General features: G+C 65.9%; 51 protein-coding genes and 4 tRNA genes (1 of these 55 running past the window's edge). 27 read left to right on the top strand and 28 right to left on the bottom strand.

Annotated elements, in window-relative coordinates; all coding sequences use genetic code 11:
• Window positions 1-535: the 3' end of a heavy metal translocating P-type ATPase gene (locus tag E2484_RS17185; RefSeq protein WP_137286420.1), read on the top strand. The gene continues 1979 nt to the left of window position 1, outside the view; 535 of the gene's 2514 nt are visible here — the last part of the coding sequence; the start codon falls outside the window, past its left edge; its stop codon occupies window positions 533-535.
• Window positions 536-566: 31 nt separating this feature from the next.
• Here E2484_RS17185 and E2484_RS17180 read toward each other — a convergent pair whose 3' ends face one another.
• From E2484_RS17180 to E2484_RS17165, 4 genes are all read right to left on the bottom strand, one after another.
• Window positions 567-1583: a histone deacetylase family protein gene (locus tag E2484_RS17180; protein ID WP_137286419.1), complete on the bottom strand. Its 1017-nt coding sequence runs from the start codon at window positions 1581-1583 to the stop codon at window positions 567-569.
• Window positions 1580-2011, bottom strand: coding sequence for a histone family protein (locus E2484_RS17175; RefSeq protein ID WP_137286418.1), 432 nt, complete (start codon window positions 2009-2011; stop codon window positions 1580-1582). Before E2484_RS17175 ends, E2484_RS17180 begins: the two co-directional genes overlap by 4 nt.
• Before the next feature lie 537 nt (window positions 2012-2548).
• A complete protein-coding gene (locus tag E2484_RS17170; protein WP_137286417.1) occupies window positions 2549-3982 on the bottom strand; it encodes a single-stranded DNA binding protein in 1434 nt (477 codons plus the stop codon).
• Window positions 3983-4241: 259 nt separating this feature from the next.
• The gene (locus tag E2484_RS17165; RefSeq protein ID WP_137286416.1) at window positions 4242-4829 is read right to left on the bottom strand and encodes a hypothetical protein; all 588 of its coding nucleotides are present in this window, start codon (window positions 4827-4829) and stop codon (window positions 4242-4244) included.
• A gap of 129 nt (window positions 4830-4958) precedes the next feature.
• Between E2484_RS17165 and E2484_RS17160 the strand changes: the two genes are divergently transcribed.
• Both E2484_RS17160 and E2484_RS17155 read left to right on the top strand, forming a co-directional pair.
• A tRNA-Arg gene (locus tag E2484_RS17160) sits at window positions 4959-5031 on the top strand.
• A gap of 261 nt (window positions 5032-5292) precedes the next feature.
• On the top strand, window positions 5293-5910 hold the full coding sequence (locus E2484_RS17155; RefSeq protein ID WP_137286415.1) for a DUF309 domain-containing protein: 618 nt from the start codon (window positions 5293-5295) through the stop codon (window positions 5908-5910).
• 15 nt (window positions 5911-5925) lie between these two features.
• On the opposite strand, the gene azf is transcribed toward E2484_RS17155, so the two are convergent.
• The gene (gene azf / locus E2484_RS17150; protein ID WP_137286414.1) at window positions 5926-6693 is read right to left on the bottom strand and encodes an NAD-dependent glucose-6-phosphate dehydrogenase Azf; all 768 of its coding nucleotides are present in this window, start codon (window positions 6691-6693) and stop codon (window positions 5926-5928) included.
• A gap of 64 nt (window positions 6694-6757) precedes the next feature.
• Entirely contained in the window at window positions 6758-7018 is a 261-nt protein-coding gene (locus E2484_RS17145; protein WP_137286413.1) for a hypothetical protein, read from the bottom strand.
• Between the two features lie 66 nt (window positions 7019-7084).
• Between E2484_RS17145 and E2484_RS17140 the strand changes: the two genes are divergently transcribed.
• Window positions 7085-7312: a DUF7860 family protein gene (locus E2484_RS17140; RefSeq protein WP_137286412.1), complete on the top strand. Its 228-nt coding sequence runs from the start codon at window positions 7085-7087 to the stop codon at window positions 7310-7312.
• Between the two features lie 8 nt (window positions 7313-7320).
• On the opposite strand, the gene E2484_RS17135 is transcribed toward E2484_RS17140, so the two are convergent.
• Window positions 7321-7929 (bottom strand): translation initiation factor IF-2 subunit beta, encoded by a 609-nt coding sequence (locus tag E2484_RS17135; protein ID WP_137286411.1) that lies wholly within the window; start codon window positions 7927-7929, stop codon window positions 7321-7323.
• 93 nt (window positions 7930-8022) lie between these two features.
• Between E2484_RS17135 and E2484_RS17130 the strand changes: the two genes are divergently transcribed.
• Window positions 8023-8418 (top strand): dihydroneopterin aldolase family protein, encoded by a 396-nt coding sequence (locus E2484_RS17130; protein WP_137286410.1) that lies wholly within the window; start codon window positions 8023-8025, stop codon window positions 8416-8418.
• 444 nt (window positions 8419-8862) lie between these two features.
• Here the strand turns inward: E2484_RS17130 and E2484_RS17125 are convergent, their stop codons facing one another.
• The gene (locus E2484_RS17125; RefSeq protein WP_137286409.1) at window positions 8863-9267 is read right to left on the bottom strand and encodes a CBS domain-containing protein; all 405 of its coding nucleotides are present in this window, start codon (window positions 9265-9267) and stop codon (window positions 8863-8865) included.
• A gap of 192 nt (window positions 9268-9459) precedes the next feature.
• Here E2484_RS17125 and E2484_RS17120 point away from each other — a divergent pair, with 192 nt between their 5' ends.
• Entirely contained in the window at window positions 9460-9954 is a 495-nt protein-coding gene (locus E2484_RS17120) for a DUF5790 family protein (RefSeq protein WP_137286408.1), read from the top strand.
• A 52-nt stretch (window positions 9955-10006) separates the two neighbouring features.
• Here the strand turns inward: E2484_RS17120 and E2484_RS17115 are convergent, their stop codons facing one another.
• The gene (locus tag E2484_RS17115; RefSeq protein WP_137286694.1) at window positions 10007-10744 is read right to left on the bottom strand and encodes a creatininase family protein; all 738 of its coding nucleotides are present in this window, start codon (window positions 10742-10744) and stop codon (window positions 10007-10009) included.
• 84 nt (window positions 10745-10828) lie between these two features.
• On the opposite strand from E2484_RS17115, the gene E2484_RS17110 reads away from it, so the two are divergent.
• A complete protein-coding gene (locus tag E2484_RS17110) occupies window positions 10829-11146 on the top strand; it encodes a DUF5789 family protein (protein ID WP_137286407.1) in 318 nt (105 codons plus the stop codon).
• A 51-nt stretch (window positions 11147-11197) separates the two neighbouring features.
• The gene (locus E2484_RS17105; protein WP_137286406.1) at window positions 11198-12190 is read left to right on the top strand and encodes an ornithine cyclodeaminase family protein; all 993 of its coding nucleotides are present in this window, start codon (window positions 11198-11200) and stop codon (window positions 12188-12190) included.
• A 4-nt stretch (window positions 12191-12194) separates the two neighbouring features.
• Here E2484_RS17105 and E2484_RS17100 read toward each other — a convergent pair whose 3' ends face one another.
• Window positions 12195-13667 carry an MATE family efflux transporter gene (locus E2484_RS17100; RefSeq protein ID WP_321112693.1) on the bottom strand — a complete coding sequence of 491 codons (1473 nt, stop codon included), beginning with the start codon at window positions 13665-13667 and terminating at the stop codon, window positions 12195-12197.
• A 453-nt stretch (window positions 13668-14120) separates the two neighbouring features.
• On the opposite strand from E2484_RS17100, the gene E2484_RS17095 reads away from it, so the two are divergent.
• Genes E2484_RS17095 through E2484_RS17070 form a run of 6 tightly spaced genes read left to right on the top strand, consistent with a single transcriptional unit; the run spans window position 14121 to window position 22701 of the window.
• Window positions 14121-15500, top strand: a complete 1380-nt coding sequence (locus E2484_RS17095; RefSeq protein WP_137286405.1) for a diaminobutyrate--2-oxoglutarate transaminase — start codon at window positions 14121-14123, stop codon at window positions 15498-15500.
• Window positions 15497-16987, top strand: a complete 1491-nt coding sequence (locus tag E2484_RS17090) for a pyridoxal phosphate-dependent decarboxylase family protein (protein ID WP_137286404.1) — start codon at window positions 15497-15499, stop codon at window positions 16985-16987. Before E2484_RS17095 ends, E2484_RS17090 begins: the two co-directional genes overlap by 4 nt.
• Window positions 16984-18846, top strand: a complete 1863-nt coding sequence (locus E2484_RS17085; protein WP_137286403.1) for an IucA/IucC family protein — start codon at window positions 16984-16986, stop codon at window positions 18844-18846. Before E2484_RS17090 ends, E2484_RS17085 begins: the two co-directional genes overlap by 4 nt.
• Window positions 18843-19430 (top strand): GNAT family N-acetyltransferase, encoded by a 588-nt coding sequence (locus E2484_RS17080; protein WP_137286402.1) that lies wholly within the window; start codon window positions 18843-18845, stop codon window positions 19428-19430. Before E2484_RS17085 ends, E2484_RS17080 begins: the two co-directional genes overlap by 4 nt.
• A complete protein-coding gene (locus E2484_RS17075; RefSeq protein ID WP_137286401.1) occupies window positions 19427-20860 on the top strand; it encodes a lysine N(6)-hydroxylase/L-ornithine N(5)-oxygenase family protein in 1434 nt (477 codons plus the stop codon). Before E2484_RS17080 ends, E2484_RS17075 begins: the two co-directional genes overlap by 4 nt.
• 2 nt (window positions 20861-20862) lie before the next feature.
• Window positions 20863-22701, top strand: a complete 1839-nt coding sequence (locus E2484_RS17070; protein WP_137286400.1) for an IucA/IucC family protein — start codon at window positions 20863-20865, stop codon at window positions 22699-22701.
• 210 nt (window positions 22702-22911) lie between these two features.
• Here the strand turns inward: E2484_RS17070 and E2484_RS17065 are convergent.
• The 3 genes from E2484_RS17065 to E2484_RS17055 form a co-directional block, all read right to left on the bottom strand.
• Window positions 22912-22984 (bottom strand) — tRNA-Arg (locus tag E2484_RS17065).
• Window positions 22985-23034: 50 nt separating this feature from the next.
• Complete coding sequence (locus E2484_RS17060; RefSeq protein ID WP_321112692.1) at window positions 23035-24471, bottom strand: MATE family efflux transporter; 1437 nt, start codon at window positions 24469-24471, stop codon at window positions 23035-23037.
• A gap of 95 nt (window positions 24472-24566) precedes the next feature.
• The gene (locus E2484_RS17055) at window positions 24567-25142 is read right to left on the bottom strand and encodes a 2Fe-2S iron-sulfur cluster-binding protein (protein ID WP_137286399.1); all 576 of its coding nucleotides are present in this window, start codon (window positions 25140-25142) and stop codon (window positions 24567-24569) included.
• A gap of 208 nt (window positions 25143-25350) precedes the next feature.
• Between E2484_RS17055 and E2484_RS17050 the strand changes: the two genes are divergently transcribed.
• Window positions 25351-25962, top strand: coding sequence for a DJ-1/PfpI family protein (locus E2484_RS17050; protein ID WP_321112691.1), 612 nt, complete (start codon window positions 25351-25353; stop codon window positions 25960-25962).
• Between the two features lie 135 nt (window positions 25963-26097).
• On the top strand, window positions 26098-26673 hold the full coding sequence (locus tag E2484_RS17045; protein WP_137286397.1) for a DoxX family protein: 576 nt from the start codon (window positions 26098-26100) through the stop codon (window positions 26671-26673).
• Between the two features lie 24 nt (window positions 26674-26697).
• On the opposite strand, the gene gnd is transcribed toward E2484_RS17045, so the two are convergent.
• Window positions 26698-27660: a phosphogluconate dehydrogenase (NAD(+)-dependent, decarboxylating) gene (gnd, locus tag E2484_RS17040; RefSeq protein ID WP_137286691.1), complete on the bottom strand. Its 963-nt coding sequence runs from the start codon at window positions 27658-27660 to the stop codon at window positions 26698-26700.
• A gap of 219 nt (window positions 27661-27879) precedes the next feature.
• Here gnd and E2484_RS17035 point away from each other — a divergent pair, with 219 nt between their 5' ends.
• The 4 genes from E2484_RS17035 to E2484_RS17020 all read left to right on the top strand — a co-directional run bounded on the left by E2484_RS17035 (window position 27880) and on the right by E2484_RS17020 (window position 33949).
• Entirely contained in the window at window positions 27880-30504 is a 2625-nt protein-coding gene (locus tag E2484_RS17035; RefSeq protein WP_137286396.1) for a valine--tRNA ligase, read from the top strand.
• 405 nt (window positions 30505-30909) lie between these two features.
• Complete coding sequence (locus E2484_RS17030) at window positions 30910-32007, top strand: aminopeptidase (protein ID WP_137286395.1); 1098 nt, start codon at window positions 30910-30912, stop codon at window positions 32005-32007.
• A 102-nt stretch (window positions 32008-32109) separates the two neighbouring features.
• Window positions 32110-33420 carry a S8 family peptidase gene (locus tag E2484_RS17025; protein ID WP_137286394.1) on the top strand — a complete coding sequence of 437 codons (1311 nt, stop codon included), beginning with the start codon at window positions 32110-32112 and terminating at the stop codon, window positions 33418-33420.
• Window positions 33421-33490: 70 nt separating this feature from the next.
• Entirely contained in the window at window positions 33491-33949 is a 459-nt protein-coding gene (locus E2484_RS17020) for a hypothetical protein (RefSeq protein WP_137286393.1), read from the top strand.
• On the opposite strand, the gene E2484_RS17015 is transcribed toward E2484_RS17020, so the two are convergent.
• Entirely contained in the window at window positions 33940-34962 is a 1023-nt protein-coding gene (locus tag E2484_RS17015) for a matrixin family metalloprotease (protein ID WP_137286392.1), read from the bottom strand. The genes E2484_RS17020 and E2484_RS17015 overlap by 10 nt on opposite strands.
• A gap of 250 nt (window positions 34963-35212) precedes the next feature.
• Complete coding sequence (gene cca / locus E2484_RS17010) at window positions 35213-36580, bottom strand: CCA tRNA nucleotidyltransferase (protein WP_137286391.1); 1368 nt, start codon at window positions 36578-36580, stop codon at window positions 35213-35215.
• A gap of 198 nt (window positions 36581-36778) precedes the next feature.
• Here cca and E2484_RS17005 point away from each other — a divergent pair.
• The 3 genes from E2484_RS17005 (at window position 36779) to E2484_RS16995 (ending at window position 38035) form a co-directional block, all read left to right on the top strand.
• Window positions 36779-36851, top strand: a tRNA-Asn gene (locus E2484_RS17005).
• A gap of 137 nt (window positions 36852-36988) precedes the next feature.
• A tRNA-Ile gene (locus E2484_RS17000) sits at window positions 36989-37095 on the top strand.
• Window positions 37096-37153: 58 nt separating this feature from the next.
• A complete protein-coding gene (locus E2484_RS16995) occupies window positions 37154-38035 on the top strand; it encodes a DUF6920 family protein (protein WP_137286390.1) in 882 nt (293 codons plus the stop codon).
• Between the two features lie 159 nt (window positions 38036-38194).
• Here E2484_RS16995 and E2484_RS16990 read toward each other — a convergent pair whose 3' ends face one another.
• Window positions 38195-41764: a PAS domain S-box protein gene (locus E2484_RS16990; RefSeq protein WP_137286389.1), complete on the bottom strand. Its 3570-nt coding sequence runs from the start codon at window positions 41762-41764 to the stop codon at window positions 38195-38197.
• Between the two features lie 46 nt (window positions 41765-41810).
• Between E2484_RS16990 and E2484_RS16985 the strand changes: the two genes are divergently transcribed.
• The gene (locus E2484_RS16985; protein ID WP_137286388.1) at window positions 41811-42599 is read left to right on the top strand and encodes an HNH endonuclease; all 789 of its coding nucleotides are present in this window, start codon (window positions 41811-41813) and stop codon (window positions 42597-42599) included.
• Here the strand turns inward: E2484_RS16985 and E2484_RS16980 are convergent, their stop codons facing one another.
• Entirely contained in the window at window positions 42600-43079 is a 480-nt protein-coding gene (locus E2484_RS16980) for a FlaD/FlaE family flagellar protein (protein WP_137286387.1), read from the bottom strand.
• Between the two features lie 420 nt (window positions 43080-43499).
• Window positions 43500-43892, bottom strand: coding sequence for a hypothetical protein (locus E2484_RS16975; protein WP_137286386.1), 393 nt, complete (start codon window positions 43890-43892; stop codon window positions 43500-43502).
• A gap of 286 nt (window positions 43893-44178) precedes the next feature.
• Between E2484_RS16975 and E2484_RS16970 the strand changes: the two genes are divergently transcribed.
• Entirely contained in the window at window positions 44179-44352 is a 174-nt protein-coding gene (locus E2484_RS16970) for a YHS domain-containing protein (protein ID WP_137286385.1), read from the top strand.
• Here the strand turns inward: E2484_RS16970 and E2484_RS16965 are convergent.
• The 3 genes from E2484_RS16965 to kdgK1 all read right to left on the bottom strand — a co-directional run bounded on the left by E2484_RS16965 (window position 44349) and on the right by kdgK1 (window position 48237).
• On the bottom strand, window positions 44349-45758 hold the full coding sequence (locus tag E2484_RS16965) for a dihydrolipoyl dehydrogenase family protein (RefSeq protein ID WP_137286384.1): 1410 nt from the start codon (window positions 45756-45758) through the stop codon (window positions 44349-44351). The two genes, E2484_RS16970 and E2484_RS16965, sit on opposite strands and share 4 nt — an antisense overlap.
• Window positions 45759-45866: 108 nt before the next feature.
• Window positions 45867-47153, bottom strand: a complete 1287-nt coding sequence (locus E2484_RS16960; protein WP_137286383.1) for a PGF-CTERM sorting domain-containing protein — start codon at window positions 47151-47153, stop codon at window positions 45867-45869.
• A gap of 130 nt (window positions 47154-47283) precedes the next feature.
• Entirely contained in the window at window positions 47284-48237 is a 954-nt protein-coding gene (gene kdgK1, locus E2484_RS16955) for a bifunctional 2-dehydro-3-deoxygluconokinase/2-dehydro-3-deoxygalactonokinase (protein ID WP_137286382.1), read from the bottom strand.
• 398 nt (window positions 48238-48635) lie between these two features.
• Between kdgK1 and E2484_RS16950 the strand changes: the two genes are divergently transcribed.
• The gene (locus E2484_RS16950) at window positions 48636-49409 is read left to right on the top strand and encodes an SIR2 family NAD-dependent protein deacylase (RefSeq protein ID WP_137286381.1); all 774 of its coding nucleotides are present in this window, start codon (window positions 48636-48638) and stop codon (window positions 49407-49409) included.
• Window positions 49410-49492: 83 nt separating this feature from the next.
• A complete protein-coding gene (locus tag E2484_RS16945; RefSeq protein ID WP_137286380.1) occupies window positions 49493-50776 on the top strand; it encodes an O-acetylhomoserine aminocarboxypropyltransferase/cysteine synthase family protein in 1284 nt (427 codons plus the stop codon).
• 25 nt (window positions 50777-50801) lie between these two features.
• On the opposite strand, the gene mutL is transcribed toward E2484_RS16945, so the two are convergent.
• The 6 genes from mutL to E2484_RS16915 form a co-directional block, all read right to left on the bottom strand.
• Complete coding sequence (gene mutL / locus E2484_RS16940) at window positions 50802-53021, bottom strand: DNA mismatch repair endonuclease MutL (protein ID WP_137286379.1); 2220 nt, start codon at window positions 53019-53021, stop codon at window positions 50802-50804.
• Between the two features lie 666 nt (window positions 53022-53687).
• Complete coding sequence (locus E2484_RS16935) at window positions 53688-53912, bottom strand: hypothetical protein (RefSeq protein ID WP_137286378.1); 225 nt, start codon at window positions 53910-53912, stop codon at window positions 53688-53690.
• Complete coding sequence (locus E2484_RS16930) at window positions 53909-54373, bottom strand: universal stress protein (RefSeq protein ID WP_137286377.1); 465 nt, start codon at window positions 54371-54373, stop codon at window positions 53909-53911. The genes E2484_RS16935 and E2484_RS16930 overlap by 4 nt, the downstream gene beginning before the upstream one ends.
• 1 nt (window position 54374) lies before the next feature.
• The gene (locus E2484_RS16925; protein WP_137286376.1) at window positions 54375-56069 is read right to left on the bottom strand and encodes a VC_2705 family sodium/solute symporter; all 1695 of its coding nucleotides are present in this window, start codon (window positions 56067-56069) and stop codon (window positions 54375-54377) included.
• A complete protein-coding gene (locus tag E2484_RS16920; RefSeq protein WP_137286375.1) occupies window positions 56066-56500 on the bottom strand; it encodes a DUF4212 domain-containing protein in 435 nt (144 codons plus the stop codon). The genes E2484_RS16925 and E2484_RS16920 overlap by 4 nt, the downstream gene beginning before the upstream one ends.
• A gap of 86 nt (window positions 56501-56586) precedes the next feature.
• A partial coding sequence (locus E2484_RS16915; RefSeq protein ID WP_449272307.1) for an AMP-binding enzyme occupies window positions 56587-56819 on the bottom strand: 233 nt, incomplete at its 5' end.

The raw sequence follows: 56819 nt of genomic DNA, 5'->3' as shown, positions 1-56819 counted from the left end.
TCCCGACGCGCGTCGGACTGTCGCCCGGTTACAGGAGTTCGGTCTCGAATGCATCATGCTCACGGGCGACAACGAGGGCACCGCCCGCGCCGTGGCCGAAGAAGTCGGCGTGGACGAGTACCGGGCCGAACTCCTCCCCGAGGGGAAGGTCGAAGCCGTCGAGGAACTCACCGACCGCCACGGCACGGTGGCGATGGTCGGCGACGGCGTGAACGACGCGCCCGCGCTGGCCGCCGCGACGGTCGGCGTGGCGATGGGCGCGGCCGGGACCGACACCGCCATCGAGACGGCCGACATCGCCCTGCTGGGCGACGACCTCCGGAAGGTGCCCTACCTCTACCGACTCTCGCGGAAGGCCAACGGCGTCATCCGCCAGAACATCTGGGCGAGTCTCGCGGTCAAGGCGGTGCTAGCGGTGGGTGCGCCGCTCGGACTCGTGTCGGTGGCGATGGCGATAATCGTCGGCGACATGGGGATGAGTCTGGGCGTGACGGGGAACGCGATGCGACTCGCGCGGGTAGAACCCGAGGAGTAGGCCGAGGCCGGACTGCGGTACGAACGGAACTCTATTCTCCGAAAATCGGATGCGTCTCCCGAATCTCTTCGATTAGCTCCGCCACGTCCTCGTTGGCCTCTTCGTCGGGCGTCAGCGGAGGCTTCCCGTCGAAGGTCTCGTGGACCTCGGCCACGCTGTCCGAGAGCGTGTCGAGTCCGTAGCCGCCTTCGAGGACGAAGCCGAGCGCGGCGTCCGTCTCGGCGGCGAGGGTCCGAACGCGGTCGGTCAGCATGCCGTAGCCCTCGGTCGAGACTCGCATCCGAGAGATGGGGTCGTGGCGGTGGGCGTCGAATCCCGCGCTGACGAGCAGGAGGTCCGGGTCGAACTCGCGGAACGCGGGCGCGACCAGTTCGTCGAACGTGTCGCGGTACTCCGGGTCGCCCGCGCCCGCGGGGAGCGGAACGTTGAGGGTCGTGGCCGCGCCGTCGCCCTCGCCGGTCTCGTCTATCTCTCCGGTGCCGGGATAGAGACCCTCCTCGTGGGTCGAGGCGTAGAACACGTCCCCGGCGTCGTAGAAGATGTCCTGGGTGCCGTTGCCGTGGTGAACGTCCCAGTCGAAGATGGCGACCCGAGAGGCGTCCGAGTCGTCGGCGATGACGTGACGGGCCGCGACCGCGGCGTTGTTGAAGAAGCAAAAGCCCATCGCGTCGTCGGAGACCGCGTGGTGGCCCGGCGGTCGCCCGAGCGCGAAGGGAGTGTCCCGGCCGTCGTCCCCGTCGAGGGCGGTCTCCGCGGCCCAGCAGGCCAATCCGGCCGACTGGAGCGCGGCCTCCCAGGTCGCTCGGACCGCCACGGTGTCGGGGTCCCAGTTGCCGCCGCCCGTCTCGCAGAACTCCCGAAACTCCGCGACGTAGTCGGCGTCGTGGACCGCTTTCACGCAGTCGTCGGTGGCGGGGTCGGTGTCTACGTACTTGACGCCGTGTTTTCGCGCCAGGCGTTCCTTGATGGCGCGAAGCCGGTCGGGGTTTTCGGGATGACGCTCGCCCGTGTCGTGGGCCAGACAGTCCTCGCTGTAGCCGAAGTTCATTCGAAGAGTTCGAAGTACGTATGGATGTCCTCGGCCTTAACAGTTCGCCGGTCGGCGTGGCGTGCGAGGATGGCGGCCGCTTTAGCGACGTTGTCCGCGTAGTCTTCGAGGATGTCCGCCAGCGCGATGCGGGCGTCCATCGCAACCCGATAGCTGTCGTCTATTTCGAGTCGTGCGATGCGGTCTACGGGAGCGACCGGCAGTTCGAGGTCGTCCTTGTCCACGACCTGTCCGACGCCGAAGTCCTCGCTCATCAGCGTTTTGCGGTTGTCCGCGGTGGCGTGTTTGGCGGCGTCGACCGCGAGTTCGGCCCCGTGTTGTTGGATCCGCCGCGCCAACTCCTCGGCGGCGTCCGCACTGACTCTGAGTTCGCCTGCATTCCGTCTGATAATCGTATCGACCGGTGCGAACGGCAACTCGACGCTCATACCCACACCCGGGAATCTTGCGCCCTTAGTTCTTTCCAAAGCGTCTTTCGAGGAACCTGCGGCCGTTTTGGAATCGTCGGACGTGTTCCCCGACGAACGCGGTCGTTCGGCGGTGTGCGCCGGGATACCACTCGGTCGCGTTCGTCTCGAAGTTTAGCACGTTCCGGCCCGGCGCGCGCTGGCGCGTGACCTCGCGGTTGCGGTGCGTGGTGCGGGGCCGTCCGGTCGTGGTGCAGGGCCGTGCAATCGCGGTATTCAGTGGTTCGAGGAGCGACTACCGAGTCCGACGGCCCTCGTTTCACCGACCTCAAGGCTCCCCGGCGTTGCCATCTCCGAACTTCCCGACGTTGCCGGCCTCGACCGTCGGGTAGCGTCCTCGTACCCGGAGACACGTTCTATTATCTGAAGGAAACAATTTCGTTTCTCAAAGGAAGGGAAACGAGTCTCCGAAGGGACGCCACGGGCGAGCGGGAGAACGTCGACGACCACCGCGACGAATAACCGTTCGAGAGCTAAACTACGTCCCGGTTTGGAGAGCTAAAACACGTCTTCGGCGTCGAGCGTGCCGTCGTGCAACTCGCCGCGAGCGGTCACTTCCTGACCGAGGGTCACGTCGGCGCTCGAGTCGACGCTGACCGTCTCTTGGCCGTCGTCGAGGATAATCGGGTCGCCGGCCTGTACGACCGTGCCCGTGAACTCGACGTACTCGCCGTTCTCCTCGGCGTCGTCGCTACCGGCGTTGGCCGCGGCACCGTCGGCGTCGTCGCCGCCGAACGCGTCGAGACCGGTTCCGCTGCTCTCGCTCGAAGCGTCACCGCCGGCGTCTGTGCCGCCTCCGACGCCACCTGCGGCGGGGTCGGCTTCTCCGAGGACGGTCACGGTGGACTGCCACCCGGCCGAGCCTTCGATGTCGTCCTCCCAGCCATCCTGTATCTCGATGTCGGCCAACTGTATCTCGTCGCCGGGCGCGATGTCCGTGTCGGCTTTTTCGCCCCAGAGCGCGACTCGGAGGTCGCCGGTCTCGTCCTGCACGCGAACGTTCCGGACCTGGCCCTCCGACCCGTCGTCGCGGTCGAAGGTACGCTTGGGGTCGGCCGAGCGCACGACGCCGCCGATGTCCACCTCGTCGCCGATTTCGAGGTCGGCGATGTCGGCAGTCTCGGGGACGTACTCCACGTCCTCGTCGATTTCCTCGACCGCGCCGCGGTTGCCGACGTGGAGTTCCAGACTCCCGTCGCGCTCCCTGACGTAGCCGTCCACGACCTCGACCGAGACGCCGGGGTCGAGTTCCTCGGCGCGCTCGGTGCGCTCGTCCCAGAGCGTCACCCGGATGCGACCCGTGGAGTCGCCCAACTTGAGATTGGCGACCTTGCCCTTGGAGCCGTCGTCGCGTTCGAACGTCCGGACGTCGTCGGTGTCGAGTACCTTTCCGCGGAGATTCACGTCCGAGAGACCGAGCGAGAGGTCCTCGACGCGGTAGGTGTCTTGGACCTGCACGTCGACGTCGCTTTCGTCGTCGGGTTCGGCCTTGTCCACGTTGACCTCCACGCCGTTGTACCCCTCCTTGGGTCGCCCCGCGATGCGGAGGGTGTCGCCGACTTCGAGCTCGTCGCTCCCGGCGTCGGCCTGCTTGTCCCAGAAGGTGATGCGAATCGACCCGGTCTCGTCGGCGACTTCGACGTTGAGAACCCGGCCGTCGTCGCGGTCCTCGTCGTCGCGCTCGAACGTCCGAACGTCGCCGACGCCCACGACCTTGGCGACGAACTTCACCTCTTCCATGCCCGGTTCGATGTCGGCGATGCTCTCGACTTCGCCGCCCTCCTCGTCCATCTCGTGGGCGATGAGCATCGCGGCGGTCTCCTCGTCGGCCAGACCACCCATCTGCTCGACCTTCTCCTCGACCGCCTCGCGGAACTCTTCGAGAGATACGTCGGCGTCGAGGTCGGCGTAAACGTCCTCTATCGCGCCCATAATCGTATGATATCGCAGGAGTGGCCCGCGCTTAAGTATTGTCTTTGCCGAGGACGCGAGGCCGTCTCGCTCTCTTCGGGCGGTTTTCGCGGTTCGGTCGGTCCGGATTTCGTGACTGGCCGTCGGTGGGTCACACCCCGAGTTGGTCGCTCGTTCGGATATAAACCTTCGCTCGGTCGAGGCCGGATCAGGTTCGGAGTCGTCGTTGGAGTCGGAGTCGGACTGGAGTCGGAGTCGATGCCGGGGTTTCTCGCGGTCGTCACCGCGACTCGGCGCTGGTCACGGTCTTGGACTCGCCCATCGCTTCGTGGACGACCTCCACGGTCGCGGGCAGGTCGCCCTCGAACGAGAGCGTGGCCTCGTACCCGATTTCGGTGATGCACTGGGCGCACGCGTCGGCACCTTTCTTCTGCACCGAGGCGACGGTCACGGCGAGCGTCCCGGTCTCGGGGTCGTAGCTCGCGTCGGCGAGTTCTGCGACGTAGCAGGCGTTCGACCCCGGAATGGTTCCAGCGACGACGACCGTCCGTTCCTCGTCCCGGAACCGGACGCTGGCCTCGCTTTTCGACTCCCCGCATCCCGAACCCGTCAGTTCGAACGACGAGTCGACTAGCGTCGATTGGGGGACTCGCGTGGTCGTCCGTTCGGTGTCGGTAGTGCGCTCGTCGGTAGTGTGCTCGTCGGTCGGTTGCTCGCCGTCGGTGGACAGACCACCGTCGGTGGTCGGTTCCGCAGTGGTCGATTCACCCTCTCCCCCTACTACGTCCTCGTACCGACCGAGACAACCGCCGAGCGAAGCGGTGCCGAGGACTGCACCGAACCGTGCGAGCATCTCGCGTCGCTTCATACGGAGTCCCACGACACGACCTTTCAAAGACCTCACGGATGGAAAAATGACCGCTTGAGTTTGGTCCTCCGTAACACTCCGTCGTCAGACCGTAACCCCTATTAGTAGAACCGGCCAACGTAGAGTTGAGTCCTGGTAGGGTAGTGGACTATCCTCTTGGCTTGCGGAGCCAGGGACCGGAGTTCAAATCTCCGTCAGGACGTTTCTGCGCGATGCGACTACGACGAGCGGAGCGAGTCGTCTGCGTCGCGCGAAATTCCATCTACGGTGATTTGAGCAGAGAAGTCGCACGCCCGGAAGCGCAACCGAGTGAGCATCCCGGACCGTCTTCACGAGTTCAAATCTCCGTCAGGACGTCTCTGCGCGACGTCACACCGCGAGAGTTTTCTGCGTTAATTTCTACGTACGGACCGATTTCCAGTCCCGAAGGAACTTCCCCCGTCGGAACCGAACTCACGAACGCATGCGAGACCACCTCTGGGCCGGAATCGCCATCTACAACGACGGCGAGTTCCACGCGGCCCACGACGCGTGGGAGGACCACTGGCTCGACTTGGAGTCGGGCACCGACGACGAGCGATTTCTCCACGGTCTCATCCAGTTCACGGCCGCGGTCCACCACGCCCACGGCACGAACTGGGCGGGCGTTCGGGGCCTCGCCGAGAGCGGTGCGGGGTACCTCGCGGACCTCCCGACCCACTACCGCGAGGTGAACGTCGGCGAGGTGCGGGCCTATCTCCGGCGCGTCGCGGCCGACCCCGAACACGTAGAGCGGGTCGCTCCGCCGCGCTTGACTCACGAGGGCGTGGCGCTCCTGCCCGAGGACCTCCGCTTCGAGGCGGCCGCCGTGGCGGCCGCGGTGCTGGCCGAAGAGTACGGCTACGACGAGGAGGTAACAGAGAGCGCCATCGCGTACGCGCGAGACGACCTCGACGCCGAGAAAGCGACCAGTCAGTTCGTCACCTTCGTGATGGATTTCGCACGCGACGCCGCGAATCGGGGCATCATCTTCCAACGAATGGAGGGTGCGGTGGGCAAGCGCGACCACAAAGAAGAGGACGTAGAGGGACTGTTCGACTGACTATCCGGTCGCTCGCTAATCGCTCGTCGGACATTCGGCGTTCGGGAACTCGGCGGAGTTGTCCTGCGGGTCGTAGCCCAGGACCTCTTTCGCGCGCTCGATGGAGTAGTACTTCCGGTCGTTGTCCGAGATGCCGTAGACGATCTCGAAGTCGTACTCCGCTCGAATGCAGCGGTCGAAGAGGTGGGCGCAGTCCCGGTGGGATAGCCACATCGCCTGTCCGCGCTCGTAGTCCTTCGGGGGATGGTTCTTCGTGAGGTTGCCGATGCGGACGCAGGCCACGCTGATGCCGTGTTCGTCGTGGTAGTACCGACCCAGAATCTCGCCGGTCGCCTTGCTAACGCCGTAGAGGTTGCTCGGTCGGGGGAACTCGGTACCGTCGAGGCGATAGTCGTCTTGCGTGCGGTAGAGGTCCGGCGTGCGCTCGTCGGTCTCGTACGCGCCGACCGCGTGGTTCGAGGAGGCAAACACCACCTTCTCGACGCCCTCGCCGACTGCGGCCTCCAACACGTTTCGGGTGCCGTCGATGTTGTTGGTCAGGACGCTGTTCCACGGCGCTTCGGGGCGTGGGTCGCCCGCGAGGTGAATCACCGCGCCGACGCCTTCCACGGCCTCTCGGACGGCCTCCTCGTCGGTGATGTCGGCGACGACGAACTCGTGGTCGGTTTCGCGGGCCGGCGGGTCCCGGTCGAGCAGTCGCCACTCGTACTCCCCCGTGAGGTCCGAGAGGATGGCCTGCCCGACGCGGCCTTCCGCGCCCGTAAGCAGGACTGGGTCGTCCATTCAACTGAAGGGAAGGAAGCAGATGATAAGTAAGGTGCGATTCGTTCGGACCCTCACCTTCGAATCAGTCGCCCGTCGTAATCCGAGGGAGCAACTTCTCCCGGCCGAGGTTCACCGCGAACGCGAGCGCGACGACGCCCATGACGGCGAACCAACCCGCTAGCAGTTTGTCACCGCCGAGAAGTTGCTGGAGACTGTTGTACTCCGCGACGAGACCGAGTAGCGACAGCGCGAGCGTTCCGACCGCGTACGCGACGACAGCGAGCGCCTCGGTCCCGAGTTCCATCAGGGGTTCGTACATCACTCCGACAGACGAACTCGGCATGTAAATGGGTTGCGCGAACCGAGGGATTCAGAAATGCTTTTTCGTCCGGCGCGGTACTCGGGGGACATGGGTCGATACGGCGACTTGAACTACCAGTGGTGGGCCAAGACGGGATTCCTGCTGAGTATAGCGACGTTCGCAATCGGAGCGGGTGCCGAACTCACCGCCGCGGCGATGCACCTCGCGCTCCCCGCGTGGGAGAACGCGCTGTTCCCCGACATGGAGATACTCGGTACCCTCGGCGCGCTACTCTCGCCGCTGGTGTTCGGTGTGATTCTGCCGCTGACCGAGTAGAAAAGAGATTAGGCCAGTCGCGCGAACGCCAGATTTCCGCTGATGTTCTTGATGTAAATCTGCACCACGTCGCCTTCCTGCGCGCCGGGGACGAAGATGGTGTACTTGCCTTTCTCGGCCACGCCGTCGCCTTTCCGGCCGGTACCTGTGATCTTGACCTCGTAGGTAGCGCCCTCCTCGACGGCCTCGCGGTTCTGGTTCTGGGTCGAGGTCGAGCGCTTGGTGACGGGTCGGAACGCACCGCAGGCGTCACACCGGAGCATCAGGTTGCGGTTCTCGCGGACGAGGCGGGTGTCCGGCAGGCCACACTCCGAACAGAGGACGAACTCCTGGACGTAACTCTCCAGGGCGGCGTCGAAGTCCGACCCGGAGAAGGTCCCGTTGTAGCGGGCGCGACCGTCTTCGATCTTCCCGTTGGTCCCGAGTTCGCGCTGGAGCGCGCTGTGGATGTGTTCGGGGTCGCGGCCGATCGCGTCGGCGATGTCGCTCAGGTTCGTGAGTCGCGTGAACGCGCCGTCCTTCTGCGCGGCGGCGTCGGGGTAGCTGAATCGGTCGCTCTGCCCCTCGAAGTCCGGTGTCGCCTCCATCGCTCTATCGAGATTTGCTGCGTAGTCCATAGCCGATTGAGGTGTCGGACACTAAAAGGCGTTCCGTGTTTCCCGGACGCAAGGACCGGTCGGCTTTTTTCGCAGGCCCGCCTCGATACAGCCATGGACTCCACCGACGGCGATTCTGACCTCGCCGATTCCACCGACGGCGACTCTACGGACCCCACCGACGGCGAGTCGGCCTGCTTCGAGGCGGGTATCAAGTTCGGCACGCTCTACCACCAGTTCGCGGGTACCCCGGTCAGTCCCGAGAGTGCGCCGAGCCTCGAAACCGCGATGGAGGAGGCAATCGAGAACCAGCCCTTCTGCGAGGCCGTGACCGTCGACGTCCTGACCGAGAAGTTGAAAGCCGAGATGGACCACGAGTACACCGAACTCACGGGCCGGTTCATGGAGGTCGAAATCGTCGTGGACCGCGAGGGCGTCGAGGTGGTGACTCGGATGGAGATGGAGGACAGCTACCCGCTGATGAAAGTCGAGTCGGTGAGGAAGGAATAGATTGCTTAAAACCTTATAGATGTGCTTCTGATACAGCTATAGATTGCTCGACTTCGACGTTCGCTTCGAAGACGGCACACCGAGCGGATGGTTCTGCGACGTCCGTTCTCGCCAGAGGGTAACGTCCGTTCTCGGCAGGAAGAGTCGAGAAGTGGCTAGTTACTGCCGACGCTGATCGGATCGCACAGCACTGCCCTGCAAACACTGTCTCCCACAACGCTGCCCTGCACAACACCGCTCTGCACCGCAACCGCGCCCCGACCCTCCCCGCGTGCGTCTGCGCTCGCAACGCGAGCGCAGACGCGGCGCATCCTCTGGTCGGTAGAAATTCCCGGAAATCGGTGGCCGGGGAAGATACGGGCAACTCGGTGGTCGGAGAAATTGACGGAACACAGTCCGCGTCGAGTCTGGAAAAAGGAGGGTCTCAGAGACTAAAGCGACCGTCTACGACGGACTCGGCGTCTGGACGTGGGACATGTAGGCCGTGATGTCCGTCGTCGTGATGATGCCGACGACGCCCTCCGTCTCGTCGACGACCGGCACGTGATGGAAGCCCTCCTCTATCATCAGGTCGGCGATGTTACGGACCTCCGCGTTAGCGTCGGTCGTCGTCACGTCGGTCGTCATGTAGGTCTCGACCGTCGCGTCGCTGGCCCATCGCTGTTCGGCCGCGATGTGAACGAAGTCGGTGGCGGTGAGGATGCCCTCCAACTGGCCGTCCTCGCCGGTGACGATGACCGACCCGATGCCCTCGTCTAGCATCTTCTCGGCGGCGACGTGAACTTCCGTGTCCGGAGAAACCGTTTCGACGGGCGACGACATGAGCCGTCCGACAAAAATGTCTTCCATACCGTTGGGTTTCTCCCGATTGCTGATAAATATTCGGCTCGGAGCGCGTCGTCCTCCCGACGTACCGGGCGTCGGACTCCGACGATTCGGGTCGTCGCTTTCGGTTCGACTCGAAGGGTCCCGGACGAGTAGCCGGGTTTCACTTTCGGTTTCGGGCGTGGTTTTAAAAGGAATCGCGCCAAACTGGAACGTATGAGTCAATCGACACTCGACGAGGACGAGCTATTCGGCGAGGCGGCCAGCGAGGTCCGCGAGGACGTGGAAGCCAGCCTCGAAGAGGCGGAGGCGGCCCTGCCCGACGCCGACGACATCTGGAACGTCAACGCCGACAACACCCTCGGGGCGCTCAACGCGCTCCGGTCGGCGCTCGACACCGGAGACGCCGAGGACGCCCTCCGCGACGCCAAGAAGTGGTACACGATGGGCGAGCGCGCCGACGCCTTCGAGGACGCCGCCGACCTCGAAGCCGAAATCGAACGCGTCGGAGAGGCCATCGAGGACATCGACGACGCCAAAGAACAGGTCGGCGACCTCACCAGCACGATTCCGGGCCTCAAGAACACGCTCGAGGACCTCCAGGCCGACACGGAGGCCGACGACGCCGAGGAAGACGAGACCGAGGCCGACGCGGACGAGGCTACAGAGGACGAAGAGACCGACGCCGAGGAGGCCGAAGCCGCGGAGTAACTTGCCGATTCGGGGCTCGAACGAGTTGCGAGCCCCGACCGCCCGCGACTCGCTACTTGTGGGGCGGTAGCGTCACGTCCCGAGACGCGACGGCCTCCAGCAGCGACACCAGCGCCTCGCCAGCCAGTTCCAGCAACTCCTCGCCGCGCTCGGCCGACCCCGCCGCGGGGTCGCCGACGACGCCGTTCTCCGTGAACTCCGCCGAATCGACCGCCAGATTCGCGTAGCTGACCCACTCGCCCCAGCCCTCGCTGGCCCCCTCGCGGGCCTCCTCGACGCGCTCCTCGCGCACGAGGTCCGGAGCGACGTGCCGGAGCATCGCGGTCTCTAGCGGCCCGCCGTGGCCCATCTCGCCGGCGTGGTCGCCGACCGCCTCGAACCACGTGAACGGGACGGCGTAGGCCGAATCCTCGCGCGTGATGGCGGCCGCGACCTCCCGAAGCGCGCCGACGTTACCGCCGTGGCCGTTCACGAGGACCACCCGGTCCCAGCCGTGGTAGGCGAGACTGGCCACCGTCTCGCGCACGTAGTCCCGGAAGGTGTCCTCGGAGACCCACAGCGTGCCGGTGAACTGGCGGTGTTCCTCGGCCACGCCGACCGGAATCGCGGGCGCGACGACCACCTCGCCGTCGTAGGTCGCCGCACCCGCCTCGGCGACCGCCTCGGCAGTGAGTACGTCGGTGCCGAGTGGCGCGTGTGGCCCGTGCTGTTCGGTGCTTCCGATCGGCAGGAGCGCGAGGTCGGTCGCGGCCGCGTCGGCGTCGGTCCACGTCGAATCGAAGAGGTCCATGTCCGAATCGAGGGCGAGCGCGGACTTGTAGTCCGGGGATTCGGGGCCACACGCCTTATCCAGACTCACGACGTAGCTTTCGGCATGAGTGAATCCGGCGACGACGACCGAACGCTCGGTCTCGACTTCAGCAACGTCGAAGACGACCTCGAAAACGAGGACTACCCTATCTCCGCCGACGAACTTCTCGAACGCTACGGCGACCGCGAAATCGGGATGTCCGACGGCTCCGAGTCCTTCGGGGAGGTGCTGGTAACCGGCGGTGACGAGGAGTTCGAGTCCGCAGACGAGGTCAAACAGACCGTGCTGAACCGCGTCGGTGGCGAGGCCGTGGGTCGGAAGGGATACACCGACCGCGGCTCGGGGAGCGCGGAGGGCGAGGAGAGCGACGAGTCGTTCTGAGCGATTCCGTTTTCGGGATAGTTTAACGCCTCGGCAGTCGAATCACCGGGTATGGTCCGAATCCTGTCCGACTCCGAGGTAGCCGACTGCATCGACCTCGGCGACCTCCTCCCGGTCGTCCGCGAGGCCTTCCTGAAGCAGGGCCGCGGCGAAGTCGAACGCCCCGAGCGCCCGCACTTCCCGGTCGGCGCGGGACTCGCCGGTCCCGACCCCGCGGGAACCGGTCTCGTCATGCCCGCGTACCTCCACGGCGCGACGTTCTACGCCACGAAACTCGTTGGCGTCCACGAGGGCAACGCCGAGCGCGGCCTGCCGACCGTCAACGCTCAGATCGCACTCACCGAGGCCGGAACCGGACTTCCCGCGGCCTATCTCGCGGGAACGAGGATTACCAACGCTCGCACGGGGTGCATCGGCGGACTCGCGGCGGCGGAACTCGCCGTAGATTCCACCACCGGAGACGCCAGCGTCACCCTCGCGCTCGTCGGTGCAGGTACGCAGGCGCGCTGGCAGGCCCGCGCAGTCGCGGCCGCGACCGACCTCGACTCGGTGCGGGTCTACTCGCCGAGCGACTCGAAGGAGACCTGCGCCGCCGACCTCCGCGAGGAACTGGGAGTCGCCGCGGAAGCGACCGACTCGCCAGCGGAGGCCGTCGAGGGCGCGAACGTGGTCGTCACGGCGACGACCGCGACGGCCCCGGTCTTCCCCGGCGACGCCCTCGAACCGGGAACGCTGGTCGTCGCGGTCGGAGCCTACACCGCCGAGATGCGCGAACTCGACGCCGAGACCTTCGAGCGCGCGAGTCGGGTCTTCGCCGACGTTCCCGAGGAGGTCGCCGAAATCGGGGACGTGCTGGAAGCAAACGTCGAAGAGACCGACCTGATTCCCCTCTCGGAGGTGTTCGAAGGGAGGGCCGGTCGGATGGACTCCGAGGAGATTCTGGTGGTCGAGAGCGTCGGAACTGCCGTGCTGGACGCCGCGACCGCCGAACACGTCTTCGAGGAGGCCGAGGCGCGGGAAATCGGAACCGAGGTCTCACTGTAGTACGTCACTTCCCCTCGGACGCACCCGAGGTCTCCGACAGGTCCGGTTCGCCGGACCCCGGCGTCGGCGTTTCGGGCGTCTCGGTCTCCTCGTCGTCGATGACGGTCTCCTTCCACGTTCCGCGGGTGAACCAGAGCGCGGCCGCGATACCTCCGACCACGTTACCGAGCGCCATCCCGACCCAGATGCCGGTCGCGCCCATGCTCGTGACGAACGCGAGGTAGTAGACCGTCGGGACCCGGCCCACCCAGAGCGCGACCATCGAGAACGCCATCGCGGTCTTGGTGTTGCCCGCGCCGCGGTACGCCCCGAGCATGACCTGTAGGACCGCCATGAAGGTGAACTCCACCGAGCGAATCCGGAGGTACTCGGAGCCGTGGCGGACCGTCTCGCGGGCCGCGTCCGTCCCGGTCGCCATGAACACCGAGACGATGGGCTCCGGGACGAGCGCGGCAACGACTGCGACCCCGAACATCACGGCCGCACCGACTTTGGTGGCTATCCAGACCGCGCTCTCGGCCCGGTCGTCCTTACCCGCGCCGAGGTTCTGGCCGACCATCGTGTTGGTCGCCCGGCCGAGACCCATCGCCGGGAGGAAGACCAGCGAGGCGAGGCGATTGGTGAGGCCGTAAGCGGAGACGACCGGCGGTTCGAACTGGACCACCATCGCGGTCAGGGTTATCATCGCCAGTGCGCTCGTGGACTGTTCGAGCGTGGAGGGGGTCCCGATGCGAACGATGTCCCAAATGTAGTCGAGGTCGGGCACGAGCGAGGCGACGCTCACGTTCGGCCCGGTCTGAGCCACGAACAGCACGTAGAGACCGAGGACGCTGGCGACGCCGCGCGAGAAGATGGTCGCCAGCGCCGCGCCCTCGATGCCCATCGCGGGGAACGGCCCACCGCCGAAGATGAGCAGCGGGTCGAGGACGACGTTGAGCGCCACCGAGACCATCATCACGCGCATCGGCGTCCGGGTGTTGCCGTACCCTCGCATCAGCGACGAGAACACGAAGAACCCGAACAGGAACGGTAGGCCGAGGAAGAACACTTCCATGTAGTCGCGTGCGAGCGGAACGACCTGCTCGGTGGTCGCGCCCTGACTCGGGAGCGCCGCCAGCATCGGTTCGGTAGCAAAGTAGCCGAGTACGCTCAGCGTGAGCGCCAGTGCGGTCACGAACGTCAGTATCTGGCCCGCGACCTTTCCGGCCGACCCCTCGCTGTCCGCGCCGGTGTACTGGGCGACGAGGATGGACCCCGCGGTGGTGAACCCGCCCGCGATGGAGATGAGCAGGAAGATGAGGGGAAACGCGAGGCTCATCGCGCCCACCGCGTTGGACGAGAGGCGTCCGAGCCAGAACGTGTCGGCGATGTTGTACGTCACCTGCAACAGCTGGATGACGACGATGGGCCACGCTAACTTGAACATCGGACCGAGGAGCCCGCCCTCGGTTATCGTGTCGTCGGTTGTGGTGGCCATTGGGTTTCGAAACGAAAGGGTCTAATTTGAAAGTTGTGAGTCTGTCGGCGAATCGTCCGGAGTCGGGGCTATCGGGTCAGAGTCGACTGTACGTCTCCTACTCGCGGCTTCTTATAAGTGAGTTGTCGAGACGTGGTAGCAATTGACAGTTCGATTCGAGGGGTCCGTACCGCCCCGACTGCCGTAGTCCGTTCCGGCCGATACCCCCTCGGCGTTCGTTCGATGGACGAACGGTTCGCGTCTTTCGGACAGTAGAGAGTCCTCCGTCACGACGCACTGTCGGGGGGACGCCCCTAGCCGTTAGGGATTTAGGCTAACCTAAATTACAATAATTGGAGCGTATGGAAATACTTTTCAATTTTTAGGTCGGCCTAAAACCCGTGAGGCGACGAACTCCACACCGAGTCGTACAGACGACGAATCGACCCCCGTTCGTCGGGGAGGGGCGCTGAGATGGCGTGCGGGGACGCGTCGAACGACCGATTGCTCGACAAACAGGCCGACAGGGAGTCGAGTGCGAGGAGCTATCCTCGATACCTCCCGATGGCGATTCGGGAAGCCCGAGGCATCGAAGTCACCGACGCCGACGGCAACACCTACTTCGACTGTCTCGCCGGGGCGGGGACTCTCCACCTCGGCCACAACCACCCGGTCGTGGTCGAGGCCATCGAGGACGCGATGGCGGCTGACCGGCCGATGCACACCCTCGACATCACGACACCCCTCAAGGAGGCGTTCGTGGACACGCTGTTCGATAGCCTTCCGGACGAGTTCGCCGACTCGGCCAAAATTCAGTTCTGTAGCCCCGCAGGTACCGACGCAGTAGAAGCCGCCCTGAAACTCGCCAAGACCGCGACCGGCAACCGGTCGGTCCTCTCGTTCCGCGGGGGGTATCACGGGATGACCCACGGCTCGCTCGGCCTGATGGGCGACACCGACCCCAAGGCCGACGTGCCGGGGACGATGGGGAACGTCCACCACCTGCCGTACCCCTACCCCTATCGGTGTCCGTTCGGAGTCGGCGAGGGCGGCCACGAGGTCGCCAGCGAGTACGTAGAGCGCCTGCTCGCCGACCCCGAGCGCGGCTTCGCCGACCCCGCCGCGATGGTCCTCGAACCCGTGCAGGGCGAGGGCGGTTCCATCGCTCCGCCCGCCGACTGGCTCGGCGAGATGCGTCGCATCACCCGCGAACACGACGTCCCCCTCGTCGTAGACGAGATTCAGTCGGGGCTGGGTCGGACCGGCGACCTCTACGACTTCGAGCGCGCCGACGTCACGCCCGACGTAGTGACGCTCTCGAAGGCGGTCGGCGGCGGTCTCCCGCTGGCAGTCGTGCTCTACGACGAGGAGTTAGACGAGTGGGAGTCGGGTGCGCACACCGGTACCTTCCGGGGCAACCAGCTAGCGATGGCCGCCGGGCGGGCCACCATCGAGTACGTCGTGGCGAACGACCTGCCGAGTCACGCCGAGAGGATGGGAGCGCGTCTGCGTGACCACCTCGACGCCGCGGCCGACGACTTCACCGAGGTCGGCGACGTGCGGGGCCGGGGCCTGATGCTCGGGGCCGAGATGGTCGATACAGCGGCCGAACCGGACGACCTCGGCGCGCACCCGCCCGACGCCGACCTCGCCGAGGCGGTCCAGTCGGAGTGTTTCGACCGGGGACTAATCGTAGAGCGCGGCGGCCGCGAGGGTGCGACCGTCCGATTCCTACCGCCGCTAATCGTCTCGAAGGAACAGGTCGAGGACATCGGCCGCATCTTCCGCGAGGCGGTCGCGGCCGCGGTCTCGGAGAACGGAACTCGGTCGAAGGGGGCCAGCGAGTCGTTATGACGAGCGTCGACGAACTGTTCCTCGGAACCGACGCCGGAAACGACGCCTACCGCGAAGCCGTCTCGCAGGCCAGCGAGGCGGTCGTCGAGGCGTTCGCCGAGAACGCGACCCCCTACTCTGGTGTGGCCCCCGGGCGACTCGACGACCGGTTCGCCGAGAGCGAGTGTCTCCCCGACGAGGGGCAACCGCTCGCCGAGACCATCGAGGAGGTCGGCGACGACGTCCTGTCGGACTCGGTCGGCGTCTCGGACTCGCGTTGCGTCGCCCACCTACACTGCCCACCGCTGGTGCCCGCGCTCGCGGCCGAGACCGCAATCGCGGCCACGAACCAGTCGCTGGACTCGTGGGACCAGAGTCCCGCCGCGACCCACGTCGAACGCCGGATGGTGGACCGACTCTGCGAGTTGTTCGACTACGGTTCCGGCGGCGACGGCGTGTTCACCAGCGGCGGCACCCAGTCGAACTTCGAGGGACTTCTGCTCGCCCGCAACTGGTTCGCCCGCGAGCGGTTCGGTCGCCGCGTCGAGGAGACCGGCCTGCCGCACGAGGCCAAGGCGATGCGAATCCTCTGCTCGGAGGCGGCCCACTTCACCGCCAAGCAGGCCGCGGCCCACCTCGGTCTCGGCGAGAACGCGGTCGTGACTGTCCCGACCGACGACGGCTACCGGATGGACTCCGAGGCGCTCGACGCGACCCTCGCCGACCTTCGCCAGCGGGACGAGGAGCCGTTCGCGCTGGTCGGGACCGCGGGCACGACCGACTTCGGGAGCATCGACCCGCTCGACGCGCTGGCCGACCGGGCCAACGAACACGACCTCTGGTTCCACGTGGACGCGGCCTACGGGGGTGCGCTTGCACTCTCGGAGACCCACCGCGAGAAGCTGACTGGAATCGAGCGCGCCGACTCGCTGGCGGTCGATTTCCACAAACTGTTCTACCAGCCCATCAGCTGTGGAGCCTTGCTCGTCCGGGACGGCGAGCGCTTCGACCTCATCGAGCGGTCGGCGGCGTACCTCAACCCCGAGGAGGACGACCTCGCCGCACCGAATCTGGTTTCGAAGTCGGTCCAGACCACCCGGCGGTTCGACGCCCTCAAGCCGTACGTCACGTTCCGGACGCTCGGCCGGGAGCGACTCGCCACGCTGGTCGAGTCCACGCTCGAACTCGCCGACGACGTGGCCGCCCTGCTGGCCGACGCGCCCGACTTCGAGTTGGTCAACGACCCGACGCTCAACGCGGTCGTCTTCCGATATCGGCCCGCGGGCGTCGGCGACGAGCGTGTGGGTCGACTCAACGCCGCACTCCGAGAGGCCCTGCTCCGGAACGGCGACGCCGTGGTCGGCCGGACCGAGGTCGAGGGTACGACTAGCCTGAAGTTCACCCTGTTGAACCCCAAGACGACCGTCGAGGACGTGGCCGACGTGCTGGACGCCGTGAGGAACCGCGCACGAACCATCGAAGTAGCAGACCAGCAACTCCGACGATGAATCCGACCGACATCGCAGAATCCGCAACGTTGCATAGCTTCCTCAACTGCTATCTCCGCGAGACCGGCGACTACGAGGTCGTGGACGGTGACGACGTGCCCGCGCCGACCCATCGCCGGGACCGAGCGGTCCGGGTCCCCTTGCCCGAGCAGGCCACGACTCTGTTCGTCCCGCTCCGGTATCGGTCGCCGACCGGCCGTCACCTGTTCGACCTGCCGGGCTACTACCGGCGGGCCGACGAGACGCTGGAACTCGATTACGTTACCCTGGCGTCGCTCGTGACGAAGGAACTCTCGCTGGCGCGCGACGACACCGGGAACCGCGACGAACTCCTCCTGCGCGTCATCAAAAGCTGTAAGAACGTCGCCCGGTTCGTGGAGGCCCGACGGGGGGATACCGAACAGCTCTACGGCTTCGACGCGACGTTCCGAGAGGCCGAGCAGTCGCTGGTGTTCGGGCACCTGCTCCACCCGACGCCGAAGAGTCGCCAGGGAATTGCGCCCCACGAGTCACCGACCTACGCGCCCGAGCTGGAGGGGTCGTTCTCGCTCCACTACTTCCGGGCCGACCCCGACCTCGTCTGGCAGGATTCGGCGCTCGACGGGACTGTCCGGGTCGATACCGGGAACGCGGACTCGGCGAGCGAGTGGGTGAAGTCGGCGCTCCGGGCGGACCCCGCGGTGTCCAAGTCGTTCGTCGCCGACCACGTCGAGAGCGACGACGTGCTGCTTCCGGTCCACCCGTGGCAGGCCGACTTCCTGCTCGAGCAGGACCACGTGCAGGAGCAGTTGGGCGATGGACTGGAGTCGCTCGGCCGCGTCGGCCGGGAGTTCTACCCGACGACTTCGGTCCGAACGCTCTACGCACCCGACGCTCCGTTCATGGTCAAGGGGTCGCTCAACGTCGAGATAACCAACTCCGAGCGGACCAACAAGCGGCCGGAACTCGACCGCGGGGTCGCCGTCACGCAACTGCTCGACACCGAACTCGGCGACGACCTGCGCGAGCGATTCCCGGACTTCGACGTCGTGCGCGACCCCGCCTCGCTCACCCTCGACGTCGGCGACGATGCCGAGTCCGGCTTCGAGGTCGTCCTGCGCGAGAACGCCTTCCGTGGCGCGGACGCCGAGAACGCCGGTCCCGTGGTCGCGCTCTGTCAGGACCGCATCACCGAGGACGGGTCGCGGCTCGGCGAGATAGTCGAGACCCTCGCCGAGCGCGAGGGGCGTTCGACCGCGGCGGTCAGTCGGGACTGGTTCCGCCAGTACCTCGAACTCTCGCTCCGGCCTCTCATGTGGCTCTATCTCGAACGCGGACTCGGCGTCGAGGCACACCAGCAGAACAGCGTCCTCGCGCTGGACGAGGGCTACCCCGACGAGTTCTACTACCGGGACAACCAGGGCTACTACTTCTCCGAGTCCCGGTACGACGACCTCGACGCCCTGCTCCCCGGCGTCGGCGAGCGAGCGGACACCGTCTGCCCCGACGCGGTGGCCGACGAGCGCGTCCGGTACTACGTCGTGCTGAACAACCTGTTCGGCGTCGTCAACGCCTTCGGCACCGCGGGTCTGGTGGACGAGCGCGACCTGCTCGGAGTCCTGCGCGAGGAGTTGGAACACTGCCGGAAATTCGACCGCGAGTCGTCGTCGCTGTTGGACGGCTTGCTCGAAGACGAAACGCTTCCGTGCAAGGCCAACCTCCTCACGCGGTTCCACGACATGGACGAACTCGTCGGATCGCTGGAGAATCAGTCGGTGTACGCCGACGTGGACAACCCGCTCGTGACCGAGGTGGAGACCGGGGCCGAAATCGAGCAGGATGGAGAAACCGACGGCGAGACGGAGGTGACCCCGCGATGACTGGACCCGGAGGCGTCGTCGCTGCGCCCTACGACTTCCAGCGCTACGACGAGGAAATCGAGAAGACCATCTCGTTCCGGCAGGTCGAGATGGCCGATTTGGGGATGCTCCACGCGTGGCTCAACGAGGACCACGTCCTGCCCTACTGGCAGTTGGACGACCCATTGCCCGAGTTCCGGGACGCGCTGGCCGAGAAGTTGGCCGACGACCACGTGACGCCCTACGTCGGCCACCTCGACCACGTGCCGATGAGCTACTGGGAGTGTTACTGGGCCACGGACGACCCCATCGCGGACTACTACGACGCCGACCCCGCCGACCAAGGAATCCACCTGCTCGTCGGCCCGCCCGAGTATCTGGGCCACGGCTACGCCGAACCCCTCCTGCGGGCGGTGACCGAGATGCAGTTCCGGCACGGCGAGACCGACCGAATCGTCACCGAACCCGACGTACGAAACGAAATCGTCCACCACGTCTTCGAGAAATGTGGCTTCGAACCCCGGCGCGAAATCGAGATGGACGAGAAGACGGCCCTGCTGATGGTCTGTGAACGCGACCGGTTCGAGCGGGGGGTTCTGGCATGAACGACCACGACGAGACCGACGCGGGTGACGGAACCGACACGAGCGAGAGCGTCCGCGACGTTCTCGGGGTCGGACTCGGCCCGTTCAACCTCGGCCTCGCCGCCCTGCTCGACGGCGCAGACGCCGACGTGGACGCCGTGTTTCTCGAACAGGAGGCCGAGTTCGCGTGGCACGAGGGGATGCTCGTCGAGGGCACTACGCTCGAAGTCCCCTTCCTCGCTGACCTCGTGACGATGGCGGACCCGACCAGTCCCCACAGCTACCTCAACTACCTCCGGGAGCGGGACCGCCTCTACGAGTTCTACTTCTACGAGACCTTCCAGATTCCCCGGCGGGAGTACAACGACTACCTCGGCTGGGTCGCCGACCGACTCGACGCCTGCCGGTTCGGTCGCCGGGTCGAGGACGTGGCGTGGGAGAACGGAGGGGAAGACGAAGACGGGTACTTCGTCGTCACCGCTCGGAACCCCGAGACTGGGACGGAACTCACCTACCGCGCCCGGAACCTCGCGCTCGGGATCGGGAGTCGCCCCAACGTTCCCGAGAACTTGCGGGGCCACCCCGACGCGGACGTGTTCCACACCGCCGAGTACCGATTCCGGCGCGACCGGTGTCTCGACGCCGACTCGATCACGGTGGTCGGGTCGGGCCAGAGCGCGGCCGAGGTGTTTCAGGACCTACTCCGTCACCAGTCGGAGGCAGACTATCGGCTCGACTGGCTCACGCGCTCGGACGGGTTCTTCCCGATGGAGTACTCGAAGCTCGGGCTTCAGCACTTCACGCCCGAGTACGAGCAGTACGTCTACGACCTCCCGCAGGAAGTCAAAGACGACCTCGTCCCGAACCAGGACCTGCTCTACAAAGGTATCGACCCGGGGACGAGTGCCGAAATTTACGACCTGCTCTATCGCCGCTCTATCGGCGACCGCGACCCCGACGTCGGTCTGTTTGCCATGACCGAAGTGCGGGAGATCGAGTCGGTGGGCGACACCTACGCCCTCGACTGCCACCAGTGGCAGGCCGAGGAGTCGTTCGTCCACGAGAGCGAAGTCGTCGTCCTCGGCACCGGCTACGAGCGTCCCGTCCCCGGTTTCCTCGAACCACTCGAAGGGGCCATCAACTGGGACGACGAGGGGCGGTTCGAGGTGACCGAAGACCACCGCCTCGACCTCGACGTGGCGGGGGACGTCTTCCTCCAGAACGCCGAGATCCACACGCACGGCGTCGGTGTTCCCGACCTCGGACTCGGTTGCTACCGCAACACGAAGTTCGTCAATCGACTCGTCGGACGCAACGTCTACCCCGAGGACACCGACACCGTCTATCAGGACTTCTCGGTCGAACAGTTCGTCGAGCGCACGCCCGGCACCTCTCGTCACCCTCGCCAGAACGAGAGTGAACCGACTCACACGCCGACCCAAAACGACTAACCATGAATCCGAACGATGCGACGCTGAACGACGCACTGGACGCGGAAATCTGGGAGACGGTCGAAGGCCGCCTCCTGACGAAGATGCTCGAAGAGTTCGCCTACGAGGGGATCGTCTCCCCGCGGAAGGTCGAAACCGGCGACGACCGCTCGGTCTACCGCTTCGAACTCGGGGACTCCGCCTATCGGTTCGAGGCCACCGAGCGACTGATGGACGGCCTCCACGTCCACGGCGACACGGTCGAGCGTCGCACGGACGAGACGTGGGACGACCACCACGACCCGCTCGGTCTGCTCCGTGACCTCGGCGAGACGACGGACCTCGATGGGCTGACCGAAGGGAATCTCGTCCGAGAGTACAAGCGGACGCTGCTCGCCGACGCCCACATCGAGGCGCGCAAACGGAACCGCGACGAGTTCGACCCGCTGGACCTCGATTACGCCCACCTCGAAGGCGAGATGGAGGGCCACCCGTGGATCACCTACAACAAAGGTCGACTCGGCTGGGGGTACGACGACTACCAACAGTACGCCCCCGAGCAGAAGACCCCCGTAACACTCTCGTGGGTTGCCGTCCGCGAAGAGAAAGCCACGTTCGTCTCCACCGAAGAAGTCGGACACGACTCGCTCGTTCGGAGCGAACTCGGCGACCACTACGACCGCTTCCGCGACCGACTCACCTCGCAGGGCCTCGACCCGGACGCCTACTACTTCCTGCCGGTCCACGACTGGCAGTGGGAGAACAGCATCGTCCCGCTGTTCGCCGACGACATCGCGGTCGACGACGTCGTCCCGCTCGGCGAAGGTCCGGACGAGTACCTGCCACAGCAGTCGGTCCGGACCTTCGTCAACGTGGATCACGACGAGAAACACCACGTCAAAGTGCCGATGCGAATCCTCAACACGCTGGTCTGGCGGGGCCTGCCCGGCGAGCGGACGGAGCTCGCGCCCACCGTGACCGAGTACATCAAAGGAATCTACGAACAGGACGACTTCCTCCAAGACCAGGGTCTCGTCCTCCCGGGCGAGATAGCCGGCGTCAACTACGACCACTCGGACTTCACCGACATCGAGAGTTCCCCCTACCAGTACCACGAACTGCTGGGGGCCATCTGGCGCGAGTCCATCTACACCTTCCTCGAAGACGACGAGCGCGCCATCACGCTCTCGTCGCTCATGCACGTCGATGGCGAGAACGAGCCCTACGTCTCTCGACTCGTCGAGCAGTCGGGACTCACCCTCGACGAGTGGCTCGCGGAGTTCTTCGAGACGGTACTCCCGCCGCTCCTCCACTTCCTCTACCGCTACGGGACGGTCTTCTCGCCCCACGGCCAGAACACGATTCTGGTCGTCGAGGACGGCGTTCCTTCCCGCCTCGCCATCAAGGACTTCGTGGACGACGTGAACGTCAGCGACCAACCGCTTCCGGAACTGGAAGCACTCCCCGACGAGGTGCACGACGTGCTCAGGAAAGAACCGCCGGAGGGACTCTGCCAGTTCATTTTCTCCGGGCTGTTCGTCTGCGTACTCCGGTACGTCGCGGACGTTCTCGAAGAGTACGAGGACTACCCCGAAAGGGAGTTCTGGACGCACGCCCGCGAGGCGATTCTCGAGTATCAGGCTCAGTTCCCCGAACTGGAAGACCGGTTCGAGCTGTTCGATCTGCTCCAACCGGAGTTCACGAGGCTCGGCCTCAACCGGAACCGCATCTTCGACTACGGATACGACGACGCGCCCGGCCGTCCCCACGCTTCCGAACACGGGACGGTGACCAACGCGCTCCACGAGGTCGCTGACGGACGCCCGGACTACGCGACGAAGCCGAATTCCGCCGACGACTGACGAGGTCGGCGGAGCAGCGACTCCGAGGAACGCTCACATCCGTCTTCGAGTTTCCCTTCCGGTGGCAGCGGTTCGAATCCGTTCGCGTCGCAGTTCGTAACTCGTGTTGCGATAGCGCCCGTTCGGTTATCGAACGAAGAGTACGGAGGTCGAGTGCAAAACCAGGAGAAAGAGGCGATAAACGCCCGGAATCCGGGCAAAAAGTCTGTACGGGCGACGTGGGATTTGAACCCACGACCTCTTGGTCCGGAACCAAGCGTTCTGTCCGCTGAACTAGCCGCCCTCACACGGTCGTACTTCGCTCGCGGGCTTAACGATTGTGATAGCCGCAACTCAGTCTTCGCTCACGGCGTGGTCGGCGTCGACCGACGTGCCGACCTGCTCGTCGTGGATGACGGCCTCCTTCCACGTTCCGCGGGTGAACCACGCCACGGCGGCGATTGCGCCGGCGATGTGGCCGAGCGCGACGCCGATCCAGATGCCGGTCGGGCCGAGCGTCGTCTCGAAGGCGAGGAAGTAGACCGCGGGCACGCGGATGAGCCAGAGCGTAATCAGCGAGAACGCCATCGCGGTCTTGGTGTTGCCCGCGCCGCGGTAGGCCCCGACCATCACGTGGAAGACGCCGATGAACGCGAACTCGACCGTCCGAATCCGGAGATACTTAGCGGCGTACTCGACGGTCTTGGCCGCCTCGTTCGTCCCGGTCGCCATGAACACCGAGACGATGGGCTCCGGAAAGAGCGCGGCCACGACCGCTAGCGCGAACATCACGGCCGCGCCGACGTTGGCCGCGAGTTTGACCGCGCGCTCGGCCCGGTCGGGGTTGCTCGCGCCGAGGTTCTGGCCGACCATCGTGTTGGTCGCCTTACCGAGGCCGACTGCGGGGAGGAAGACCAGCGAGATGAGGCGATTGCCGAGTCCGTAGGCGGCGATGACCTCCGGTTCGAAGGTCACTATCATCACGGTCAGCGTCACCATCGCGAGCGCGCCCGCGGACTGCTCCAGTGCCGCCGGAATCCCGATTCGAACGATGTCACGGACGTAATCGAGGTCCGGAACGAGGTGGCCGAAGTCGACGTTCGGGCCGATGGCCGTGAAGAACAGCACGTACACGCCGACGAGACCGCCGACCGCGCGGGCGACCAACGTGGCGACTGCCGCGCCCTCGATACCCATCGCGTCGAACGGGCCGACGCCGAAGATGAGTATCGGGTCGAGGACGACGTTGAGTACGACCGTGACGGCCATCACTCGCATCGGGGTTCGCGTGTCGCCGTACCCCCGGAGAAGTGCCGAGAACGCCAGAAAGCCGAACATGAAGGGGAGACCGACGAAGAATATCTCCATGTACTGCTGGGCCAGCGGGACGACTTTGTCGGCGGTGGCGGCGTTGCTCGGGAACAGCGAGAGCATCGGTCCGGCCCCGAAGTGTCCGACGATACTCAGAAGGACGCCGATGCCGACCACGAATCCGAGCGTCTGACCGCCGACCTTCCCGGCCGACCCGTCGCTGTCCGCGCCGGTGTACTGGGCGACTAGAGTACTTCCCGCGACGTTGAACCCACCACCGAACGCGATGAGAAAGTAGATGATCGGGAACGCGAGACTGATTGCACCGACCGCGTTGGCCGAGTAACGACCCAACCAGAAGGCGTCGGCGACGTTGTAGGCGACCTGCAACAGTTGGGTGACGACGATGGGCCACGCGAGGTGGAAAAGAGGGCGGACTAATCCGCCGTCTGTGATACCGTCGGATTTCGTCGATGCCACTGTTCTCTCTCAGAACTGCTTGGGATTTTAATGCTTCGGGTTGAAATTGTAACCCGGCGTCGGGAAAGGAGCCGGAATTCTCCGACTGTGGGCTGTCAGGGCGTCTCGTTCGTTTCGAGCGAGAAGTCGTCGGTCGGGTACGCCGTGCAGGTGAGAACGTATCCCTTGTCGACTTCGTCCTCGCCGAGCGTTTCGTTGTTGCTGTGCCGAACGTACTCGTGGGCGTCGCCCTCCTGAATTTTGCCACCACAGGAGAGACACTGCCCCTGTCGGCAGGCGTAGGGAAGGTCCCATCCCTCCTCCTCGCCGGCTTCCAGCAGGTTCTCGTTGTTGGCGACTTCGACGGTTTCGCCCTCGTTGACGTACTCGACTTCGTAGTACTCCACCTCGTCGTCGGAGATGGCAGCGGGGTCGAAACCGGCCTCTTCTTCGTCTTCACCTTCGAGTTCGCCTTCGGCACCGCCGCCCACCGCGACCGCACCGCCACCGCCGCCGATGGAGCGATTCATCGGCTCGGGGAAGTCGGTTTCCGGCACGGTCTCGGCCCGGCGTTCGAGCACCTCTTGGGAGATGTCGTCGGGAGTTCGCCACTTAGTGCCCTCCGAGTAGTGGAGTGCCACCACGACGAGGACGAGCGTCAGCCCGAGTCCCAGACCCAGTGCGTCTACCATGCGCGGGACTACGGAAGGGTGGTTTAACAGCATTGTGATTGCCCGCCGGAATCAGGCCGGTGATACTACGAGAGAATCGAGTCGAGGACCCGATCGAGACCGAGGTAGACTCGAACGCACTCGTCGGCCTCCAGTCGCGTTTCCGAACTGTCTCCCCCGGAACTACCGCACACCGCAGATTTTTCGCCTCTCACAGAGACGTCCGAGTGTGACAACCAAGATCGCAGTCGTCGTCTACGAGGGCTTCGACGAGATGGACGCTATCGCTCCCTTCGAAGTCTTCTCGAACGCCGCAGACCGCGGGTGCGACCTCGAGGTCAGCCTCCGGACGCTCGAAACCACTGAACGGGTCACGGCCAGCCACGGCCTCGGAATCGAGGTCGACGGCCGACTCGTCGACGCCGACCTCCTCGTCGTCCCCGGTGGCGGATGGAACGACCGCGGGGACGCCAGCGCGTGGGCCGAAGCACGGAAGGGCGACCTGCCCGACGCCATCGCCGACCTCCACGACCGAGGGACGACCGTCGCAGCGGTCTGCACCGGCGGGATGTTGCTGGCAGAGGCCGGGATTCTGGACGGTCGGCCCGCGGTCACGCACGCGGGCGCGTTGGACGACCTCCGAGCGACCGACGCAGAGGTCGTGGACGCCCGCGTGGTGGACGACGGCGACGTATTGACTGCCGGAGGGGTGACGTCGGGTCTCGACTTGTCACTCCATCTGGTGGCGCGACTCTGCAGGGAGGAGGTGGCCGAGGAGGTAGCGACCGAAATCGAGTACGAACCGCGGGGGGAGATCCGCCGGTCCGACGAGAGTCGCTGACGGTCGCCGCGAGCGTCGTTCGATGCAGGTGGTCGAACTCGGCCATAAGTTATAGATATATATGGTATATTATATATGAGTAATTATATAAACGTACTCGACGTCTCTAAACATAGGAGCGTTTCTCCTTCGATCATGACTGCCAACACAAACTCGTCAGAAACCAGCAACACTTTCAAGAGTACTATCGGCGGCTACACCGTCCGCGGCCGCGCCCACAGTCTCAGCGCGTGGTTCGTCCTCTCGCTCCGTCTCATGATGGGCTACGCCTTCGCCTACTCCGGATTCACGAAGATCGCCGCCGCTGAACCGTTCGACGCAGGCGGCTACCTGACCCACGTCGCGGCGACCAACGGCAACCCCCTCGCGGACCTGTTCGCGTGGATGGGTTCGACGGCGTGGTTCGTCGAGTTCGCAAACGTCGCGGTCCCGTGGGGCGAACTGTTCATCGGCCTCGGACTGCTCGTCGGCGCGTTCGTCCGCCTCGCGGCGTTCTTCGGCGCGCTCATGATGCTGATGTTCTACTTCGGAAACTGGGACGTCTCCCACGGCGTCATCAACGGCGACTTCGCGTACATGCTCGTGTTCCTCGTCGTCGCCGCCTTCGGCGCTGGCCGCATCCTCGGTCTCGACGCCTACATCGAGCAGTACGAGGTCGGTGGAGAGACGCTAGTCGAGCGATACCCCGCGTTGGAGTACGTCCTCGGATAACTGTCGAACTTCGAAACGGCTCTTCTACTCCTCGCGCCGAGCTATCTCGTGCCGACCGAACCCGTATCGGAGCCGGTTCGCCAGTCGTCGGGAGAACCGCCCGGTCTCGGACGCCCGCGAACCGAATCGCTCGCCGAGGGCCTGATAGATGAGCGGCACCGGAACCTCCTGTTCGAGGGCCTCTTGGACCGTCCACGTCCCGGTCGAACCGCCGGCCACGTAGTCGTCCACGTCGCCGAGGTCGGTGCCCTCCTCGCGGAACGCCTCCTCGCAGAGTTCCAGGAGCCACGACCGAATCACGGCCCCGTTGTTCCACGTCCTGGCGACCGCTTCGAGGTCGAGGTCGTACCGGCCCTCCGCGAGCAGTTCGAAGCCCTCGCCGTAGGCCTGCATCAGCGCGTACTCGACGCCGTTGTGGACCATCTTGACGTAGTGGCCCGACCCCGCGGGACCCATGCGGTCGTGGCCCGCAGGCCCGGTCGCCACCGCGTCGAAGACCGGCGTCAGTTCCTCGTAGGCCCACTCCGGCCCGCCGACCATCAGCGAGAAGCCGAGTTCGGCCCCGGCCGGCCCGCCCGAGGTGCCGCAGTCGAGGTACGCCGCCGAGGTCTCCTCCGCCCGGCGCGTCGAGTCTTCGAAGTAGGAGTTGCCGCCGTCCACCACGATGTCCTCGTCCGAGAGGTTGGGTTCGAGGTCGTCCAGCGCGGCGTCCACGGCCTCGCCTGCCGGGACCATCAGCCAGATTCGCTTCTCGTCGCCGAGTCGCTCGGCGAGGTCCACCACCGAGTCGGCGGGAGTCGCACCCGCGTCCGCGGCGTCCGTGACTGCTTGCTCGTCCAAGTCGAAGGCCACCACGTCGTGTCCAGCCTCGAGTACTCGGTCCACGACGATGCGGCCCATCCGGCCCAGTCCGACGACGCCCAGTTGCATGGTGGAAAGTGAACGGGGACGGGAGGTAGGGGTTGCGGTTCTGCCTGACCGAACCAACACCAGCCAGAATGCAACGAGTCGACAGGTGTTCCGTCCGTCGACCCTTCTCTCTTCGACGTGGGGACCCTCGTGCAGACGAGAACCTTTATCAGCACCCGACTATTTCATCTTCGTATGAGGCTGACTGCGTCGGTAGTACGTTGAACCGTCCAGCGCAGCGGCGCGTCTTTCTGATTGGACTCTCTCCCGACCGACAGAGTCAGTTATAACCGCACCATGACCGAGATTCCCGCGAGCTACGACCCCGAGCAAGTCGAACCGAAGTGGCAAGAAGAGTGGCGCGAGTCCGACGTGTACCACCACGAGGGCGAACCCGACTACGTCGTCGACACCCCGCCACCGTACCCCACCGGCCAGCTCCACCTCGGTCACGCGCTGGGATGGAGTTACATGGACTTCGCTGCCCGATTCCACCGGTTGCAGGGCGACGACGTGCTGTTTCCGCAGGGGTGGGACTGCCACGGACTCCCGACCGAGGTCAAGGTCGAGGAGGAGGAGGACATCCACCGGACCGACGTGCCCCGAGAAGAGTTCCGCGACCTCTGTATCGAGTACACCGAGGACCGCATCGACGGCATGAAAGAGACGATGCAGTCGCTCGGGTTCTCCCAGGACTGGTCGGCCGAGTACCGGACCATGGACCCCGAGTACTGGGGGAAGACCCAGCGGTCGTTCGTGGAGATGGCCAGCGAGGACGACGAGGACAACTACGTCTACCGCGACGAACACCCCGTCAACTGGTGTCCGCGCTGTGAGACCGCCATCGCGGACGCCGAGGTCGAGAACGTCGACCGCGAGGGGACGCTCTACTACGTCACCTTCCCCGGCGTCGGAAACGACGACATCCAGATTGCGACGACTCGACCCGAACTGCTGGCGGCCTGCGTCGGCATGGCCGTGAGCCCGGACGACGAACGCTACGAGGACCGCATCGGCGACACCTTCGAGGTGCCCCTGTTCGGCCAGGAGGTCGAACTCCTCGCCGACGACGACGTGGATAGCGACTTCGGGACCGGCGCGGTCATGATATGTACGTTCGGCGACAAGCAGGACGTGGACTGGTGGGCCGAACACGACCTCGACCTCCGGCCCGTCTTCACCGAGGACGGCCACCTCGGCGAACTCGCGGGCGAGTACGAGGGTCTGACTATCGAGGAAGCGAAAGGCGTCGTCGCCGACGACCTCGAAGCAGAGGGCTACCTCGAAGACACCGAACCAACCGACCAGTCGGTCGGCGCGTGCTGGCGGTGTGACACGCCCATCGAAATCCTCTCGAAGGAGCAGTGGTTCGTGGAGGTCCGCCAGGACGAGATTCTGGAGAAGGCCCAACAAGTCGAGTGGATTCCCGAGCACATGTACGCTCGCCTCGAAGACTGGACCGAGAGCATGGAGTGGGACTGGGTCATCTCCCGCCAGCGCGTCTTCGCCACGCCGATTCCGGCGTGGTTCTGCCGCGAGTGCGGTCACGACCACATCGCCGGCGTCGAGGAACTTCCGCTGGACCCCACCGAGCAGGACCCCGCGGTCGGCGAGTGTCCCGAGTGTGGCGCGAGCGACTGGGAGGGCGAGACCGACGTGATGGACACGTGGATGGACTCGTCGATTTCGCCCATGCACGTCCAGGGCTGGCCCGACGAGGAGTTCACGCCGACCACGCTCCGCCAGCAGGGCCACGACATCATCCGGACGTGGGCGTTCTACACCCTGCTCCGAGTCACCGCGCTCGAAGACGAGATTCCGTGGGAGGAGGCGCTGGTCAACGGCATGGTGTTCGGCGACGACGGCCACAAGATGAGCAAGTCGCGGGGCAACGCGGTCGGTCCCGAGGAGGCCATCGAGGAGTACAGCGCCGACTCGGTTCGGCAGGCGCTCGCGCTCGGCGGCCAACCCGGGAGCGACATCCAGTTCCAGTGGAAGGAGGTCAAGTCGGCCTCCCGGTTCCTCACCAAGTTCTGGAACATCTTCCAGTTCTCGTCGGGTCACTTCGACGAGGACACCCCCGACATCGAGGCCCCGGCGTACCGCGACGCCGACGAGTGGATTCTCACGAACCTCTCGCGGACCATCGACTCGGTCGAGACCGACATGGAGAACTACCGCTTCGACTCCGCGCTCCGCACCCTCCGGGAGTTCGTCTGGAACGACCTCGCCGACGACTACCTCGAACTCGTGAAGGGTCGCCTCTACGAGGGTCGTCCCGGTGAGCGAGACGCCGCCCGCCACGCCCTCTACACCGCGGTCTCGGCGTCGGTCCGGATGCTCGCGCCGTTCTCGCCGTACTTCGCCGAGGAACTCTACCACTACCTCCCCGGAACCGACGGGAGCGTCCACGCCGCGTCGTGGCCCGCCGTGGAGTTCGACGACGAGGAGGCCGAGCGGAAGGGCGACCTCATCGCTGAAGTCGCCAGCGAGATTCGCGCGTGGAAGTCCGACGAGGGGATGGCGCTCAACGCCGAACTCGACCGCGTCGAGGTGTACTCCGAGCAGGGTCGCGGCTGGGACACCTACGACCTGAGCGAGGCGGTCAACGCACCGGTCTATCCGGAAGAGGGTCAACCGAACGTCGAACTCGTCCCGGTCGGCGTCGACCCAGACCACAGCGTCATCGGGCCGCAGTTCCGGGACAAGGCGGGACAGGTCGTCGGCGCACTCGAATCCGCCGACTTCAACCAACTCAAGAACCAGAAGAAGATCGAGGGCGAGATCACGCTGACGGTCGACGGCGAGGAGGTCACCATCGAGGGTGACGCCGTGGACATCGAAGAGGAGTACCGCGCCGAGAGCGGCGAGGAAGTCGAAGTGCTGGAGACCGAGCGCGCGACGGTGCTGGTGTTCCCGTAGCGCCGACGCCGTTCTCCTACCGCCGACCTCGATTCTTCGGGGGATTAGAAATAAAAACCTTCGCTAGAAAATCGGTTTCACACTTTTAACGTCATATCCCGGTGTCTAAAGACACCTATTCAATTGCCCTCCGTTCGGCGCGCGTTGGCGCGGTCGCACCGCGACCGCGCCAACCCCGCGAGGGAGTCGGCCGCGGATGCGGCCGACGAGGTTGGGGAGGAATGAGGCGGTCGCGGTGCGGGGCCGTGCGGTGCAGTATGATTGGCTCAAGGAGTAGTTAGCTTCTTTTCCCGTTCATCTCCGTGTTCGCGGTTCGGGTGCGGTACGATTGGCTCACCGAGCAACTCGCTTCGAAGACCTGCGAACCGTCGCGGTTTTCACCCGGACACCCCAATCCGACAACTCATGGACCAGCGAATTCACGACCACGCCGAAGTGCTAGTCGATTGGAGCGCCCGAATCGAGGAGGGCGACGACGTGGTGATGCGCGTGGACGAGGGCGCACACGACCTCGCGGTCGCCGTCGCCGAGAAACTCGGCGAGCGCGGCGCGAACGTCCTTCCGACCTACAGTTCCGACGAGGTGGAGTCGGCGTTCATCCGCGGTCACGACGCCGACTTCGACCAGAACCCCGACTTCGAGGTGGCGATGCTCGAACGCGCCGACTCCGTGCTGTCGCTCCGCGGGAAGAACAACACCGCCGCGAAGGCCGCCGCGCCGGGGGACAAGCGGTCGGCGTACAAGAAGTCCCGGACCGCCATCAAGGCCCGGCGGATGGACACCGACTGGGTCTCGACCATGCATCCGACCCGCGCTCACGCCCAGAACGCGGGCATGGGCTACGAGGCGTACAAGGACTTCGTGTACGACGCCATCCTCCGCGACTGGGAGAGTCTCGCCGACGAGATGTCGAACCTGAAGACCCTGCTGGACGAGGGAAGCGAGGTCCGCATCGTCAAGGCCGAGACCGACCTGACGATGTCCATCGAGAACAGGACGGCGGTCAACAGCGCCGCCTCGGTCGCCTACGACTCGCACAACCTCCCGAGCGGCGAGGTATTCACCGCGCCGGAGGCCACCGAGGGCGAGGTCTACTTCGACGTACCGATGACCCACGACGGTGCGCGCATCCGGGACGTTCGCCTCACCTTCGAGGACGGAGAGGTCGTGGACTGGTCGGCCGAAGTCGGCGGCCACGCGCTCGAAGACATCCTGACGACCGACGAGGGGGCGAAGCGACTCGGCGAACTCGGAATCGGGATGAACCGCGGTATCGACCGCTTCACCGACAGCATCCTCTTCGACGAGAAGATGGGCGATACGGTCCACCTCGCGGTCGGTCGGGCCTACTCTTCGTGCCTGCCCGAGGGCGAAGAGGGCAACCAGAGCGCGGTCCACGTGGACATGATTACCGACGTGAGCGAGGACTCCCGGATGGAAATCGACGGCGAGGTCGTCCAGCGGAACGGGCGCTTCCGGTGGGAAGACGGCTTCGAGGGCTAACTACTCTCGTTTCGTTTGAAACACCGTTATAGAAATCGTCTTCTTACACCGTTCCCCCATATTATTTATTAATGCAACTCGTTGATGTGATTGGTTCCGAAAATGGTTCAAACGAGACGCACGTTCATAAAGAGCGCGGCAGTAGCCGGATTGACCCTGAGTGCGGTTCGTCCCGTCGCGGCCGGGGACGACACCCGCTACGTCGTCAACACCGACGGTAGCGGCGTGAAATCGAACGTCGAGGACGCTGGCTACGCCGTCCAGCACGAACTCGGCGGTAACGTCTATCTCGTGGTCGGCTCCAGCGACGACCGGAGCGACCTCGAAAACGTCAACGGTGTCGGGAAGGTCTCCCGCGACGTGAACTTAGAGTTCGAGAAGCCCGAGAAGGACCACGAGAACACCACCACGGACGACGAACTCTACCCCTACCAGTGGGACAAGCAGGTCACGGACGTTTCCGAGGCCCACGACACGGCGACCGGCGAGGGCGCTCGCCTCGCCATCATCGACACGGGCATCGACGTGGACCACCCCGACCTGCAAGCGAACGTCGACGCCGACGCGGGTCGGTTGTTCAAGTTCGGCGACGTGACTCACGACGAGACCGACGTCTACGGTCACGGAACGCACGTCGCGGGCATCGCGGCCGCGAGCGACGACGGCACCACGGGCATCGTCGGCACTGCGCCCGACGCCGAACTCGTCTCGCTCCGCGTGTTCTATTACGCCGACTACGACGACGACGGCGAGGAGGAACTGTTCACCACGGTCGGCGACATCCTCACCGCCATCGACTACGCGGCCAGCATCGACGCCGACGCCGCGAACATGAGCATCGGCACGCCGCCGCTCCCGCCCCAGGTCAACGGTGGCGGCATCCGCGGGGCGTACGAGCGAGTGGTCCGGAGCGCGACCCAGCGCGGCACCGTCGTCGTCGCCAGCGCCGGCAACAGCAGTGCCGACCTCCAGCACGAGGGGTACTTCACGACGCCCAACAGCATCTCGGGCGCGATGAGTATCTCGGCAACTGGCCCGAACGACGAGCGCGTGTTCTACTCCAACTACGGTACCAACGAAATCGACGTGGGCGCACCCGGTGGCGGCTACGAGACGCTCGAGAAGACCCTCTCGGAAGACACCGAGTGGCCCTACCCGACGAATCTCGTGCTCTCGTCGGTGCCGCCGGACATCTACGGCGCGTACTACGCCTACTTCGCTGGCACCTCGATGGCCGCGCCGCAGGTGACCGGGACGGTCGGTCTCGTCCGGAGCCAGTCCCCCGACGCCTCGACCGAGAAGGTCGAACAGGCCATCCGTGACGGTGCAGAAGGCGTTAACGGCCAGAGCAGTGCCGACCTCGGCGCGGGCCGACTCAACGCCGACCAGGCGCTCGACTTCGGCGGCCTGTAGTAGCGCACTCACGCTCCACGTTTCCCCTTCTTTCGTAGCGTCCAAGCCCGTCCAGTGACTACGGCCGGGTATGGACTGGCAAGCGGTCCTCGTCGGCGCGGCTACAGACGCCGCGATTGCGGTCCTCGCCGCGGTCGTCGCACTCCCGGAGGGGACTCGCTGGCCCGCCTTCGCCGCGGTCCTCGCCGGAGGATTTCTCGGCGGCTACCTCGCCGGACGACTCGCCAGCGGGTCGTGGCGAACTCGACTGCGCCACGGTCTGCTCGCGGGACTGCTCGGCGGGGCGGCGCTCGCCGTCGCAATCCGGTGGTCGTTTCAGCCGGGAACCCCGTCAGGGGCGCTCTGGTCCGCGAACTATCTGCTGGCGACTGGCGCGCAATGGCTCCCGTCCGGGTTCACCGCGCGCTACGACGCCCTCCTCGGAGTCGCGGCCGCGCTCGCCTACGGGAGTCTGTACGCGATCGAAGGCGCGCTCGCGGCCGGGGCCGCGCCCGGCGGCGAGTCGGAGATCGTCGCCGTTCAGGACTGATTCCACCACTCGCTTCTGCGGTCGTCGTACGTCGCGTTCCGGAAGGGTTCGGGCCACTCCGAGTCGTTCTCGAAGCCGAAGCCGTAACCGAGCCAGTAGCCGACGTGCCAACCGACCGCCGGGGTGTCGATGTCGCTGAGCGTGACCCGGAGGTGGTCGTAGCGTTCGAGCGCGCCGTCGCCGTCGGGGTCGGTACCGCGGACTCGGCCGCACGACCCGGTGTCACCGGCCCGGCAGGGGAGGTCGTCGGCGAACCCGACGACTACCTCGGCCTCGCTCCGGTTGTCCACGAACTCGAACGAGACGTTGGCGGGGACGGTGCCGTCGGCACCTTCGGCGTAGTAGTCGAGGGCGCGTCGGACCTGCTCGCGGGTCGCGTCGGTGTCCTCGGTGCCGTTCGCCTCGACGAACACCGTGAAGTTGTCGTCGGTCCACGGGAGTCGTCGCTCGGTTGCGTTGGGTCGCGGCAGGGTGGTCAACTGCGAGGTTGGAGCCATGACCGACTGCGGTCCGGCGGAGTGGTTCAGACCGAGCGTGTGGCCGAGTTCGTGTTTCAGGATGAGGCGCGTCGATTCGTTCGAGTAGGACGCGACGACCTCGATGGATATCGGTCGGGAGACCTGTCCGCGCTGATTGACGTACGGCGCGCATCCTGCGGGTTCGGAGACGTTGGCGCACGACTCGATTTCGTCGACGAACTCGACCACGAGGTCGGGATTCGAGGCGTTCGGGTCGAGTTCGTAGTCGATGGAGAACCCGGCGAAGCGCGTGCTGTTGTTCGCCCAGAAGTCGAGGGCGTTCTGCACGAGCGGCCGGAAGTTCCGCGATTCGTTCCCGGTGTTGTTGATAGCGACGGTCAACTCCTCGTCCCCCCACGGGTTCGAGCGATTCGGCGTCTCGTCCGCGGTCAACGCCCGCTGGTCGGCGGTGCGGTCGTCCGTCGCAGTGCCCGGAGCCTCGGTCGTACAACCGGCCAGCACGAGGAGGGCAGCGACGAACACTGTTCGCCACATCAGAGCCTACGACAACGGTATCACGTATCAAACTTGGCGTGGGTTTCACGCGGTCGAAATCCGCAGTATGGGACTAGAATCGGGACTCGATTTCTAAGGTAGTCCGACCGGCGCGGAAAGCCCGGCTTAACCCGACCGACACGACCTTCGATGCCGTCTCGGCCGGCCCCGTCGGCACGTGGACAAGACCGTCGTCCTCCCCGAGTGGGACACCGTCGAGTCCGACGCCCTCGACGAACCGACCTCTGCCCTACGGCTTCGGGTCGAAGAACGCCGCCAGTTCTTCGCCGAACTCGTCGGCCAGTTCCGCGATCGACTCGCCGACCAGCACGACGTAGTCGTCTTCGAGCGCCGACTCGACGCGAACGCCGAGCGCCACGTCGAAGAGACCCTCGCTCTCCAGAAACTCCACGGCCGTCTCGAACTCGCGCTCGCGCTCCACGACGTACCGGTCGCCGTCGACGAACGGACCGTACACCTCCAGGTCGTCGGCGTACTTCTCGTAGAACCCCTCGGCGTGCTGGCGGACGTGGACCGGCGGCCCCTCGTGGCGCTCGACGGCCGGGCGCTCGGCGACTTCCAACTCCACGAGGAGGACCGCCGAGTCGTCGGCGAACTCGTCGGCCCGGAGCGGGTCGAACCCTCGGCGGTCCAACTCGTCGCACACCCCGGCCAGCGACTTCCGAAGTTGGGGATAGAGTTGGTCTTCCACCACGTCGGGCGCGTCGAACCGGAGTGCCACCGGGGTCGTCTCGCGGGACGCGACGTGTTCGCGGACCTCCTCGCCGGAGAGCGGTTCGGTCGGGTCGGGGAAGAACAGGTCCTCGCGGGGGTCGGCGAGGAGTTCGCGGGCGTAGTGCTGGAGGCGCGCGACGTTCTCGGCGGCGCAGACCGCGGCGACGTTGCGCTCGGGGTCGGTCGGGTCGATGACCACGAGCGGGTCGTCGAACTCGGCCCGGCCGTGGTCCTCGGGGTCGAACCGAACCGGCGGGTGCCAGTCGTCGGCGGCCGCCTCGACGACTTCCCGGAACCCGCCGTGTTCGAGGACGAGCAGTTCGGTCAGATAGCCCGAGAACCCCCGCGTCCGGAGGTCGCTCCCGTACGCGCCGATGCCCTTGAGGAACTGCTTGAACAGGCGCACGTCCTCGGCGAGGTCGGAATCGAGTCGCGAGTCGAGGTACTCGGTGTGGAACGGCGTGCGGTCCACGGCCGACTGAATCTCGGTCGCGGAGTCCAGTCGGTAACAGGGCACGAGGTCCACGTCGAAGCCGTCGAACTCGCCGGTCACGTAGGGGTGTTCGGCGAACTCCTCGCGGCCCTCCGGCAGGACGGCGTGGCCCACCTCGAGCCCGTAGGACTCCAACTCCTCGCGCTCCACGTCGGCGGGGAACCGGACGAACAGGTCGATGTCTCGGTCGCCGCTGATCCACGTCCCGCGGGCGGTACTCCCGACCTGAATCACGTCGCCCGCCACGGGCAGGTCCGCGATAGCGTCCTCGGCGCGCTCGGCCAGCGCCGCCACGGCCTCCCGCATCCGGGCGCGTTCGCTCTCCCCGGGGTCGATTTGCTCGCGCACCGCGGCGACCACCTCCTCGAAGTCGTCGTCCTCGCCGGTCATTACCCGTCGATTCTCGGCCCGCGGCCGAAAACGTGTCGTCTCGCCCGCCGAGGGGCAGTAGACGACCGCGCGGTCGTCGCGTTCTCCGCTCGGACGACGCCGATTCGCGCGTCGCCATCGTGGGAACGCCTCACGGCGTCGGGACCAAAGCGAAAGTCCTATTTAATGACTCCCGCATATGCACGAATGTAGCCGGATGCCGTCGTAGCTCAGTTGGTAGAGCGCCACGCTGTTAACGTGGTGGTCCCAGGTTCGAGTCCTGGCGACGGCGCTTCTCTCGGCCCGCTATCGTGAATCGCGGAGCGAGTCGCCTGTGAACCGAGTGGCACCGTCCTCGGCCTGATTCCCGGGTATGTCGTCGCCACAAACCGAAGTGATTTAAAGAACAGACGCTTTACCTGCATCCGAGGGCCTGTAGCTAAGTCTGGTAAAGCACCCGGCTCATACTGACGACTGGAACGTTCCAGCGTCATGGGACACCGGGCGATTCCTTGGTTCGAATCCGAGCGGGCCCACTTTCACCGACTCCGGAAGCCCGCTATCCTCTTCGGAGTCGGCGTCGAACGCCACGACATGAGACGCGAGTCCGTCCTCGGATTGCTCGCCGCGCTCGGAGTCGGCGTGGCCGCCGCCGTGCGCGTCGCCGACTCTCGCCTCGACCGCGCGAACGCCAGACTTGTGGACGAACTCTACTCCGACGCAGACCTTCCGTCCGAGCGGGTCTTCACGGAAGAGGACGTCGAGGGGTTGCCCGACCCCGTCAGACGATACTTCGAGACCGTCCTCACCGAGGGCCAGCGGTACGTCGGGGAAGTCCGGTTGGAGCAACGCGGCGAGTTCCGACTCGGGGACGAGGAGGCGGGGTGGAAACCACTCACGGCGACTCAGCACTTCACCGTCGGCCCGCCGGGGTTCGTCTGGGACGCCGAAATCGAACTGCTTCCGCTGGTGTCGGTCCGCGTGGTCGACGCCTACGCGGCGGGCGAGGGGTTTCTGCGTGCCAAACTGCTCTCGACGGTCACGGTCGCCGAGGCCGACCCCAGTCCGGAGATGAACGCCGGGGAACTGCTCCGGTACTTGGCCGAGGCGGTCTGGTTCCCGACGGCGCTCCTGCCGAGCGCGGGCGTCGAGTGGGAGGCCGTGGACGACCGGTCGGCCAGAGCGACGATAACGGACCGCGGAACGACCGCCTCGCTCGCTTTCCACTTCGACGACCGGAACCGGGTCGAGCGCGTCCACGCCGAGCGTCGGTATCGGATGGAGGACGACGCCTTCGCGCCGTGGACGGGCTACTTCCGTGACTACCGGGAGCGAAACGGCATTCTCGTCCCGACCGACGCCCGGGTGGCGTGGGACCTGCCGGACGGGGAGTCGAGTTACTGGCGTGCGAGGATAACCGACATCGACCACCGAGCGAGCGCCAGTGACCCGCCTCTCGTCGGTGAGGACGACTGACCGACTCCCCGTGGTGGCGAGCGGCGAGCGCGAAGCGCGCCGCCGCTCGCCGACAGAGAACGATATACAGTTGCAAGAGACACGATATTGTTTCTTTAACTACTATGAATGGAGCAAAGACACATAAATAAACGTCCGAACGTCGACCGAAGACCGCCGTCACTTCTCGGCGAACTCGACGTTCGTGAACTCGAAGCGCGCGCCGCCGGACTCGCTCTCGGTGATTTCGCAGTCCCAGCCGTGAGCCTCGACCAGTTGTTCGACGACCGCCAACCCGAACCCGATGCCGACGTTACTGCTCGAATACCCGGGTTCGAAGACGTCTGCGCGCTCCTCGGGGGGAATGCCGGGTCCGTCGTCTTCGACGTAGAAGCCGTCCTCCAGATCGCCGACCCGAACGTCGGCGTTCGGTCCGCCGTGTTCCTCCGAGTTCCGGTAGAGGTTCTCCAGCAGTTGGCGGAGGCGCGAGGGGTCGGCCAGAATCTCGCGGTCGGTCTCGACCGCCAGCGTCCCGTCGGGGTCGAGGTCGTCCCACCACTCCCGGGCCACCTCGCCCAGATTCAGCACTTCGGTCGTGTCCACCGACCCGCCGCGGCGCGTGACGACCAGCAGGGTCTCTATCATCTCCTCGATGCGGTCGAGGGCGCGTTCGACCTCGCGGAACGCCGACCCGTCGTCGCCCTCGCCGACCGCCCTCTCGACGCCCATGTCGAGGTAGATTTGGGCGATCTCCAGCGGATTCCGGAGTTCGTGAGCCAGCATGCTGGCGAAGGCGTCCAGTCGCTCGTTCTGCTCTTCGAGCTTGCGCTCGTGTTCGCGGCGTTCGCGCTCGCGTTCCACTCGGTCGAGGGCGGCCTCGGCGGTGGCGGCCAGCAGGTCGGCGAGTTGCTTCTCGTCCGACCCGAACCCGGCGACTTCCTCGGAGACGACCGCGAGGACGCCGTGACTGCCGAGCGGAATCCAGATGCCGCTTCGGAGCGGCGTGTCTTCGCGGTGTGTGAGGTCGGTTTCCCGAACGTCGTCGAACGCGATGGTCCGACCGTCGGCGAACGCTTCCCAGGTGATGGCGGTGTCGCCGGGTTCGAACGCCGGCAGGTCGCCGAAGATGTCGGCGACGTACTCCGTGTTCGCAGTCGGAACGAGGTGCGCCTCCTCGTCGTCCCACAGGTAGATGGCCGCACCCTCGATGCCGAGTACGTCGGCCGCGGTCCGGAGGACCGACTCGGAGACCGCCGACTCGGTTTCGAGTTGGAGGAGTTCCCGACTCGACTCGTGGAGCGCGGTCAGGGTCTGCTCGAACCACTTTCGCTGGGTGACGTCGCGGACGACTCCGGTCCGGGCGAACCGCGTCTCGTCGTACCGATACGGACCGAACCGAGTTTCGACCGGAATCGTGTCGCCGTCGGTGGTCTGTAGGTCGAACTCCAGCACCGCGTTCTCGGGACGGTCTGCGGCGGTCTCGCTCATCTCCGCGGCGGTTTCGCTTATCGCCTCGCTGTGGACCGTCGAAGCGGGTTCGCCGACGAGTTGCTCGCGGTCGTAGCCCGTCATCTCGCAGAACGCGTCGTTGACCATCACGAACCGCTCGTCGGAGTCGAGCGCGTACACCCCGTCGTCGATGGTCTCGACGATGGTCTCGTAGCGTTCGAGTTCCCGCTCGCGCTCGCGCCGTCGGATTGCGGTCGAGAGGATGTGGGCGATGCTCTGGACGAACTGCACGTCGTGGTCGGCGTACGTTCCGGTCTCGGTGTGGTGGGTGCCGAGAATCCCCCACGGACCGTCGGGCGACCCGATGACAGTGCTGATGCCGCTCTTCACGCCGTGAGTCTCGAGGAGTTCGGGACCGGAGAACCGGTCGTCGGTTTCGAGGTTCTCGACGACGACCGGTTCGTCGGAGATGAGGGTGTAGCCCGCCTGCGACCCGCGGTCGTCGGCGACCGTGGCCGACCCGACGATGCCCTCGTCCCACCCGACTCCGTTCCGGAGCAGGAGTTCGCCGTCTTCGGGGAACAGTTCCAACACCTTGCAGTAGTCGTGGCCGAGCGTTTCGCAGACGAGTTCGACCGCCTCGTCGAACAGGTCGTCGAGCGAGCGGTCGGTGAGCGCCGCCTGCGAGAACTCCGCGACTGCACGCTGTTGCTTGACGCGGTTCCGGAGTTCCCGCTCGCGTTCCTTGCGCTCGGTCACGTCCCGGAGGACGCCGATGCGCTCGTGGCCGTCGTCGGTCGGACGCGCCACGAACGTGACTTCGACTCGTAGCGTGTCGCCGTCGGCGGTCTCCAGGTCGTGTTCGACGGTTGCCGAGGATAGCTCCCCCGCCAGTATCTCCCGCTGTCGCTGCTCGATGGTCGCTTCGATATCTTCGTCGTAGAACCTCGACGGTCGGGTTCCGATGAGTTCCTCGTCGTCGTAGCCGGTTATCTCGGTGAACGCGGAGTTGACCATCGAGAACGTCCCGTCGGTCCCCACCGTGTAGATGCCGTCCTCGACGGTCTCGACGATAGTCTCGTAACGTTCGAGTTCCTGCTCGCGCTCCTTGCGCTCGGTCACGTCGCGGAAGTAGACCGAGAGTCCCGTCTCGGAGGGGTACGCTCTGACCTCGAACCAGGTCGAAAGCGGCCGGTAGTACTCCACGAACGAGACCGGTTCCTGGGTCTCCATCGCTCGCTCGTACTTGCGCTGGAACGTCGTTCCCTCGGCCTCGGAGAACACCTCCCAGACGTTCTCGCCGAGGAGGTCCTCCTCTCGGCTGAGGAGTAGTTCCTCGGCTTCGTCGTTGACGTACGTGAACTGCCAGTCGTCGTTCAGCGCGAAGAAGGCGTCGGCGATTCGGCTGAACACCTCCGAGAGTTCGGTTTCGAGTTCCTCGTGGCGGCGTTCGAGTTCGAACTGGGTCTCTTTCAGTTCGGTGATGTCCTCGGCGGCGCTCACGACCCGTTTGACCTCACCGTCGTCTTTGACCGGGGCCGCGTTGACCGAAAGGTGGACCCGCTTGCTACTCGGTTGCTCGACGATAACCTCCTCGTTGTACACCGGTTCGCCGGTCTCGTAGGCGTGACTGACGGGGTACTCGTCGCGTGTCAGCGGTTCGCCCTCGGTGTCGTAGACGGTCCAGCCTTCTTCTTCGTCTTCTCCGTCGTTTTCGTAGAGGAGTTGGTCGGATCCGACGCCGACCAGTTCGGCGGCCCGCTCGTTCGCCCGCAGGAGTTCGCGGTCGGCGCCTCTGACCGTTACGGCAATCGGACTGGTGTCGAAAATCTCCTCGATGAGCGCCTCCTCCTCCCGGAGTCGCTCGGTCGAGGCGTCCGGGTCGCGGGCCTCTCGAACGAATCCGGTGAACAACTGTTGGCCGTCGCTCACGTGGACGAACCCCGACACCGAGAGGCGCATCTCCTCGCCGTCGGCGGTCACCCACGTCACCTCGTAGGTCTCGTCGTCGAGCGGGGTCCCGTCGTCGCCCTCGGTGTAGCGGTCGAACCACCCGTCGTACCGGTCGCGGAGGCGGTCGGGTACGAACTCGCCGAACTGGCGACCCCGTACCTCCGTCGGTGCGTAACCCAGCAGGTCTTCGACCGCCTCGTTGGCGTAGACTATCGTCCCGTCGGCGTCGGCGGTGATCACCGCGTCGTTGGCCGACGCGACCATCTTCTCGAAGAAGTCGTCGCCGAAATCGGGAGTCGGTGACAGACTTCGGTCCCCTTCCGGTGGCTGTTCGCGGTGGCCTCTCATTCCCTACGTTGGTCTCCCGTTGTGGGTCTTCTAGCTTCGCGGGTAAATAGTACCCACGCCTCGCCGCCCTCGTTCGGGAGTCGCGTTCGAGCGAAAGATCTACGGCCGACCGATCCGTCCACCGACGCGAGATGTCGCGCTGGCGCGAAGTCGTCCGGGAGGAACTGGCACGCTACCGCGAGCAGACGGGGCTGGCGGTGGTCGAACGACAGGACCTGCTGGACCAGTCGCGCGAGCGACTCGAAGCAGAGTTTCCGGAGTCGAACACCCACGGCCAGTCGCTCAGCAAGACGATGCGGCAACTCCGCCAGCACGACGAAATCGCGCAACTCTCGCCCGGAACGTACCGCATCCTCTCGCTAGAGTACGACGACTCCCCGACTCGACCGCCGACGCACCGACGCCCGACACCGTCCCGACCTACACCGCCACCGAGTACGAGACGACCGCGACCGGCAGGCGGGTCCATCCCGAGTTCCGCGAGACAGTCCTCGGCCGGTACGGCGACCGGTGTCCCGTCTCGGGGGTGGACTACGTTGGCCTGCTGGACGTGGCGCACGTCCTCCCGTGGAGCGAGTTCGCCGACCTGCGCGCCGACTTCGAGAACGTGCTGGCGCTCGACAGGACCCATCACGCCGCGTTCGACCGCGGCCTGTTCACCTTCGACTCGGAGTATCGACTCAGGCTGAATCCCGCCTTCGAGACGAACAGCGACGTTCTCCGCCGGACGCTGGCCGACAGAGACGGCGAGGAGATACGGTTCGGCGACGGGACCGGTCCGTCGCCGGAGTACCTTCGACGCCGGAACGAGCGACTCGACTGGTCGCCGACGTAGCTACACCGACGCCAACCGCGCGATGTACACCAGACTCAGGACGTGGTCGTCCACGTCGAGGTCGGCGGGGCCGGGTTTGTCGGGGTCGAAGCTCTCGACTTCGGAGAACCCGCGCATGTACTCCCGGAGGTCCTCGCGGACCCGCTCGGTTATCCAGCCGACTTCCTCGTAGTACTGGAGGGCGTTGCCGGTGTTCTCGAACCCGGCCTTGTTGATGAGGAAGTCGAGCCACTCGAAGACGACGACCTCGGTGCTGTACTGGTCGGGGAGACTGTCGAGATACGGTCGCTCGGGGAGCGCGCCCGCGGCCGAAAACTGGCTCTGAAGTCGGACGAGTTCGTCGCGCTCGCTGTGGCGCAACACCTCCTCGGGCGGCGCGGGCAGCCCCTCGCCGTCGTCGAACACCTCGGGGGTCTCCCGGTTCGGGTCCGCGAGGCGACGCAGTTCGCGCAGGTCGTAATCTCCGGTCGGTGTCGACATGATACTCGGTTACGTTCGGCTAACTCACACCGACCATTTAAGTTTTCTTGCCCGTGGGCTGACGAAGGAAATCGAGAATCGTCGCTCGACCACCCCAGTCTCCCGGAACTGCGGCTCCGACTCCCCTCAGTAACTCGACAGCCACGCCTCCGTCTCGGCGCGTGTTTTCTCACTTCTTCGACCCGGCGCGAGTGGCCGCGCCCACCCGCGCCGCGCCCACCCGTGCAAGAGGTTGGGGAGGCGTGAGGCCATCGCAGTCGCGGTGCCGGGCGGTGCGGTCCTGATCGGTTCGAGCAGCTAGATAGCTTCTCCGTCGCAGTCTTGCGAATACGGTGTTCTTCCGGTTCGCCCGGACCGAAGTCGCCGTACGTCCTGGGTCGAACGACGACCAGCAGACCACGAGAGCCAAAAGAGCAGTTTCTAGTTCCGGCGCTTGCGAGCGACGCTCACGAGACTGACGACTGCGACCACGAGACCGAGGAAACCGGCGGCCTTGCGTTTCACGCCGCCGCTCTCGTCACTGCCAACGTCGTCTTGGCCGATGTCGGGTTCCGGACCGTGTTCGTACTCCTGTTCCTCCTCGAACTCGGTGACTTCCGTCTGCTCGGTGCCGCCGCGACTCTTGAGTTTCCAGACGAGCAGGCCGACTCCGGCCACGACTGCGAGCAGGCCGAGGAGTTTGCCCTTGCCGCCGCCAGACGACTCGGAGTCCGTCGTATCGCCGGTCGACTGGGTGCCTGTCGACGTTTCGCCGGGATACTGATACTCTTCTACGAGGGCTGGCTTTTCGAGATTTATCTCTAGGAGTGCCATACGAGATAGTTCGCCGGTCAGATACGAATAGGTTGCGGCTACTCACTGAATCTGATGGAGGCACGGGAAGGAACTGCCCTCTCGAAGGTGTCGAGAGAGGTGGCGACTTCTCGAACTCTCGACACTGCCGTGAGCCGCGTCGGGTGATTAGGTCGAGTGTAGACACGCAGAGGATTATTAAACCTAATTATAGGGGGATAAGGGAAATATATAGTCACATCGTAGCCGATTTCCGAACCGCGTTCCGGCCCCAATTCTTTCCGCACTGGCCCCTGTAGTACCGACGATGGCACAGTGCGCTGTCTGCGGGGCCGACATCGACAGGGGGAGTCTGGAGGAGACCGATTACCGCGACGAGGAGTTCGCGGTCGCGCAGGTCGAGTACGAGGGCGAGACCTACGTCTTCTGTAGCGCGGAACACCGCGACACCTTCGAGGAGGATCCCGAGGAGTACGCTTAGCTCAGTTTCTCGCTCGCCTCTCGAACCAGACCGTCCAGAATCTCGGGCGTCGTCGGGTGGTACGCCCGGTCGGGAATCTCGCGCACGTCCATCCCCGTCTCCACGACGACCTGCATCGTCTTGGCCATCACGTCGGCGTGGTAGTGGAGGCCCTGATACCCGAGTACCGTGCCGTCGTCGGCGTCCACGACCAGTTTCGCCAGTCCGCGCGGGACCGCCTTGGTCGTGAACACCCCGTCGCTACTGGCCTCGCGCGTGACGGCCACGTAGTCGCGGTCCTCGGCGGCCAGCACCTCCTCGGAGGCCCCGACCCGTGCGAAGGGGTAGACGCCGAGTCCCGAGAAGACGACGTGGTGGTGGGTGTTCCGGTACGGTTTCAGTTCAGCGCCCTCGCGGTGCCGGAGGACGTTCTCGGCCGTCAGGAACCCCTGCTCTTTGGCGACGTGGAGGATTGGTTCCTGACCGTTGGCGTCGCCGGCGACGAAGACGCGCTCGTCGTCGCGGGCCTGCATCGTGTCGCTCACCCACCCTCGCTCGGCTTCGAGCGGGGTGTTCTCCAGTCCGAGACCATCGACTGCCGGACGGCGGCCCGTGAACAGAAATAGCTGGTCGGCCTCGACGGTCTCACGCCGACCGGCCGAATCTCCGCGCTTCACGTGCAGGCGAACCCCGCCGTCTGCCGTCTCCTCCACCGACTGCTCGTAGGTGTCCGTCAGCACGTCCACGTCGAACTCCTCGCGGTAGACGTCCAGCATCGTCTTCTGAAACGCCTCGTCGCCCTCGTCAAGCGGGTAATCGTCGTGTTCGATCACCGTGACGTCCATCTCGGCGGCCTCCGAGAGGTACGGGACCATCTCCAGTCCGACGTAGCCAAAGCCCATCACGACCCCCGAGTCGGGGAACTCGGTCGCGTCCAGCACGTCCGCGCTGGTCAGGTAGTCCACGTCCTCGATTCCGTTCAGGTCCGGCACGTTGACCGTCGAACCGGTCGCGACGACCACGTAGTCGGCCTCGATCTCCCGGTCGCCGACCGCGACGGTGTGGTCGTCCACGAACCGAGCGGTCCGGTGGCGGAACTCGACGTTCTCGCGCTCCGCGAGGCCGTGGACCGCGGCCCGGCGATGCTCCGCGAAGTTGTGAACGTGTTCGTCCTTGGTCGCCACGACCGATTCGAGGTCCACCTCGGGCACGCCCTCGACGCGGTGGTCGTGGCGGGCCTGAAACCGGTGTTCTCCGGCAGACAGAATCTCCTTCGAGGGCATACACCCTTTTAGAATGCAGAGACCGCCACCGGGTTTGCCGTCGTCCACGAGCGTCAGTTCCACGTCCTCCTCGTCGACCAACTCTTGAGCGACTGCCACTCCGGCGCTCCCGTACGCACCGATGATGACGACGTGCGTTGTCATGTTCGAACTGACGACGCCCAGTGGATTTAGATGTTCGCCACTCGGCACGCAGGGCCGGGAGAAGCGTCTCGAAATTCGGGAGGGAACGACCCCGAGAAGCGGAACCGACTACCGAAGTCGCGCCAGCAGGGTCGCCGCGACTACCGCGACGACGGCCGTCACGGGCGTAAAGCCGGGAACGCTTCCGCCGTTGCCCGTGTCGTCGTCTCCGGTACTCGTGGCGTTCGTCTCACCGTCCGACTCGTCGGTGGTCTGGCCGTCGTCGGTCGTCTCGCCGTCGTCGGTGGTCTGCTGGCTGTCGGTCGTCTCCGAGGACGTCTCGTCGCTCGCCGACTCCGACTGCATCGAAACCGTGCGCTCGGAGAAGTGGTTGACCGCGACCAGCACGTCGGTTCGGGCGTCGGCCGACCCGCTCGCCGCGCTCTCGACCAGATACCGCGACTGCTCGCTCCCGACTGCGCTCTTCAGTTGGGTGTAGGTCCGGGCTTCGACCGCGGCCTCGCCGTCAACTGCGACTTCGAGGTCCTCGGTGGCGTTCAGCGCCTTCTCGGAGACGCTGGTGACGAAGACGGTCCCCTCGTGGGTCGTCCGATTGACGGTGAAGGAGACCCCGCCTTCGGCGGTCTGCGCGGCCTCGACCGTGGTGTTCCCGTCGTAGCTCACGGTATCGACCACGGTTTCACCGTCTTCGACCATCACGTAGGCTTCGGCCTTCGATTCGCCGCTGGCTATGAGGTCCTCCTGCTTCTCGTCGCCGTCGTCCTTCCCTTCGGGGTACGACCGGAAGGCGAGGCGGCCGTCGTCGCCGAGTTGCGCGGTCACGTCGCCTTCGTCGTTGACGGTGACGTTCCCTTCGCCGACCACGACGAAGGTACCTTCCGTGCCGTTCTCGGTGGTCACTTCGACCTGCGCGTCGCTCTCCGCGGAGGCGTTCGCGCCCGCCGAGAGGTTGGCGACGACGTACTCCGACTGGTCGCCCGACGCGACCACGAGGACGCCGTGGCCGTTGTCGTGGGCCGTGATGGTCGCGCCGCTGTCGGCGTCGACGCGGGCCTCGGTGTTCGTCGTCGCGCCGACGCCGAGACCAGCGCCTTCGATTCGGGTCACGCCAGACAGCGAGGCCCCGACGCCCACGAGGCCGCCGTTCTCGACTTCGCTCTCGGACTGGACTTTCACGGAGTCCAGCATCGTCTCGCCGTGGACCGCGTAGTCGGTCACGGCGCGCTCGGAGGCGTCGAACGAGACGTGGGTCCCGGCGTAGGCCTGCCCGGACGCCTGTCCCGCTGTCGCGGACGCGGGGGAAGTCGTGGAGGGTGCGATACTACCTGCGACGACGGAGGGTGCGATACTCGCGGTTACGACGAGTACCAGTAGGGCGGTTGCTAATCGCTTCATGACGGTCGTCCGTGAATCAGCAATCGGTAATACGTCTTCTGGCCTCTTCGAAGCCGAGTGACGAAATCTTCCGGCGTCGGTGGACAAATAGGGCCTCTGATGCCCGAGTCTGTCCATCGGAGCGTCGTCGTCACCGCGAGATCTCGCCACCCTCCTCGGCCAGCACGGTCTCGACCTCCTCGCGGGTGACGACCGCCACGTCGCCGGGAATCGTGCGCTTGAGCGCGGCGGTCGCAGAGCCGTATTCGAGCGCGGTCGCCACGTTATCGCCCGCGAGGCGGCGCGAGAGGAACGCACCGAGGAAGGCGTCGCCCGTCCCGATGGGGTCCAGGGTGTCGGTCTCGATGGCGGGTTGCTCGTACACGTCGCCGTCGTGGCGCGCCAGCGCGCCCTCCTCGCCGCGAGTGACGACGACCGTCTCGAAGTCGAACTCGTCGGCGAGTCCCGCGGCGATGTCGGCGGCGTCGCCCTCGCGGCCCAGCACCTCGCGGGCGTCGCGTTCGGCGACCAGCAGGAGGTCCACGTCGGGGAACAGCGATTCGAGGGTCTCGCGGGCCTCCTCGGGGTCCCAGAGCTTCGACCGGTAGTTCACGTCGAAACTGGTCGCGGTTCCGGCGTCCTGGGCCGTCGCCAGCAGGTCGGCCGTGGTCGATTCGAGCGTCGAAGAGAGCGCGGGCGTGATGCCGGACGTGTGGAACGCCTCGGCCTCGCGGACGCGCTCGACGGGCAACTCCTCGAACTCGGCGGTCGTGACCGCCGCGCCCTCGCGGTCGTAGATGACGTTCGACCCGCGGGGCTTGCCGCCGTGTTCGAGGTAGTAGGTCCCCTGTCGGCCCTCGTCGGTCCACACCACGTCGGTCTCGACGCCGTGTCGCCGGAGGCCAGCCACCACGCGCCGCCCGAGCGGCGAGTCGGGGAGTTTCGAGGTCCATGCCGCGTCCGCGCCGAGACGCGCGGCCGCGACCGCGACGTTGCTCTCCGCGCCCGCGGCCCGGAATTCGAGGTCGTCGGTGGTCTCCAGTCGCTCGCCGTTCGGCGGCGAGAGCCGTAACATCGTCTCGCCGAAAGTCACGAGGTCGGTCATACCTCGTTCGTCACCCCGGCGTGCAATAATTTACTCGGTTGTGGAGACGTTTTCCGTGAGGTTCCGCCGGGCGCTCGACCGAGGCGGGCGCGGGCGAGTGCCCGCGCCCGCTACAGGATTATATCCCATCTCCTCAACAACATATGGGATAGTTAGAAGTTTCTGTACATTGCTCAAGAACAACTGGCGTCCCTTCCACCCGCGAGTTCCCGGCGATACTTTCCACCGACGGACGCGCTCGGCGTGACAGGTCAGGGGGAGGACTGAAAGGGTCGCCCGGTCGCGTAGCGCAGGTCTCCTCGCTCGCCGGCCTCGCTCTGCTCGTCAACTGTCGGGAGGCCGCGATGAATGCCCGCACTGTCGGGTAGTTTTTGTCCGCCGAACCGCAACCCTCGGCCATGGACCGAATCGAGGCCGCCGCCCGTGACCTCCGAGAGGCCGACGCCGCAGTCGCGCTGACCGGCGCTGGGGTGAGTGCGCCCTCCGGCGTGCCGCCGTTCCGCGGCGAGGACGGAATCTGGTCGGAGTACGACCCCGACGCCTTCGACGTGTGGCGCTTCCGCCGGGACCCCGGCGAGTTCTGGTCCGACTGGCTCGACCTCCGAGCGGACCTGCTCGACGCCGACCTCGAACCGAACCCCGCCCACGACGCGCTCGCGGGCCTCTCGACGACGGGCCACCTCGACGCCGTCGTCACCCAGAACATCGACGGCCTACACGACGACGCCGCGGCCGACCGAGGCGACGACGCCGGTTCGGACGAGGTAATCGAACTCCACGGCAACGCCCGCCGCGCGGTCTGTCGGAACTGCGGGTGGACGACCCCCGCCGACGACGCCCGGGAGCGCGCCGATTCGGGCGACCTTCCGCCGCAGTGTGCGGTCTGCGACGGCGCGCTCAAGCCCGACGCCGTGCTGTTCGGCGAGCAACTGCCGAGAGACGCGCTCGCCCGCGCCCGCCAACTCGCGGCCGACAGCGACGTCGTGGTGGTCGCCGGGTCGTCGCTCACGGTCGAACCCGCCGCCTCGCTCCCCGCGGAGGCGGTCGACCGCGGCGCGACCCTGATCGTGGTCAATCTCGACGAGACGCCGCTGGACTCCCGGGCCGACTACGTGTTCCGCGACGACGTGACCGAGGTGCTTCCGGCGATTCGGGACGCGGTCGGCGAGTAGAAATTGCCGGTATCGCGTCGTCCGAGCAGAAGTTGCATCCATCCGCCGACATAAATCAGTGGCCTTCTTCGTTCCGAGCGACCATGACCGACGACGACCGCGGCATCCACACCGACAGCGTCCACGCGGGCCAAGACCCCGACTCTGCCACCGGAGCGCGGGCACCGCCCATCTACCAGACCACCTCGTACGTCTTCGACGACGCCGAACACGCCGCCTCGCTGTTCGCGCTCGAAGAACCGGGCAACATCTATAGCAGACTCACCAACCCGACGAACGCCACGCTCGAAGAACGACTCGCCACGCTGGAGGGCGGCGTCGCGGCGCTCGCCACGTCGAGCGGGATGGCCGCGCTCGACCTCGCCACGTTCGTCCTCGCCGGGGAGGGCGACAACGTGGTCACGGCGTCGTCGCTGTACGGCGGCACCTACACCTACTTCACCCACACGGCCCCGCGCCGCGGCGTCGAGGCGAAGTTCGTGGACACGCTCGACTACGAGGCCTACGACGAGGCCATCGACGACGACACCGCGTACGTCCACCTCGAAACCATCGGCAATCCCGCGCTGGTCACGCCCGACATCGAGCGCATCGCCGCGATTGCCCACGACCACGACGTGCCGCTGCTCGTGGACAACACCTTCGCCACGCCGTACCTCTGCAACCCCATCGAATACGGCGCGGACCTCGTCTGGCACTCCACGACCAAGTGGATTCACGGGAGCGGTTCGACCGTCGGCGGCGTCCTAATCGACGGCGGCACCTTCCCGTGGGAGGAGGGCGACTACCCCGAAATCGCCGACGAGAACCCGGCCTACCACGGCGTCAACTTCCGCGAGCGGTTCGGGGACGCCGCGTTCGCCTACGCCGCACGCGCCCGGGGCCTCCGGGACCTGGGCAACCAGCAGTCGCCGTTCGACGCGTGGGTCACCCTCCAGAAACTAGAGTCGTTGCCACTTCGGGTCGAACGCCACTCCGAGAACGCCCTCGAAGTCGCCCAGTTCCTCGACGGCCACGACGACGTGGCGTGGGTCAACTACCCCGGACTGGAGAGCCACGAGACCCACGAAAACGCCAGCGAGTACCTCGACGGCGGCTACGGCGGGATGATAACCTTCGGACTCGAAGAGGGATACGAGGCGGGTCGCGCAGTCACCGAGGAGACCGAACTCGCCAGTCTACTCGCCAACGTCGGCGACGCGAAGACGCTCATTATCCATCCCGCGAGTACGACTCATCAGCAACTCACCGAAGAAGAGCAACTGGCGAGTGGGACGACGCCGGATCTGGTTCGGTTGTCGGTCGGTATCGAGGACGTCGAGGACGTAATCGCGGACCTGGAGCAGGCCATCGAGGCGGCGAGCTAGAACGCCTGAAAGTCAGTACGAATCGCTACTCTTCCCCGCGCCGCCCCGCGTGCCCGGGGTAGTCGCGCTCGAACCGGTCTCCGATTTCCTCCTCGCCGAACTCGACGACGACGGGGCGACCGTGCGGGCAGGCGTAGGGGTTCTCGCAGTCGTCCAGCGCCGCGAGCAGTTCCACGACCGACCCCTCCCTGAGCGACGTGTTGCCCGTAATCGAGGGGTAGCACGCGAGGTCCGCCAGCAGGTCGTCGGCGACCGCTTCCACGGTGTCGCCGCGGTCGTCGGGGTCGGTCGAGACGAACTCGCCGAGGGCGTCCCGGAGGAGTTCGGGGTCGAGCGTGGCGTCCAGCACGGTGGGAACGGTCCGGACGACGACGATTCTCTCGCTTTCGCCCTTCCTTTCGGCCCGGAATCCCAGACGTTCCAGCGCCTCGCGGTACTCCTCGAAGACGGCCGCTTCGCCCGCGGTCAGTTCGAGTTCGACCGACTGGGCCAGCATCTGGGTTGTCGCGTCGTCTTCGAACTCGGCGCGGAGTCGCTCGTAGTTGACTCGCTCGTCGGCCGCGTGCTGGTCCACGAGGACCAGTCCGCCGGGCGTCTCGGCCACGACGTAGGTGTCGTGAAGTTGGCCCAGAATCCGCATCCGCGGCAGGGTCTCGAACTCCGGGTCGGCGGTCGTCTCGCCCGCGAGCGTCCCGGACTCGGTGGGTGCCGAGAACTTCCGGTCGAGGTCCGCGGCGGCCGTATCTCGGTCGCCCGCGCTCGCGTCACGGTCGTCCGCGCTCGCGTTGCGTTCGCTCGCGCCCTCGCGGTCGCCCGTCCGCAGTTCTGCGTCCGCGTCCGGACCTTCGCGGTCGCTCGCACGCGAACTCGTCCGCGTGCGACCGGGCGACCCGTAGGAGGCGTCGCCGGTCGCAGACGAACCACCGGTTGGAGATGCATCGCCGGTTGGAGATTCGTCGCCGGTCGTTGCGCCAGTCGCGGGCGAACCCCCGGTTGTGGTCGAACCGGTTCCAGCGTCCTTCGAGGCCGTCGCGCCAGTCCCGACGCTCTCCGAGGCGTCGAGCGTGGACTGCTCGCGTCCCGCGTTCTCGTCGCTGGGATTCTCGCCTCCGGCGGTCAGTTCGGCCTGTTCGCTCTCGTCGCCCTCGCTGGTGGTGGCGTCTCCGCGCTCTGGTTCGACGCTCGCCTCGTCGGGCGCGCTCCGGCCGCGGGGGGCCGACGACCGGACGAGTCCGTGGTCGAGCAGGGCGTCCTCGACCGCGGTCTCGACGGTCTCCTTCACGGCCCCTTCGTCGCCCCACCGGACCTCCATCTTGCGGGGGTGGACGTTCACGTCCACCTCGTCGGGGGCCACCTCCAAGAACAGGACCGCGAAGGGGTAGCGTTCGGCCGAGAGTTGGCCGCCGTAGGCCGAGAGGACCGCGTCCCTGACGGCCCCGGAACTGACGTACCGGCCGTTGACGTAGGTGGACACGTACTCGCGGGTGCTACGGGTGGTCTCGGGGTCGCTGACGTAGCCCGAGACCGTGACGCCGCGGTCGGTCTCGGTCTCGACTCGTATCATCGACGTGGCGACCTCCCGGCCGTAGACCGACAGGAGCGCCGACTGGAGGTCGCCGCGGCCGGTCGTGGCGAACACCTCGCGGTCGTCGTGGGTCAGCGAGACCGCCACGTCGGGGTTGGCCAGCGCGTACCGGGTGACGACCGTGTTGACGTGCGAGAACTCGGTGGTCGTCGTCTTGAGGTACTTCCGGCGCGCGGGGGTGTTGTAGAACAGGTCCGTGACCTCGACCGTGGTCCCCTCGGGGCACCCCGCGGGACCCACGGACTCGACCTCGCCGCCCTCCATCCGGAGTTCGGTGCCCCTGCGTTCTCCGTCGCTTCCCTCTCCCCGCGGCTTGGAGGTGATGGCGACTCTGGAGACCGCGCCGATGGTGTGTAGCGCCTCGCCGCGGAAGCCCAGCGTCGTCACTCCCGCTTCGAGGTCGCCGATGTCGTCGATTTTGCTGGTGGTGTGCTCGCGGACCGCGGCCCGGAGGTCGGCCTCGCTCATGCCCACGCCGTCGTCGCTGACCGCGATTCGGTCGGTGCCGCCGTTCTCGACGGTCACGTCGATTCGGTCGGCGTCGGCGTCGAGGCTGTTCTCGACCAGTTCCTTGACGACCGAGGCGGGGCGCTCTACGACCTCGCCCGCCGCGATTTGGCGAATCGTGGCGTCGTCGAGTTGGGTGATTCGCTGGCTCACGTGTAGTCACGCGTTTCGAGGAGGCGGGACTACTAAAACGTCCGGTGGTTCCGAATCGTACACCGGGGTTCCGCGTCCGTTTCGTCCTCGAAGCCTTCAGACGCTCCCACGGAGTAGCAGTTACATCTGCTTCGTCCTCCAAAGCCCTGAGAAACTCCTGCAGAGTCACAATTATAGGTACTTGGTCCTCGAAAGCCCCCGGGACGCTGGACCGGCCGGGCCTCGCTGTGCGCCTCGTCGCTCGCTCCGCTCGCTCCTGCGGTGCTTGCGTCGTCCGGGCCGGGTCCAGCGCCCGGCCCCTTTATCCACCCCGTGGAGTGGTCGGCCAGCTATCGCTCGGGGGATTGGTTAGTTGGCGGTCGCTCGGTGGAACGTTCCACCTCGGCGCGTGCGGGCGCGACGGCCGCGCCGTCGCGCCCACCGCGCGAGGGACGAGGACCGCAGCGTAGCGAGGACCGCAGGAGGTTGGGGAGGCGTGAGGCCCTCGCGGTGCGGTGCTGTGCGGTAGACTCCTCGGTGTCGGCAGTAGCTAGCTCCGTGTCGTCTGCTCCGGTCGATACTTCGTGGACCGACCAAGAACCTGTGCCGGCAATATAGAGGAATCTATAAGGAATGGAAATACGATATAAAGAACGAAAATTATTTCTCTAACTTGACAAAATACATCTACGCCTCCTTCCGCGCCTCCTCCAGGGACCCGAAGAACCCGTAGTAGGCGACGACGCCGCCGGCCAGCGACAGGTGGTAGGCCCACGTCGGACCCTGAAGCACGTCGAACAGCACCGTCACGACCGCGACCCACACGACGGCGAACATGAAGTCCGCGACCATGCCCGACCGGTGTTCGCGGACGTGGTTGCGGACGCGTTCGCGGACCGTGGCGAAGTTCACGACTCGTCCTCCCGTTCGTCCACGACCAGCACCGACCGGTGAGTCGAGCGGAGGACGCGCTCGGTGACGCTGCCGAGGAGCATCCGACGGACGCCCGACCGGCCGTGACTGCCCATGACGACGAGGTCCACGTCGTGGTCCTCGGTGAAGTTGGCGATGACCTTGTGCGGTCGGCCGCCGCGGAAGTGTTCCTCGACCGGGAGGCCCCGCTCCCGGCCGCGTTCGGCGACGTGTTCGGTCGCCTCCCGGGCGCGGGCTTCGAGTTCGTCCATCTCGCCGAAGCGCCCGGCGCGGATGCGCTCCACCTGTTCGGTGCCGAGACCCGTCCCCACGGCGTCGGTGTCCACGACGTAGAGGGTGTCGACCGCGGCGTCGAACTTCTCGGCGACGTCGAGGGCTTCCTCGACCGCCAGCTCCGCGGTTTCGCTCCCGTCCGTCGGAACGAGAATGCGTTCGTACATCTCAGTCGTCCCCCGAAACGCGGCCGCCGTCAGACGCGAGGTCTGACGAGCCCCGGCTCTCTTCGCTCGCCGGGACGCCGTCGGTCGAAACGACGTCTTCGGCGCTCTGTTGTTGGCCCATCGGCTCGGGGCTGTGACACTGCCGGACGATGCGCTTGATTCGCTCGGGCGGTTCGTCGGTCGCCAGCGAGACGCCGATGGTGACGGCGAACACGATGGGCGTTCCGGCGAGCGCGGCCCCGACTGCCGGGAAGACTTCGGCGTAGGCCGGCACGACCGGCCCGGCCTCGGTGGCGAAGACGAGTTCGTTGAACACGGCCGCCGTCCAGATGACGAGACCGGTGGTCATCCCGGCCAGCGCGCCCTGTCGGTTGGCGTTCTCCCACCAGAGACCGAGGAAGAACATCGGGAACAGCACGAGTCCGGCCAGCGAGAAGGCGAGCGCGACCAGTTCGCCGACCAGCGCAGGCGGGTCGAGCGCCGTGACCGTCACGATAGCGCCCAGCACGACGATGGTCACGCGACCGATGAGGAGTTGCTGGCGCTGGGTCGCGTCGGAGTTGATGATGTTGGTGTAGATGTCGTGTGCGGCCGCCGACGAGGCGGCGATGAACAGTCCGGCCGTCGTGGCGATGGCGGCGGCGATGCCGCCCGCCGCGACGAGGCCGACGAACCACGTCGGGAGGTTCGCGAGTTGGGACGCCAGCACGACGATGACGTCGCCTTCCGCGCCGCTCATGCCGCTCGCGCCGTACACGTCACCGACCTGCTTCGCGTAGAGGTCGGTGCCGAACGCCGCGAAGGCGGGGGCGCTCAGGTAGAGCAGGCAGATGAAGAACAGTCCCCACACGGTCGACCAGCGGGCGGTCCGCTCGCTCTCGACCGTGTAGAACCGAACCAGCACGTGCGGGAGACCGCAGGTGCCGACGATGAGCGAGAACGCGGTGGCGACCCACAGGTAGAAGCCGCCGGTCGAGAACGGTTCGGTGAACTCGCTGTTGAGTTGGCTCAGGAGTGCGCCGTACTCGATCTGGGGCAGGACCGTCGAGTAGCCCTGCGTGAAGCCGACGGCGTACAGGCCCGCGAGGAACGCCACGATGAGGATGACGTACTGGACGGCCATGTTCTTGGTCGCGCCGAGCATCCCCGAGAGAGCGAGATATCCGACCGTGATGGCCATCAACAGGACGACCATGGTGGCGTAGTCGCCGCCGAAGACGTAGATGCCGACCAGTCCCATGCCGCGGGCCTGTCCGACCGAGTAGACGAACCCGATGAGGATGGTCGTCAGCGCCGCGATGGCCCGGGCGGTGTCGGAGTCGAATCGGTCGCCCACGAAGTCGGGCGCGGTGTACTTCCCGAAGCGACGCATCTGGGCCGCGAGGAAGATGAGCAGGATGAAGTAGCCCGTCGACCAGCCGATGACGAACGCGAGTCCGTAGTAGCCCGACAGCGCGATGAGCGCGGCCATGCCGAGATACGACGCGGCCGACATCCAGTTGGCACCGATCGCCATCCCGTTCTCGACGTTCCCGATGGACCGACCCGCGACCCACAGGTCTTCGGTGTCGGCCACGCGGAACACGTATCCGATTCCCAAGAACAGCAGCAGCATCCCGGAGACCATAACCGCTGGAATGGCCTTGAACGAGGCGTTGAGCGCGTCCGGCAGGAGGTCCAGCGGTGTGAACATCATCGGTCGGACCCTCCGTCAGTCGTGACCGCCCCGGCGTCCGGTTCCGCTCGGTCGGCGGAGTGGTCGATGCCGTACTTCTCGTCCAACTGGTCGCGCTTGCGGGCGTAGACGAACGAGAGGACGAGCGCGCCCGTCGGCGCACCGATTGCGGTCAGGAAGTAGTGCAGAGGGAAGCCGATGACGGTCGTACTCGTCATGAAGTCGGTCGCCAGGTACGTCGCCGTCACGGGGCCGAAGACGAACAGCGCCCACGCGGCGAACATCGTCCACACGATTCTGAGGTGGTCCCGCATGAACGGGGTCGCCGGTTTGAAGATGTTGACTCGTGCGTCGAGGTAGTCGGTGTCGTCGGTCCCGCGACCGGTCGCGACGCCGCCGTCGGTCTCGACCTCGGCGTTCTCTTCTCGATTTCGGGAGTTATTCTCTGACATGGACTTTCGCGTTTGAGTTTGTCTGCCACATGGTTTCGTTCGCGGTTCGACTGGTTTCGTTCTGAGCGTCGAAAGGAGAGGAGTTCTCAGTCGTCGCGTACTTTCGTCGCTATCTCGTCGACGACCTCGGGGTTCCGGAGCGTGGAGGTGTCGCCCAACTCCTCGCCGTTGGCGACGTCCTCCAGCAGGCGACGCATGATTTTGCCCGAGCGGGTCTTCGGGAGCTCGGGGGTGAAGACGACCGCCTCGGGTCGGGCGATGGGGCCGATGGCGTCTTCGACGCCTTCGACGATGCGGTCGCGCATCTGGTCGTCTTCCT

It is taken from the genome of Halorussus salinisoli, assembly GCA_005239435.1.
GTDB lineage: Archaea > Halobacteriota > Halobacteria > Halobacteriales > Haladaptataceae > Halorussus > Halorussus salinisoli.
The sequence above is the reverse complement of the archived record's forward strand: the minus strand, read 5'-3'. Positions and strand labels throughout refer to the sequence as shown.

Coding starts and splice junctions, on each gene's coding strand:
- E2484_RS17105 (WP_137286406.1), top strand. CDS start 11,198: ATGGTCCGAATCCTGTCCGACTCCGAGGTAGCCGACTGCATCGACCTC.
- E2484_RS17025 (WP_137286394.1), top strand. CDS start 32,110: ATGGTTCAAACGAGACGCACGTTCATAAAGAGCGCGGCAGTAGCCGGA.
- E2484_RS16950 (WP_137286381.1), top strand. CDS start 48,636: ATGGACCGAATCGAGGCCGCCGCCCGTGACCTCCGAGAGGCCGACGCC.
- E2484_RS16980 (WP_137286387.1), bottom strand. CDS start 43,079: ATGTCGACACCGACCGGAGATTACGACCTGCGCGAACTGCGTCGCCTC.
- E2484_RS17135 (WP_137286411.1), bottom strand. CDS start 7,929: ATGGACTACGCAGCAAATCTCGATAGAGCGATGGAGGCGACACCGGAC.
- E2484_RS17045 (WP_137286397.1), top strand. CDS start 26,098: ATGACTGCCAACACAAACTCGTCAGAAACCAGCAACACTTTCAAGAGT.
- E2484_RS16945 (WP_137286380.1), top strand. CDS start 49,493: ATGACCGACGACGACCGCGGCATCCACACCGACAGCGTCCACGCGGGC.
- E2484_RS16920 (WP_137286375.1), bottom strand. CDS start 56,500: ATGTCAGAGAATAACTCCCGAAATCGAGAAGAGAACGCCGAGGTCGAG.
- E2484_RS16960 (WP_137286383.1), bottom strand. CDS start 47,153: ATGAAGCGATTAGCAACCGCCCTACTGGTACTCGTCGTAACCGCGAGT.
- E2484_RS16965 (WP_137286384.1), bottom strand. CDS start 45,758: ATGACAACGCACGTCGTCATCATCGGTGCGTACGGGAGCGCCGGAGTG.
- E2484_RS17145 (WP_137286413.1), bottom strand. CDS start 7,018: ATGCCGAGTTCGTCTGTCGGAGTGATGTACGAACCCCTGATGGAACTC.
- E2484_RS17115 (WP_137286694.1), bottom strand. CDS start 10,744: ATGGACCTCTTCGATTCGACGTGGACCGACGCCGACGCGGCCGCGACC.
- E2484_RS17180 (WP_137286419.1), bottom strand. CDS start 1,583: ATGAACTTCGGCTACAGCGAGGACTGTCTGGCCCACGACACGGGCGAG.
- E2484_RS17165 (WP_137286416.1), bottom strand. CDS start 4,829: ATGAAGCGACGCGAGATGCTCGCACGGTTCGGTGCAGTCCTCGGCACC.
- E2484_RS17140 (WP_137286412.1), top strand. CDS start 7,085: ATGGGTCGATACGGCGACTTGAACTACCAGTGGTGGGCCAAGACGGGA.
- E2484_RS17015 (WP_137286392.1), bottom strand. CDS start 34,962: ATGTGGCGAACAGTGTTCGTCGCTGCCCTCCTCGTGCTGGCCGGTTGT.
- E2484_RS17155 (WP_137286415.1), top strand. CDS start 5,293: ATGCGAGACCACCTCTGGGCCGGAATCGCCATCTACAACGACGGCGAG.
- E2484_RS16995 (WP_137286390.1), top strand. CDS start 37,154: ATGAGACGCGAGTCCGTCCTCGGATTGCTCGCCGCGCTCGGAGTCGGC.
- E2484_RS17075 (WP_137286401.1), top strand. CDS start 19,427: ATGAACGACCACGACGAGACCGACGCGGGTGACGGAACCGACACGAGC.
- E2484_RS17100 (WP_321112693.1), bottom strand. CDS start 13,667: ATGGCCACCACAACCGACGACACGATAACCGAGGGCGGGCTCCTCGGT.
- E2484_RS17095 (WP_137286405.1), top strand. CDS start 14,121: ATGGCGTGCGGGGACGCGTCGAACGACCGATTGCTCGACAAACAGGCC.
- E2484_RS17020 (WP_137286393.1), top strand. CDS start 33,491: ATGGACTGGCAAGCGGTCCTCGTCGGCGCGGCTACAGACGCCGCGATT.
- E2484_RS17090 (WP_137286404.1), top strand. CDS start 15,497: ATGACGAGCGTCGACGAACTGTTCCTCGGAACCGACGCCGGAAACGAC.
- E2484_RS17110 (WP_137286407.1), top strand. CDS start 10,829: ATGAGTGAATCCGGCGACGACGACCGAACGCTCGGTCTCGACTTCAGC.
- E2484_RS17080 (WP_137286402.1), top strand. CDS start 18,843: ATGACTGGACCCGGAGGCGTCGTCGCTGCGCCCTACGACTTCCAGCGC.
- E2484_RS16975 (WP_137286386.1), bottom strand. CDS start 43,892: ATGGCACTCCTAGAGATAAATCTCGAAAAGCCAGCCCTCGTAGAAGAG.
- E2484_RS17120 (WP_137286408.1), top strand. CDS start 9,460: ATGAGTCAATCGACACTCGACGAGGACGAGCTATTCGGCGAGGCGGCC.
- E2484_RS17170 (WP_137286417.1), bottom strand. CDS start 3,982: ATGGGCGCGATAGAGGACGTTTACGCCGACCTCGACGCCGACGTATCT.
- E2484_RS17085 (WP_137286403.1), top strand. CDS start 16,984: ATGAATCCGACCGACATCGCAGAATCCGCAACGTTGCATAGCTTCCTC.
- E2484_RS17035 (WP_137286396.1), top strand. CDS start 27,880: ATGACCGAGATTCCCGCGAGCTACGACCCCGAGCAAGTCGAACCGAAG.
- E2484_RS17030 (WP_137286395.1), top strand. CDS start 30,910: ATGGACCAGCGAATTCACGACCACGCCGAAGTGCTAGTCGATTGGAGC.
- E2484_RS17175 (WP_137286418.1), bottom strand. CDS start 2,011: ATGAGCGTCGAGTTGCCGTTCGCACCGGTCGATACGATTATCAGACGG.
- E2484_RS17055 (WP_137286399.1), bottom strand. CDS start 25,142: ATGGTAGACGCACTGGGTCTGGGACTCGGGCTGACGCTCGTCCTCGTC.
- E2484_RS16970 (WP_137286385.1), top strand. CDS start 44,179: ATGGCACAGTGCGCTGTCTGCGGGGCCGACATCGACAGGGGGAGTCTG.
- E2484_RS16925 (WP_137286376.1), bottom strand. CDS start 56,069: ATGATGTTCACACCGCTGGACCTCCTGCCGGACGCGCTCAACGCCTCG.
- E2484_RS17125 (WP_137286409.1), bottom strand. CDS start 9,267: ATGGAAGACATTTTTGTCGGACGGCTCATGTCGTCGCCCGTCGAAACG.
- E2484_RS16930 (WP_137286377.1), bottom strand. CDS start 54,373: ATGTACGAACGCATTCTCGTTCCGACGGACGGGAGCGAAACCGCGGAG.
- E2484_RS17130 (WP_137286410.1), top strand. CDS start 8,023: ATGGACTCCACCGACGGCGATTCTGACCTCGCCGATTCCACCGACGGC.
- azf (WP_137286414.1), bottom strand. CDS start 6,693: ATGGACGACCCAGTCCTGCTTACGGGCGCGGAAGGCCGCGTCGGGCAG.
- kdgK1 (WP_137286382.1), bottom strand. CDS start 48,237: ATGACCGACCTCGTGACTTTCGGCGAGACGATGTTACGGCTCTCGCCG.
- E2484_RS16990 (WP_137286389.1), bottom strand. CDS start 41,764: ATGAGAGGCCACCGCGAACAGCCACCGGAAGGGGACCGAAGTCTGTCA.
- E2484_RS17070 (WP_137286400.1), top strand. CDS start 20,863: ATGAATCCGAACGATGCGACGCTGAACGACGCACTGGACGCGGAAATC.
- cca (WP_137286391.1), bottom strand. CDS start 36,580: ATGACCGGCGAGGACGACGACTTCGAGGAGGTGGTCGCCGCGGTGCGC.